Genomic DNA, 57,671 nt, shown 5'->3' with positions numbered 1-57,671 from the left:
GCCGGGCGGCGCTGCGTCGAATCCCTGATCCTTGGTTGTAGCTTGCCACGTCCTAAGCGGCGGTAACTCAGACGATGAACCGTACTGAACAACAACAAGGACAGCGACCCATCGATGACGCTTACGCTCGGCCCGGTCCTGCACAGCACCGGCATTGACCCGGGGGAGGCCTTGGTAATCCGTCACGCCTACGTGCGCGAGCACGAGGACACTGGCGAGCAGGGCCTCCACGCCGACTCCACCGACGACGAAATCCTGCAGTACACGAGCCAGCAGTCCGCGAAGCTTGGGAAATTCCCCGTCGCCCCGCCACGCATCTGGGTCGTCTTCGTCAAGGAGGGCGGCAATCGGGCGAGGCTCTGGTCCGTGGTAGAGAACCGCGGCGAGACCTCTAACGACGGAGAGCAGCGTATGTACGACCTAGCCGTCTCCCAACAGATGGCGGATCTCCTGAACAGGCTCGTAATCGGGTGGCGGTCGCCGCGCACCTGGTGGATCAAAGGCTCGACGGCGGCGGGTTATCCTGTCATGGAGATCGCCGACGCGGAGCCGATTCGGTTTCCAGGCTTTGACCGGCTTGTCCTGGACCATGCGCAGCTCCAGGCGGTGATGCGCGAGCACCGCTACGCTTCGTGGCGCACCGCCCTCGCGTCTGTGGCAGGCATATACCTCATCACCGACACACGAGACGGACGCCAGTACGTCGGCAAAGCCGACGGGGTCGAGAGCATCCGTCAGCGCTGGAGCGCATACGCGACCAACGGCCACGGCGGCAACGTCGAGCTGCGCAACGTCGACGCGAGCAGCTTCCGGTTCTCGCTGCTGCGGGTGTTCGACCCCGCCACGCCCACCCGAGAGATCGACACGGCGGAAAGCCACTTCAAGCTTGCCCTCGATACGCGACGGCACGGCCTGAACGGGAACTGACACACGCCCAGAAATGGCGTTGCTGACTAAGGGACTCACTTGCAGCCTGCCGTCCGACGACTGCGGCGCTGCTGGAACTTCTTCTTCGGGTAATCCGAGCTAAACCGAGTCTGATCCTGTGAGACCCCAGTAAGATCAAGACAGACAGCGACTAAACGGCCCTGTCAGTCCTGAGGAGTGCACTAGTGAATGAACCGTGGCTTTCTGCCGACGCCATCGCAGCCTACCTCGGCGTGACCAAGGAGACCGTCTACACCTGGATTGCCGAACGCTCTATGCCGGCCCACAAGGTCGGTAGGCTCTGGAAGTTCCAGACCAGCGAGGTCGACGCCTGGGTCCGCAACGGCGGGACTGCGGCCTCGGACGCGGGCGACGGTAAGTGATGACCTTGAGCAGTGCCGGCGGTTCCGGGAGAACTAGTCTCGGCCCTAGATGCACGAATATGACCCTAGAAAGAGTGAGTTGTGGCGCTTAAGAAATCTGATCTGTATTCCTCGCTGTGGAGCAGCGCCGATGAGCTGCGCGGGTCGATGGATGCAAGCCAGTACAAGGACTACGTGCTCACCCTGCTGTTCGTGAAGTACGTCTCGGACAAGGCGAAGGCTGACAAGTCGGCGCTCATCTACGTCCCCGACGACGGCTCCTTCGACTACCTCATCTCGCTCAAAGGCAAACCCGACGTTGGGGAAAAGGTCAACATCGCGATCAGGCGTCTCGCCGAAGAGAACGACCTGCTGGGTGTCATTAACAACGCCGACTTCGACGACCCCGCCAAGCTGGGCTCCGGTAAGGAGCTGCAAGAAAAGGTCTCGAACCTGATCGGTATCTTCCAGGACATGGACTTCACCGGCTCCAAAGCCGAAGGGGACGACCTCCTGGGCGACGCCTACGAGTACCTCATGAGGCACTTCGCCACCCAATCGGGTAAGAGCAAGGGCCAGTTCTACACCCCAGCCGAAGTTTCGCGCGTGATGGCGCAGTTGCTTCAAATCCCTGCCCACACCCCGAAGTCCACGACCGTGTATGACCCGACCTGCGGCTCAGGATCGCTGCTGATCAAGGTCGCCGACGCCGCACCGAACGGGCTGACAATTTACGGCCAGGAGAACGACAACGCCACCTGGGCGCTCGCCCGGATGAACATGATCCTCCACGGCAACGAGACCCATGACCTGCGCCAGGGAAACACTTTGGCTAACCCGAAGTTCACTTACAACGGTAACCTCCAAACATTTGACTACCTCGTGGCCAACCCGCCGTTCTCCCACAAGACCTGGACAAACGGTTTTGACTACTCCTATGGTCGCTTCGACGGATTCGATACGCCGCCTGACAAGAACGGCGACTACGCGTTCCTCCTGCACATGGTCAAGTCGTTGCGGCCGCGAGGCAAAGGCGTCGTCGTCCTCCCGCACGGTGTGCTGTTCCGCGGGAACTCCGAGGCGAGGATCCGCACCGAGCTCATCAAGCGTGGCTACATAAAGGCGATCATTGGTCTGCCGGCGAACCTTTTCTACGGCACCGGCATCCCTGCCTGCCTGATCGTGCTCGACAAGGAAGACGCCCAGGTGCGCACCCGCATCTTCATGATCGACGCGAGCAAGGGTTTCGCCAAGGACGGCCCCAAAAACAGGCTGCGCCCGCGCGACATGCACAAGATCGTCGACGCCTTCACCAGCGGTAAAGAGATTGCGGGCTACTCTCGAATGGTGCCGATCAGCGAGATCGCTGATCCGAAGAACGACTACAACCTCAACATTCCCCGCTACATCGACTCTTCCGACTCCGAGGACATCCAGGACCTCCGCGGGCACGTGCACGGTGGCATCCCGGACCGCGACCTCGACGCACTCCAGCCTTACTGGGATGCGTTCCCGAACCTCCGCGGCGAGCTCTTCGCACCGCTGCGCGACGGCTACTCGGAGTTGAAGGTCGAGCCGGGCGCGATCCGGTCAACAGTCACCGGCTCCGTTGAATACGAGGCTTTCGATCAAGACACCGCGAACACGGTGCAGCAGTGGTGGGGGAGCAAGCGCGGTCCGCTCGAAAAGATCGAACGGGACACCAAACCCGCTGACCTCATCCACGACATCTCCGAGGCACTCCTGTCCGCGTTCCGGCCACGACCGCTTATCGATGAGTACGGCGTCTACGAGAAGCTCATGAGCTACTGGAACGACGTCATGCACGACGACGTGTCGCTGATCGTCAGTGAAGGTTGGATTCAGGCCGTGCAACCGCGCGCCGCACGTACCTGGAAGGACAAGAACAACAAGCCCAAGTACGAAGGCGCCCACATCGTCTTCGGCACCGGCGCGAAGGCGCAGCGCTGGGTCATGGACCTCCTGCCGCCCGAGCATGTGGTCGCTCGCTACTTCGCTGCCGAGCAGGCCGAACTGGACCGCCTCACCGAGGCGCGTGACGCAACCACCCTTGCGATTGCTGAGTACATCGAGGAGAACGCCGTCGAAGGCGGCCTGCTGTTCGACGCCGCAGACGACGAAGGCAAACTCACCAATGCTGCCGCGAAGGCGGCGTTGAAGGAACTGAAGACCACCAAGGGCGACCCCGACGAGATCGCGGCACTCGCCAAGGTAATTGCGTTATTCGCAGCGGAGACCAAAGCGAAGGCTGCGCTCAAGGACGCAACCATCGCGCTCAACGAGGAGACGATCGCGAAGTACAAGACCCTGACGGAGACTGAGGTGCAGAACCTGGTCATCGACGATAAATGGGGCGCCACGCTCAAACGACAAGTCAACGATGAGGTCACTGCACTTGGGCAGTTCCTCGTGACGCGGTTACGAGTTCTAGCGTTTCGTTACGGGTCAGCACTACCCGACTTGGAGAAGGAGATCGATCGGTTATCTGAGATAGTCGAACTCCACCTTGCTGAAATGGGCCTGGGAAAGTGACTATTGAAGTGGAACATGTCTCGCTCGGCGACGTGGTTCGTTGTGAGCGTGGGTCGATCAGAACAGGACCATTTGGAACCACGCTAAGAGCTTCAGAATATTCAGATGTTGGAGTTCCCGTCGTTTCTGTTGGCGAGGTTGGATATGGCTCGTTTCGAATCCACGGTGAAACCCGCCGGGTAGGCCCGGACGTTTTGAAACGTCTGCCCATCTATCGCTTGAGTGTCGGCGATATCGTGTTTGCTCGTAAGGGGGCGGTCGATCGGTGCGCAACCGTTCGGGAAGCCGAGGACGGTTGGTTCCTCGGCTCTGATGGAATCCGGATTCGTTTTGGGCGTGGAAGTAGGCAGATAAACCCGATCTACCTGGGCTATGCGCTGCACGCATCGGACGTTCGACGTTGGCTCCTTCGCAACGCGACCGGCACCACAATGGCGACGCTGAACCAGGACCTCCTCGAACGTGTTCCCGTCTGGGTTCCGGAGAAAGCTGAACAGGACCGTATCGCTTCTGCTCTCGACAATGTATCTGATCTGGTTGGAGCGCTGGAAAAGCTGATTGTGAAGAAGCGTGATGTCAAGCAGGGCATGATGCAGGAACTCCTCACCGGCCGCACCCGCCTCTCGGGCTTTACCGGCGACTGGAAGCTCCTGCCAGTGGCCGACAAATCTCACCTCAAAGCCCGTATTGGCTGGCAGGGACTCACCACCCGCGAGTATTTGACGTCCGGTGAGTACCGACTCGTCGGAGGGACTGACTTCAAGAACGGTCGCGTCGATTGGGGAGCTACGGCGTTCGTGGATAAGCGGCGCTTTGACCAAGACCAAAACATTCAACTCATGAATGGTGACGTTCTCATTACGAAGGACGGCACGATTGGTAAAGTGGCCATTGTTGACTCAATGCCTGGTCCGGCAACTCTGAACAGTGGCGTATTTGTATTACGCCCAAAGCGCGACGCGTACGTTGCAGAGTTCATCTACTGGATGCTGCGATCTCGTGTGTTCGAAGAGTTCGTTGCGGGGCTCAGTGCGGGATCGACAATCACCCATCTATACCAGAAAGATTTGGTGACCCTTGAACTACTGGTTCCTCCCACACTTGAGGAGCAGTCAGCGATCGCCCGGTTCTTGACAGATGCTCACACCGAGATCGCGGCACTGGAGCGCCGGCTTGAGTCTGCGCGTGCTGTGAAGGTTGGGATGATGCAGGAGCTGTTGACGGGGCGGACCCGCCTGCCAGTGACGGAGGAAGTATGAGCGCGGTCGGTCAGAAGGAGCGCGAGACGCAGCGCCGGGTCATCGAGCTCTTCCAAGACAAGCTCGGGTACGTCTATGGCGGGAACCTGAAGGATCAGGACAACCGCAACGTCGACGAGGTGAAGCTCCGCGCTTACCTGCTCAGCCGTGGGTACGACGAGGCTCTGGTCTCTCGAGCGGTACAGCAGCTCCTGACCGCCGCAGCATTCGGCGGCGGCTCTTCGTTGTACGACCAGAACCGCAGGGTCTATGAGCTGCTTCGGTACGGCGCCAAGGTCAAGGCCGACTTCGGCGAAACCACCCAGTCAGTCCACCTGATCGACTGGACCAACCCGACAAAGAACGACTTCGTCGTGGCCGAAGAGGTCACGGTCAAGGGCGAGCACACGAAGCGACCAGACCTCGTGCTCTACGTGAACGGGATCGCGCTCGGTGTAGTGGAGTTGAAGCGCTCGACAGTGAGCGTCGCCAGCGGCATCCGTCAGAACATCGGCAACCAGCGCCACGACTTCGTCCGCCCGTTCTTCACGACCGTCCAGCTGCTGTTCGCGGGCAACGATGTCGAGGGGCTGCACTACGGGGTGATCGAGACCGCGGAGAAGTACTGGTTACGGTGGAAGGAGGAAGGCGAGAACGCTGACCTCGACCTCGCGATCACCCAGATGTGCTCCAAGGAACGCTTCTTGGAGATCATCCACGACTTCATCGTCTACGATGCGGGTGTCAAGAAGTCCCCGCGCCACAACCAGTACTTCGGCGTCCGGGCCGCGCAAAATCGTATTGCGAAGCGCGAGGGCGGCATCATCTGGCATACGCAGGGGTCGGGCAAAAGCTTGACGATGGTTTGGTTGGCCAAGTGGATCCTGGAGACGCAGCATGATGCCCGTGTCCTTGTGATCACGGACCGCACCGAGCTGGACGATCAAATTGAGGCCGGCTTCTCCGGGGTAGGCGAGAAGATAGTCCGCACCCAGTCGGGCGCGGACATGCTTGCAATGCTCAACACATCCAACCCGCCTCTCATGTGCTCGCTGGTGCACAAGTTCCGCGGCACGGACGACGAAGCCCGCGACAAGGATGCCGAGGACTTCGCGAAGGAACTCAAGACCAAGATCCCGGCCGAGTTCAGTGCGAAGGGCAACATCTTCGTATTCGTCGATGAGGCCCACCGCACCCAGAGCGGCAAGATGCACCGAATCATGAAGGACCTGCTACCCGGGGCGATGTTCATCGGCTTCACCGGCACGCCGCTGCTGAAGAGTGATAAGAAGACCAGCATCGAAACCTTCGGTTCCTTCATCCACACCTACAAGTTCGACGAGGCCGTCCGCGACGGCGTCGTACTCGATCTAAAGTATGAGGCCCGCAGTGTTGAGCAGGAGCTTCAGGGATCCGCAGCGGTCGACAAGTGGTTTGACGCCAAGACGCGTAATCTCACCGACCTGTCCAAGGCTCGACTGAAGCAGAAGTGGGGCACCATGCAGAAGGTATTCTCTTCTGCACCCCGCTCGGCGCAGATCGTCCAAGACATCCTCATGGACATGGAGACGCAGCCGCGGTTGCTCAGCGGGCGGGGCAACGCCATGTTGGTGAGCGACTCGGTCTACCAGGCCTGCACGTTCTACGAGGCCTTCGTAAAGAGCGGCTTCAAGGGCAAGGTCGCGATCGTCACCAGCTACAAGCCCAACGCGACCGCGATCTCAAAGGAAGACGCGGGGGAGGGCGACACGGAGGAGCTTCGCAAGTACGAGATCTACCGGCAGATGCTTGCCGATCACTTCGGCGAGCACCCCGAGAAGGCCATCGGCCGCGTCGAAGAGTTCGAGGCCGATGTCAAGAAGAAGTTCCTCAAAGAGCCCGGCCAGATGCGGCTCCTCATCGTCGTCGACAAGCTCTTGACCGGCTTCGATGCGCCGAGTGCGACGTACCTGTACATCGACAAGAAGATGCGCGACCATGGCCTCTTCCAGGCGATCTGCCGGGTCAACCGTCTCGACGGTGACGACAAGACCTACGGGTACATCGTCGACTACCGTGACCTGTTCAAGTCACTCGACAAGACCGTCACCGACTACACTTCCGAGGCCTTCGGCGAGTACGAGACCGATGATGTCGACGGGTTGATCAGTGACCGCAACGAGCAAGATCGCAAGGATCTAGACGAGGCTCTCGACGCCGTCCGTGCACTGTGCGAGCCGGTCGCTGCCCCCAAGGGCACGCTCGAATACCAGCATTACTTCGTCGCGTCCACGCCCGGCGATGCCGACCAAATCAAGGACAACGAACCCAAACGCGTCCTGCTCTACAAGTCCGTTGCCACTCTCGTACGGGCCTTCGGAGCCGTCGCAAGCGACATGGAAGCCATCGGCTACACAGGGGCTGAGATCGCGTCGATCAAGGAAGAAGTCGCCCACTACGCCGCCGTCAAGAGCGAGGTCGAGGCCGGAGCCGGCGAGAACATCGACATGAAGCAGTACGAGGCCGGGATGCGCCAACTGCTCGACACCTATATCAACGCCAAGCCCGTCGAACAGGTCGCCGACTTAAAGAAGACCTTGGTCGAGCTGATCGTCGAGCGCGGGCCGGACGCAGTCGACATGCTGCCACCAGGAATCAGGGGCAGCAGCGCGGCCACTGCGGAGACGATCATCAACAACGTCCGCAAGACCATCGTTGACGAGCACGCGATGAACCCGCGCTACTACGACCATATGTCCGAACTCCTCGACGCACTGATCGAGAAGCAGAAAGAAGACGCCGAGGGCTACGCAGACTACCTACGCAAACTTATCGAGCTGACGAAGAAGGTCGGCACCCGAGAAGCAGCAGATGGAAAGACTTACCCTGAATGGGCGAGCACGCCCGCACGTCGGGCGATCGTGGACTTCGGGTGGCGGCCGGTCGATCTGGTCGTAGACTACGAGGCGTTGCACCATCGGATCCAGTCGAGCAAGGAGCACGGATGGGCCGACGCCGGTGCCGGCAAGATGAAGGAACGAGCGCTCGCTCGTGAGCTTCGCAAGGAGCTCCCCGACATCGAAGAGGACTGCCTGGCGGAGTTCATCGAATTGTTGAAGAACAACGATGAGTACCGCTAGCGGCTACCTGACTGTCGCGGGACTTGGTGTCGACGTCGTCTACAAGGACATCAAGAACATGCACATCTCGGTCTACCCACCGGTGGGCCGGGTGCGAGTCGCGGCGCCGCAGCGGACGACTGAAGACGCGATCCGGCTCGCTATCGTGCAGCGTCTCTCGTGGATTAAGCGGCAGCAGGAGCAGCTCCAGAACGCGGACAGGCAAACAGAACGCAAGATGGTATCGGGGGAGACACACTACGTGTGGGGGCAGCGCCACCTCCTCGACGTCTCCAAGTCGAGCGGTGCATACGGTGTCGAGCTCAAGGGCAACACGCTCTGGGTGATCACTCCACCCGGAACCGACGCCGCCGGACGGTTCGGGGCACTCGATCGTTGGTACCGGCGTGAGCTCAAGGCCGCCGTGCCCGCACTGTTGGAGAAGTGGCAGCCGATCCTTGGCGTAAAGGCGAACAAGTTCGTCGTACGCCGGATGAAGACCAAGTGGGGGACGTGCGTCTCCACGTCGCGGGCGATCTGGCTCAACCCCGAGTTGGCGAAGAAGGACCCGCGATGCCTGGAGTACATTGTCGTCCACGAACTCGCACACCTGGTCGAACGCGGGCACGGTGAGAAGTTCGTGGCCTTGATGGACCAAGTTCTTCCCGACTGGCGAGCACGCCGAGACGAGCTGAACGAAGCCCCGCTCGGGCACGAGGAGTGGGGCGAAGTCGAGCAGGCGTGATGTGGCGAGGCGGCGGCACGGCCAGCGGCCACCTGTCCTCCACGACGCAGCGGGCCAGCCGGAGCCGGCCTTTCGGGGTCAGGACGGCGTTGCCATGGTATGCCGGGCGTCCCTAACGTCCGTGGTCAATACATCTAGACGGGCCCCTATCGGCCCGGCCCTCTCGACGGTCAATTCGGCTCTGCGGACTAGATGAGGCCAGTTCCCTAGAAGGGAAAATCGGGAGGCGTGGTATGCACTCGGGCACCGCCGGCCTCTCCGGACGCGCTTGTCAGGTCGAGAGGTTCCTCATCTTTCTGCCATTCCGTCCGCACCGCGATGATCAGTTCGCGATCCTTTGCTCGCAGAACCTTCTTGAATGCCTTGGATCGTGCTCCCGCGGTGCCGACAAATCCCCTGGAGATCAGCTGCGTGAATGCCGTTCGCCCGAGGTACTTGGCATTCTGGTACGTGACACGAAATCCGCCCCTTGGACCAGCTTTGAACGTGTCTTCTTCCATCGCAAGTCGCAACCAGTCAGCGGGGACGTGCATCCCTTTGAGGGTCTTGCCGTCGAGCACGCTTCCCGCATCGCCGCGAACAAACTTAAACCAGAACGGCGTTCCGAAAGCGCGCCAATCGGCAGCCGCCGCCGGTGAACCTTTTCCAATCGGCATCAGCTTGAGCTGCTTTTCGATCTCCCCTTTCCTCAAGTAGGCCCATTCCGAGCCGCCGGAAGGTCGGTGCGAGGTGACCTTTTCAAGCCGCTTGTACTGAATGAAGGTGAATGAATCGTGAATTTGGTCCCAATAGAGAAGGTCGACCCCGAGCTCCAGCTCAATCGGCTTCTTGTTGACGGACATGACGACCAGTTTCTTCTGATCCCATTTATCCGTGAACACGGTGACGCTCGCGGCGCGCTGCTCGCCAACCAGTTTCCCGTCGAAGCGCTGGAGGTCGAGCGGGAGAAGCTCCTCTTCGAGGTCCAGCTCGTACCCCGCGTTGAGCAGCGTTTGGAGCAGTGTCTCGTCCTCGGTCTCTGCCGGCGGCGCCACGAAGGCATCTGCTGGAAGTTCGATCTCCGCTAGCTGAGCCGCGAGTTGTACTGCGTCCTTCGCCTCCACCCGGGATTGCTCAACCTGTGACGGGAATGTACGCGGTTCACCGAGCACCTGCTCCAGCCAGATTGCGACAGAGGGATCGAGGCTCTTGAGATAGGCGATCAGAGCTGAGGCAGTTTTGAGGTCGAGTCCTCGCGAATGGAAGGTGGCCGGAACGTCACCGAGTTCGATGGACTCATTTCGCAAAGGACCGAGCGGGACAGGAGCCGGCAGGCGGTGAATGGGAGTGAGTGTCGCTCTCACCACACGCTTGCTACTCCCGCGATCCCACGGACAACCGCCAGGGCAACGATGAAGTCGCCCTCGGCCAGACCTTCATCATCTGGATCATCGAAGTCGTCATAGCCAGTCTGTACGGCTACGCAGACCGCTCCCACGGTCGGAGCGGCGTCCTTATCGAACGCCTCTGAGATGCGAGAGGCGCCCATATGGCTAATCCGGTTCGCCCCTTTGGCGCGAAAGAAGTACAGCGGTGCGAGCGGAGCAGCGTCGGTCTCATCGGGCATGGTTACATTCAAGCAAATCACCAGGCGTGCACATCGAGCAGTTGCTCGATGTGGTTGAACTTGGTCGAGCTGAAGCCCGGTCAGTCAGCGGACGACCGTAAAGACGATCCCTCAGCGGCCCTCTTGAGCACAGTTCAGCGCTGAGGCGGGGAGTGCCGTTGTCTCGAAAACATCTCCAAAACGAGACGAGACCCGTTCACCGGCAAAACACCGGCGAACGGGTCTCGAAATGTTGTCTCAGAAGTTTCAGCTTCGGGCTGGGGTTTACGAGACTCCGGCTGTCGAACGGTGCCTGTAATAGGTCGCCTTGGACCATCCGACGGTCCGGGCGGCATCGACAACTCCGAGTCCCTCGGAGACGATGAGGTGCTTCACGGTCCGGAGGTTCAGAGCCACCTTCTCCGCGTTCGGGGCCGGACGGCCGAACTTGACGCCCCGGGCCTTGGCAGCATCGATGCCGGCCTGGACGCGTTCCTGGATGAGCTCGCGCTCGTACTCGGCGAACGTCGCCATGAGGCTAAGCATGAGCCGGCCTTCCCGGGTCTCGGGAGTGATGCCGTCGGACAGTGATTTGATCTTCACGCCGCGGTCGACAAGATCCTTCACTGTCGTGATGACGTCGATCATCGAGCGGCCAATGCGGTCGATGCGCCACACGACGAGCTCGTCACCCTCACGGAGTCGTCCGTCAAGGTTCGCCCATCCCGAACGGGATTTGGCTTCCTTGGAACCGGAGACCTGGTCGGAGAAGATCTGCTTCGCACCGACGCCGACATAGATGAGTGCCCGACGCTGGAGGTCGTCGTCCTGCTTGTCCTTGGTACTCGTGCGCGTGTAGCCGTACTTCATGGTTGATTCCTTTCCGGAAAGCTGGTCAGGCCGCTGCCAAGAGCTGGTCGCGCCAGGCTTTCTTGATGTCGGGACGCGGGGACGGAAGGGTGATGAGATCGGAGTAGCCGGAGAACGTCTGCCGCAGATGCAGGGCCCTCTCGAAGGCGTCCTGCTCCCCATCAGTTGCGTGAAGTTCGGCTCCGGCGACCTGATGGCCCACCCGTTCGATATCGCGGCGGTGGCTGATGATCTCCTCACGGATCTCCGGCATGATCTCGTCGATGTTGACGTCGTCAGGCTCTAGGTCCAGCGCGGCCTCGGCATAGGTCAGCACCGCGCCCAGGTGCGTCAGCTTTCCGTCCTCACAGACGTGGTCGGGAGAAGTCAGGCCGAGTTCTGCTGCATAGCGGGTCGCGTGGGAACTGCGAGTAGAACGGGAGCCCTTGACGTCGAGCCACATTGCGATCATGTCGACAGTTCGTCACGATCACGTTCGGCTTGTTCGGCGGCAACGCGCTCCTGGTACTCGAGCGTGGCCTGCTCTGCCTTGAGGGCGGCTTCACGGGCAGCTTGTTCTTCGGCTTGCTGACGGGTCTGTGCCTCACGTTCGGCCCGTTCAGCGGCCTCCCGCTCATCAGCGGCCTGGCGCTCCCGCTCAGCCTGTTCTGCACGCTTGGCCTGTTCTGCCTGTTCGGCGTGCCGGCGCTCCTCGTGAGCCCGGAGTTCGGTTTCCTCGGCTTCCTGGCGCTTCCACTCGGCAGCTTCGCGCTCCAGCCGGGCCCAGTAGCTCGGCCCCTTGGCCAGGTAGATCCTTTCGTACTTACGATGCACGTCACGGGCCGACAGTTCGCCTTTGAGCACGCGATTAGAAATGCGTTCGATCATGGTGAGACGTACCGGACGCTCGGGATCGACATGCTCGCGGGCATTGAGCGCATCCACGTCGGCACGCCAGTCCCAACCTGGCGTCGCGATCATCTCGTCATCGCCGTACCGGGCCTTGCCGAGCGCCTGCTGGTCAGGGTGCTCATGGGTGTTGTACCGGGCGCCCCGTGCCATTGCGAACTTGCCGCGGTCGGTGCCGGGTTCACCCGGGTGGACGATGAAGGGCTTCACAATAACCGGCACCGAGAACTTGCGCTGGACCGCTGCAGGTGTGCGCTGGGTTCTCGAGTACCAGAAGACGTGAGCGTGTTCTTCAGTGCCGGGATCGCGGTCGTGGACCGTGCCATGCGCCCGGTCGTTCGGGTGGGCCGCAACGAACTCCTCGATCATCAGGCGGGTCAAGGCATTGGACACGATAGACCAGCCACGGTGACGAGACTGTAGCGCGCTACAGTTGGGGGTGTTCTTGGACATGTGCAGATGTCCTTTCTGAAACCCCCGGTTGCCGCCGGGGGTTTCTTCGTTAGTTGGGTGGTGTGGGCGGTGAGCCCTGCGCGGGCGTACTCACCTGTTCCTAGACGTACTCACTTTTCAGAAGCCCTTACTCAGATTTCAATGCAAAAAGTGAGTACGGTCCGGGAGGCAAGAAGCGCATAAATATGGGGAAGAGGGAAGTTGAGACGTACTCACTTTTTCGGCGACCAAATCAAGCCGAGTACGCGCGCACACGCATAGATCCGCATGATTCCGCTGGTTAACTAAGTCTCGAAGGTGAAACGTACTCACTTTTGGTGTGTCTCTTTCGGAGCTGGCTGTCACAGACTTTTGCACGATGAATTTCGCGGTACACCTCATCGCTTCTCCTTCCGTCATCGGGGCCACCGCGGCATCCCGGCGCCCTTCCAGCTAGCGACCAATGAAGTCGTCCACCTGGTTCCCGCGAAGAGCCCATAAGCGACCACAGCGAGACCACAGACGACCGCCAGCCAGCGCCCGATGCCGAGCCACACGCTGCCGTCTACGTCGGTGGCCCACTGCACTCCCGTGAAGAGCCCGGCGATGACCATCCAGAGCCCGGCGACAACCGTTGCCGCCGGCAGGAGTGTCAGGAACATTGCCGCAGCCGCCGACCAGAGCTGGCGATCGGTCAGCTTGGCCGTGGCTGCCATGATCTGCTCGGCCCTCTTGTTCGCACCGGTGAGATTGGCAGTGATGACGTGGGACGCTGCACCGGTGATCTGCTCGATTGCCTTTTCGATTTGCTCGCCGGCACGCTGCTCGATGTGCTGAAGAGCCGCTCCGGCCTGGCTGACGAGAGCCCTGTTCTCGTCAGCCTGAACCCGGAGCCTTTCAATCGCCGAAAGTACGGTCTGGCGATTCCTCTGCGCTTCGAGAATCAAACTCTGCGAGGCGGCGCTGAGCTTCTTTCCGTCTAGACTGCGCGAGAATTCGGCGAGCGTCGTCTCGATCTCGTTCAACCTGTTCCCGATACTCGCGATCTGCTGCGATATGCCGGCGGAGGGCTGCGAGGTCGACGGCAGGGCCTTCTGCAATTCGTTCCTGACCGTCTCCTCGATGACGATCTGCAGATATAGCTTCAGGCCGTTCACGGCCGTTGTCTGCGCGTTCACTGCGGCGATGACCTCGGAGGTTGACGGTTCCGACGGAATCGACGGTGTCGAGTTCCGCTGCTCCTGACGGAGCCGGTCCGCGAGTCCCATGAGCGGTGCCTTTCTGCTGGTTCTGCTTGTGGATGTCGAAGATGCTGGCAGCCCCTTCGGCGGTGAACTCCGGTGTCAGTGCCGAAGCCTTCTTGCGCCCGAGCTTCCCGTTGTCGGAGCGGCGCATCTTGTAGCTCCACCCGTCGCGATGGGTGACGGCGAGCGTGATGCCGTGCTCTTCGAGCACCTGTTCATATGCCTGTTGATCCACGGAGCGGGGATCGGAAAGTGCCATGTAGACCTTGTCTCCGAGGGTTTGTTCGAAGCCTCCGGACCTGAAGGCCTCCCGGCGGAGCTCCCAGTCCGGCTTGGGCTGCCCGGGGTCGGGGAGCACGCTCAGGCCCTCGTCGCGCATCAGGTCGTCATTTAGCTGGCGGAGCCCGTGCTTCCAGCTGGTGTAGCGCTGGAGAGACCTGCCCGTCAGGTTGCAATGATTTGCCACGAGGATGTGTGCGTGCCCGTGACGACCTGCTGAATCCGCGTGGACCACGATGAGGTAGTCAGCGGAATGCATCCGCCCAATGAGAGCAACTGCTATGTCTCGGATGCGGTCGAGGTCGCCCGAATTGGTGACATCGAAATCGTCTGGTCGGAATGCGAGGATGTAGGACTGGAGCTCGATCTTGCGGCCATGCACACGAGCCAACATCTCGGCTCGTTCAATGAACGCCGCCGGCGAGGCTCCTTGGTCGCCGGCGACCGAGATCGCGAACGCCGCGGCACGGGTCCGGCCGGTCTTGATGAGTTCGGCACGCCGCTCTTTCGAGTTTCCATAAAGGACGTAGTTCACCGCACCTGCGGCATCCCGAGAAGACCGTACGTTGATCGTGCTCATGACGAGGTCCGATCCCCGAGCGACGCACGCACGTCATCGACAGTGACCTGTAACTGCCGGAGCAGATCTTCGTCAAGCGCCGAGACGTCTCCGGTGTGGACAGCCCGGAGCGCCTGGTTGAGGTTCTGACCGACCTTGCGGAGCTGGTCCACAGCCGCCGCAAGCTCCGGCTGAGGCGCCGCAAGCGCCGCCAAATGCATCCGTGAAATCTCATCCTTACGTGCATCGAGGGCGTCAAGGATGACCCCGCGCGCCCACGCGCTCGGCTTGACGCCGAGCACGCGGGCACGGCGCCGGATCGCTTCGCGCTCCGTCTCCGTGAGCCGTACGTCCAACGAGACCCGGCGACGCTCACGGGTGGTCTCGTTGGCCGTACGGCTGTGCCTACGCGGGAGGGGATACGGATGCAGGCCAGCAGGGTATTTGTCGGACATTTCGCTCGCGCTCATGTCGTCCAAATACCGCTGGCCCTCGTCCTCGCTCGCTTCGCTCTCTGCGGGCGAGGGGGAGTGGAACCCCGCTTTGTGGGCGCTGGACGTACGAGTGGAGGCCTCAGGTAACACGCTCCTGAGGAGGGCGCGTTGCTCCTTCAGCAACAGCGTGGCCTCTAGGGGCCTGCCAGCCAGCTGAGTGACTTTCGATGTGCCTTCGAGAGGATGAGTGGACATCAGGCACCACCACCCAGAATGGTGGCCAGTCGGTCCCGTTGGGCCTGACTGAGCGGAGGGGCGGCGGCCACGATGCGTTCAATGGCTGCGTCGACGCTGGACGCGATAGGGACACGGAAGCGGGCGGCGATATCCGTGGGGGATTCTTTGTGAACCGTTGTTTCAGGGTTCAACATGGCGGTGGACATAGTTCTCCTGCAGTTTGTTCTGCAGGTAGAGAGCCTCGTGCGTCATCTCAGACGATCAAAACGAGGAGAACCACCAGTCGGAGTTACCCTAACCCTTGTTGTTGTCTTCGGGCTGCTGTTTGTCTGACAGTTACCCTACGACTTAAACGTTTACTCGGCAAGCACGAGGTCTCCTGTCACCGCCAAATTATTGAGACGGAATCGGGATTGAAGGATTTCAAGCCTCGTGGATGTGGGAAGAGGCGTACTGTGCAGAGGGCGTCGATCGTGCTCCGGCGCGTACCCAGATCTCCCGCCTCGAAGGCAGCAGCCGGATCCCGTTGCCCTAGGACACCGGTGTGCGAAGTCCCAAGTGAGAGCCGTAAGCGCTCAACTTCCAACGTGTCAATCGCAGCGTTCTCACGGTCTCGAATGCGCTTGAGATCGAAGCCTTCGATGAGCTCGTCATCGTAATCCCGCTGCGCCCTGTGAATCTTGGCTCGGTGCTCGTTGATCTCCTCTTTAATCTCCCGCAGACGCGGCTCATCAGCAGACGGCAGCAGGTCGTGGAGATCCGGAAGGGCGAGTCGCCGCCGGACGACTTTGACAACGAAATCATCGATCTGCTCCCGTGAACGCACGACGTGCCCCGCGCATCGATACCGCTGCCCGTGCGCCTTCACCGGGTTGTCACACACTCCGCACCGGTACAGGCCCGAGCCTAGGTGCTTCCTGTCGGTTCCCACCCGGTTTGTGATGCGGGCCGGATCGTCGAGTCGGTCCTGAACTGCTTCCCAGACGTTGAGCTCCACGATGCGGTCCCAATTACCGAGGATAGGGTCGCCGTGATCGTCGCGAAGGATCTGTGCCCGCCACGATCGCCGCCGGTCGCCATTGGCGAGCACTTCCTTCGGCGTGTACGTGCTAAAGCCGGCGTAGCGCGGGTTGCGCAGAATCCCCAGGACGGTCGACGGCACCCATGGGCCGTCGTCCGGAACGGGACGGGGCTCGAGACCTTCTTCGGACCGACGCACATTGCGCTCGATCATCAAGGTCCGGTTGTGCCGGGGGAGAGTCGGCAGGGCAGGAAGATCTTTTCCCTCACCGCCGGACAAAGCCGTTGCGATCGCCCGCAGGGATGCCCCCGAGGAGAAAGCGGCGTAAATGTTCCTGACAGCCTCCGCCTCGTGACCGATGACGTCACCGTTCGTGGCGTAGCCGAGGGGACGTACTCCCTTCGGCGGCCTGCCTTGTTCGGCGCGCTGTCGTTGTGCCCGTGACTGCCGTTCTGCCTTTACTTCGATTTCGTTGCGGGCGATTGCCGAGAACATGTCGGCCGAGAGGCGGCCTGCCGCGGTCGTGCAGTCAATATCGGACCCTTTTGCGAAGGTCAGCAGGACATGGTGGCGCTGGGCAGCCTCGATGACCCGCACACCGTCGGCACGGTTGCGCTCGAGACGGGGCCACTCCTGGGCGACGACTACGTCGATGAGGCCTGACTCGATGTCTTTGAGGAGCCGTTCAAAGGCCGGCCGCTTCTTGTGTCCCTTCCCGGAGACGTCGTTGTCTTCGTAGACGCCAGTAAGCGTCCACCGTCGGGCTGCGATCAGTGCTTCGGCGTCCTCAAGGTGCCTATCCACGCCTAGGCGCGTGTTCTCGCGGTCCTGGGAGATGCGCAGGTAGACGGCCGCACGGCGCTGTTCGGAGCTCATGCAACCAAGCTACAGGTTAATCGGCTACTGAACTCTGACGCCTTGCGGACTTGCCTTAAAATCGTTGATCATCAGGTCCTCGGAGGGACGCCCGAGGATTCAGAAGGCGTGTGAATCTGCGCGACACGCCGAACAGGAGTCAGTTTCTGCTCATAAATGACAGTCTCCGTTTCGGGCGCTCCTCTGCTCACGCCGGGAGAGCAGTGTTGCCCCTATTCTCATTGCTTATGAAGCCTTCCACGCCCGATATATCCACCAACTCTTCAACACAAACACCGGTTCTGCCGGCGTCCGACGAAGAGCGGACTCTCCGGTGGTAACCGCCCAGCCCAGTCCACTCGTGTTCCCGGCGGAGGTAAACCTAGAGGATTACCTTGAGAGCCAGCTACCCATCCTGGTGTCGCAATTCGGGCTGGATCTGTTGATCATCGGAAGGCAGGTCGGAGGGCTAGTTGACTTACTCGCGATCGACTCCGCTGGCGTCATCTATATCATCGAACTGAAACTGAATAAGGCGCTCCTCAACATCGTCGCCCAGGTTCTTCGCTACAGACGCTGGATCAAGCGGCTGAAAAGGGAAATGCTCATCGATGTCGTTGCTGATAATCACCTCATCGTCGACTTGGAAGAGGCCTTTCAACGGCGGTTCGGCCATCCGCTGCCGGAGACGGTAAATGATTCCCAAGTGCTCATGATCATTGCACCGTCCATTCCTGCCGAAGCTGCTGAAGCAATCCTGGAGCTCCAGGAGTTGGGCTGCTCGTGCACAACGTTCCGTTACGTCGTGCAGCACGACGCGGTCAGACTCATCCCTTGCTGCCGTGACGATCAGGACGTGGAGAAAGAGTCGCACATCGGTACGACTCTGCCGAAACTTTCCGTTCAGGCCAGAGTTGAGGTGCCGGTCGACTCATCGAAATACCGAGTTAACATTGGCGACGACGTCCGGCGATTTTGGCGGACCCATGCTCAGCACTTTAAACCCTTCGTGACCTTCAGCTACATCTACGACCGGTACATAGATTGGGTGCACGAACAGGCGGTCGAAGGCCTCGCACCACGTGTCCGACAGTGGGGAGACTTTGCTCGACAGTTGTATAGGCTCGCTGTAGAGCCCGGCGATTGGATACGCATTTATATCCTTCCAGGTCTCGACATGCATGCGTACGAGACGATCGAAGCGCCGCCGACGTGGCGGACCAGAGTCTGCGATGGTCACCGCATAGTTGCATACCTGTGGAAACCGGGCGAAGAGGCATCTGAACTCTAACCAGGCCCGCGTCACCGATCGTTCCCACAGCGTCCTCGTCAGGTCGGCCGTTGGGGAGCTAACGCATTTCGGCGCGGCGGCGCTCCACTGGTTCTCAAAGCGATAAAACCCCTGCGAGCCGATAGTCGGGATAAGGGCGATTATCGGGGGTAAAAAACCGGCCCATTGAAGTGAGTACGGGCGCTTTGAGGCGTCGACGCCGTACGCCTCTCGGCACTCTCCGGACCGAGCGGCCTCTCCCGCCCCGCTGCATGAGCGGCGGTGGGAGACACAGCCCGTACGTCGGGGTGTAGAGATGTTTGGCGGGGACGAGGGTGGGGCCTGTCTATTCGCGCCCTCTCCGGGGCGGTTTGAAGACGGTGCCGGACAGCGGTGCGTAGGCGTACCATTCGGGATTTTCCCCGCGCCGGGCTGCCGCCCGGGCACGTGCGGCCTCTTCCTGTTCTGCCTTCACGGCCGCTGCTAGGGCAACGAAGGCGGCGGCCGCCAGGGCGTTGAGGGCGGGCCCGGCACCGCGGAACCGTCGTGCCGGCACATCCGGCTCGTAGGTTGCGAACTCGATCTCGTACCCGGCGCCGATTTCATCGGCCACGCGCCGGGCCAGGCGACTGCCTGCCTCGGTGAACCGGCGGGCCGCCTGGCCGATGTCCAGTCGAAATCCGGGGTGAGGGCTTTGTAGTAGGACTGCTCCCATTCCCGCAGGTCGTGGATGAGTCCTGGTGACAGGCCGGTATCGTCGTAGTCCACGGGGCCGGTAAACCACAGCACGGCGTCCGCATAATCCGGAAACATGCGCACTATCGGGCGTGGATTCTTCGCCGGTGCGTCCATGCCGTGATCGTACTCCTGTGGCTTGTTTCATCGCATCGCCACACTGCCTCTGTTTATAGAGAACTCCAACGAAACCGCTTATCGACGTGGAGCGGTGGGGCGACTTGCCAACTTCAATGGCACACCAGTCCACCGAACCCGGTTGTTTCGAGTGTCTGGACAGGACTACTGACACACGCACCCCGGAAACTCAGGCTCTGCTCGTGTGCCAACCGCCCGGCGGTTTCGCCATCTTCAACGGCAAAGGAGAACCTTCGGCGCCCTGGACGAACCGCCGTCGACAGATACGCCTCCAGGCGAGATGCCGGAACGCGTACGGCTTGCTGGGTACTGGGTCAGCGCACGAGGCCTTCCACGCCTAGCACGTTGCAGAAGGTAATGAGTTTCGTGAGGCCGTCGAGCGGTTCACCGAAGTCCCGGGGTCGAGAACTGCTGCTACCACCGGGCTATCACCATTCGACACCCCACGCGCTTCGGGCCACTTCGAGGACCCGGTCCGGCTCAGCGACGAAGTGGTCCACCGGCCGCGACCCGTCCTCAAAGTAGGTCGTCGGGGAGCACAGCCACAGCACCACGTCTTCCGGCTCCCAACTGTGTGTCTTGGCCAACTGCAGCAGGGACTTCGCCAACGGCCGGACGCGGCCGAGGGCGCGGTCGAACTGGAACCCTGGGTAGAGGTATTTGTTCAGCCGACGGACATAGAGCAGCTCACCGCGGCCGCGCATGTCATTGGCCAGCGATCGGGCCGCAGCACGGTCCGGCGTCGAGCCGAGCAGCTGCGCGACCTGCGCACTGGTGAGAAGGTCGAACTCCTTCTCGATGGACTTCACGGCATTCTCGGTCGCCTGCGCTGCGCGGGCCAGCGTTCTTGCTTCAGTGGACCCGGCGTGGTCGGGCCTGTCATCGTGGTGGCGCTTACGGAGTACGTTCATGCTTTCACCTGAGCCGATCTGGTCGTCGTTGATAAAAGTTATCAAGCCCTCGGTCCGGCGATCGGTTGTCTGCCTGTCGAACGACTCGGCACTATCAGCCGGCATCAGAGGGTCTTCGACTTCTCGATAATCGCGTGAAGCGTCATGCCGCCATTGAGGTATAAGTTGACGTCCTCTACGGTCTCGCGATCAGGTGTCATGCCCTCCAGCGCCCAGTTGGCCATCGTGTCGATAGCCAACTCGCGTTTTTGCTGGCTACTGAGCATTATGGCCTCCTCATCTCAAGGGTCAAATGATTGGTGCAGAGCCCTTTGTCTCCAGATCAGGCCGCGTCATCCGATGTAGGCGAACGCCTTCGCCACGGAGATCACGTCTCGCGCATCTGTCAGCGGGTCGGCCTCACACAGAACGTGCGCCGGCGCCTCGTCGTTCAGCGCGGGATTCATCCCCTTGAACCATGACTGCACCGTCGCCGCGTCGTATCGTTCTCTCAACAGCGCCGCGGCGTGGAACGCGTGGCGCAACCGCTCGCAAGCGATCTCGTCGGGAGTTCCCGTGCCCTCGGCCCAGATTGAGACGGACCGCGCAGATTTCACGCCGCCGATGTAGGCGACCAGGCGAACTCCGAGCATCTCGCGGAGTCTAGAGGCCACCTCATGGAAGGGCAGCTGGACGGAGTCCTCGTATGGGCGCAGACCCGGTCCTTGATCGAAGGCCATCAGGATTTACTGCTTCCCCGAACGACGACAGAGCCCTGCTCGTCCGCCTCTGACCAGGAGCGCTCCGCCTTCGTGAATTCAGCAGCAAGATCCAGGTTCGCCCTGCGTTCGGCCATCTGCCTATCCCAGCTCGCCCGCACTATCGCGCTTATCGAGGTCATCGTAGGGTGCGTCTCCGGCGAGCACTCGCTGAATGTCGCGCCAGTTCTCACTGCTCATGGCTACAGCGTAGCGGTTTGCTTCCGGGAAGTGCTCGTGGTATCTCAGGGCGTTGAGGTCAGCGGCCAGGTATGTCGCTACGCAGGCGAAGCAGAGCTGTTTCCAGAAGGCTCCGCGGGGCAGCGCGGCAGCAGGCGGAGTAACAGTTGGAGCGTCAATCTGTGACTCCTCAGTCTATATGGCTGATCATATATGGCTGCCCACAGGAGCAGTACGGACGTTGCCTCGACCGGTGAGAGGTTGCGGCCGGAAGCCGTTGATAAAATTTATCAGCGCCCATCCCGCACACGGTGTCATAACTCCTGCATTCCGGAGGATCTTCAGAGGCTTATGACCCCGTGCGGAAAAAACCCCGGATTCCAAGGCGCCCGGCAGTTCCCGGGTGGGTGCTCACTTGCCCGGGCGCTTACAAACTCCCTCGAGCAATCGAGCGGTTGTGAGCGGTTCTGCGTTACCAGCGCTGCGTTTCTCCGCTGTGAGCGAGCGTCCTAGCCTTGCCGTCAGAAATTTTCATCACACATTACGGGATTTGAGTACTGGTCAGGGTTGTCCAGCACTCTTGTCAGCACGTCCACTGGGACTGCATACCCCGCAACATTAGCGGCATAGACCACGCCTACGAGATCTCCCTGGTCATCTATTAGGGGACTGCCGGAGCTGCCCTTCTCGGTGGGAGCATTGTTGACCAGCATGGGCAGGGAGGACAAACCGACGACGTCCGGTGCATAACCCAAGACCTCTCCATGAGTGGTCGTCAAAGGTCCGCCGAGAGGATAACCGACGGCCGTTACCCTCGTTCCGACCTCGGGGTTTCTCGGGGCGAGGGCGATGGTGGCAGGCAGTTGTTCTTCGGTCCACACCAGCGCCAGGTCGGCAATGACAGCCGTTCCTGCCGTGGCGACTTCGATGTCCTGGCCGTCATACGTGCTGACCTGGATCACGTCAGCACCACTTACGACGTGACGGTTGGTGACGATGACGTTGTCTGATATCGCAAATCCTGACCCGCGGGAGACACTGCCGCAGCCGAAAGCCCGAAGGCGCACCGCGGCTTGCTCATAGTCCGTGAATCCAGGAATGACAAGAGGTGCTGCTGTCTCCTCCATGGCCGACTGTTTTGCTGTCTCGTCCGCGAGCGGTCGGGTCGTTGCCGGTGATGCCCCATCGACCATGGGTTTCTCTTCGTCCGGTGGGGCCACGGGCATCAGAGTGCACCCGGTAATGGCGGTCCCGAACAACACCGCAAGGGCCAGTGCTCCTCGCAACCTACTTCGTATGAACATTAACCGGCTAATTTCGTGCTCAGGTCTGCGCTTCCCCGTCTAGCCTCGTCACAGCCATCGTTAATATCTTGAATGTACTTCAGCAGTGAATCGGGCTCATAGGACATGAAGTCAACCAGGTACATCTGAAGCTCTTGAAGGTCGGCAATACAAGTGTCCATTTGTGTCGTCACACTCTCAGACAGTCTTAGAATATCTGCCTGCCAAGCAGCCAAGTCGCCGACCTGGGCTTTTTCGTCAGCCAATGACCGTATCCGCTCGGTCGCCGAGTCAAGTCCGGAAGTGAGTTCTTCAGAATGGCTTTGCAATTTATCTGATTTCTTCTGGAGGTCGGTCACTTCGGACTTGAGGCCGGCCACCTCGGACTCAAGATCGGCTACCTCGAACTCCAGGTCGTCCCGCTCCGCTGAAATGACGCGGAGGTTCTCTGCAGACGATTCGGCAGTGGTCTGCCATTCCTTCGCCGAGTGGGTCGCGTACGTGTATCCCACAGCTAAAACCGCTGCTACCAGAAAGACGATTACCGCGAACGCTGTGAGGGGCCAGCGTTTCGGTTGTTTCTGGGGACTTGAGTCCACGTCCAAATGCCTTACCTCAATTCGTCACCGTACACACTGAAGTGGATTCTAGTATCGGTTGGACGAGGTTTCTTGCCCGTTTGTTACAGGTGATCCAGGAACAGGACGACCTCGTAAACAACGGAACCTGAGAAAAAAGACTCACTGCAGCTGCAAGCCCGAAAAGTGGGACTCTGCAGCTGAGCAGGATGTCGATGAGCAAGGAGAGATTCTACCGCCGTCGGTAACAACACGCTCCCTAAGGTGGCCTATGCACGGAGTAGTGATCGCGTCGTTTGACACCTCAGGGAAGGGAAGCGCCGCGATCTCAGCAAAAAGGCAGGAACAGCCCCGTCTATTTGGGGGACGACGGGGCTGTTCCTTCGCATTGCGCCTACAGTGCCGCACCAGATCATGGGGGATATCAGGGGCACTGTGCATAAGGCGCTGGGAGACAGTGTGCCACTACTGGGATGGTTAATCGACTGACTGGCCGAGTGGCAACCGATTCCGCCCCAAGCGGGAGGGTGGCAGTCCGGGGCACGGCCGCGAGATACTCGGTCGGTGAGTCCTAATAAGAACCAGTCCATCTGGAGTGACACAGCCTTCATCGTGGTGGATGAAGGCTCTGTCTATAAGGGAGCCGCGGATGGGTTAGATGACACGATGGACCGTGCTCGGAATGCCGTCCTCGAGCAGCTGGATCGAGTATTCAGCATTCCGATCTCGTTGTCCGGTAACGTCCTGTGTACCGAACATCGTGGCTCGCACGAAACGCGCCGGACGTTACGGTACGTTTGTGCGGGTGGAGACCTTCAAGCGAACGCCGCTGCAGCTGTTCAATCTGCCTCAACACTTCGTGATCCCTCTGTTCCAGCGCCCCTACGTCTGGAAAGAGGCTGAGCAGTGGGAGCCAATGTGGAAGGACATCCGACGCATCGCGGAACTTCGGATTGCTGAGCCGCACCTCAATGCCACGCACTTTCTTGGGGCCGTCGTGATCCAGGCGCATGAGGCGCAGAGCAAGCGCCTGACGACCTGGAACGTGATCGACGGACAGCAGCGGCTGACGACCCTGCAACTCCTCGCTGATGCGACCTGTTCCCTGCTCTGCCAAGCTGATCACCCGAAGCTTGCCGGTCAGCTCGAAGACCTGACCCACAACTCCGAGAAGTACGTCGCAGACGGTGATAGCCCTCTCAAGCTTCGCCATTTGAACAAGGACAGGGAGTCTTTCGACGAGGTTCTGGCCGCAGATGCTCCTGTTGACTACGAGGATCTCGCGCACCCGGACTCCCAGATCGTTGCAGCTCACCGCTATTTCTCAACCGTCGTCGAGCAATGGTTGGGTTCGCCGGGAACTGATGATTACACGACCAAAGCCAACGAACTCACCAACGTCCTCTTGGACGGGTTGCAGCTTGTCTCGATCGAGCTGGATGCGGCGGAGAATTCTCAAGAGATCTTCGAGACCCTAAACGCGCGCGGGACGCCCTTGACGGCCGCCGACCTGGTGCGCAATTTCGTGTTCCAACGCCTCGAGGCTGAGGGCGGGGACACCACCAAGGCCTACCGGGAGGACTGGCCTTTCGAGACGAAGTTTTGGATGCGGGAGGTGAGCGTCGGCCGAAACCTGGTCAGCCGTAGTTCCCTCTTCCTTAACCAGTGGTTGGTAGCCAGGACCGGTGAAGAAGTCAGTCCGCAGGCCACCTTTAGCCGATTCAAATCATGGGTAGAACTGGAGTCTGGCCACAAGATGGCCGACCTGCTGCCCGTGATTAAGCATCAAGCCCAGCAGTATCAGTTGTGGACCGAGGCGGCCGGGCAACCTGGCGGGTCGCTCGATTCTGCCGCGATGGCCTTTTACCGAATGCAAGCCAGTGGAGTTGAAATCCTGAAGCCGCTGTTGATTTGGTTGTACGAACCGGGGCGTAACGTCCCTAACGACACTATTGAGAAAATCATTCAGGCCGCCGAAAGTTGGTTGTATCGCCGGCAGATGCTCCGACTCTCCGGCAGCGACCTAGGGCGCATCGTCTCCGATGTCATCGCGGCCAACGGTGGCGTGTCTGCCAGTGAACTCCAAGAGCGCGTGATCGGCCATTTAGCTCGCCTCAAGGTCACCAGCACCTACTGGCCCGGAGACGAGGAGGTTCGGCGGACCCTTAGCACAGAGGCTGCGTACACACGCTATCCACGGGGCCGTTTGCGCATGTTCCTTGAAGGCATCGAGGACCGCTATCGCGCCGAGACTGGCCAGCCGCAGGTTGAGCGAAAGAATTACCCGATTGAGCACCTCCTGCCGCGGAACTGGAAGGATACTTGGCCAGTGGAGACTCCGGAGGCTGCAGAGGAGCGCCAGGCAAGGGTTCACCGACTCGGGAACCTGACTCTTCTGACGAATTCCCTGAACTCAAAGATTTCGAACGGGCCCTGGCCAACCAAGCGCGCCGCCCTCCTCCAGCACAACACAATCACACTCACCGGCCGGGTCGTTGGCAAGACCGAGCACCAGGACTGGGACGAGGAACTCATCGACGACCGCACCGCTGACCTGATCGACGCCGTCCTCAACATCTGGCCCGTGCCCGAGGGCCATAATGGCAGGGTCGTCGATCCTCAAACCAAGGCAGGTGATTGGGTAGAGCTTAAACACTTGATCGAGGCCGGGCTGCTCACAGGAGGAGACATCTTGTCGGCGACGCACCGAGACTTTAAGGGCAAGGAAGCGGTACTGACGCCCGACGGTGCTATCGAGCTGGACGGTAAGCGGTACACGTCACCGTCCGCAGCTGGGCACGCGCTGCGGAAGAAGGCGACGAATGGCTGGTACTTCTGGGCTGTAGGCGACGGACGACGACTGCGCGACGTCCGCGCCGAATTCCAGAACGCCGCTCCCGCAGACCCAGTACCGGAGTCCAGCTGACAGGTAGCGCGAATGCATATGCGGCTGGTGTGCCTCCAGCGATCGAGTGGGGGCTCCCAGTTCGCTTGCCCATCAGCGCAGCTGGGAAGCCCGCGCTTGCGGTCGATGCCGAGCCGTGGATCCGGGCATTAACACCTGTGACGTCGCGGACACCGCTAGAGCCCCGCACCCACGCGCCGAGGATGTCCGCTGCGTTCGTAGCGAGCAGCCCGATGCATCAGACCCAGAAGATGGATTATTGACGGGAGGCGCCCGAGGCCACCATCACGCGGGACCCATAGCTGATGTTTCTACGTGTGGCGATGCGGTGAGTTCTAGCTTTGCTGGCGGCACTTCGCCCCCGAGCGAATGTCGTGGCCTTCGGCATCGCGATCGAAACAGATCCCCAAATCCACGCCGGCTTTACTCAGGAAGGTCATACCTAGAGGTTGCTCCTACGGAATGCGGTGGAGTTCCGCCACAGTTAGGCATTTGCAGGCATGGCTTGCCTGCCGGCCCCCAGGGTGACAGCATCTCAGGCATGGGCATCTTCGACTCCATTGCGCGCAGTTTGGGTAGCCTCCGTCCGTTGTCCGACTCGGAACTAGAGGACGAGCGCGAGGCGTTGCGGCAGAGCTACGTGTCCTGCGGGGATATCGGCGAGGCGTCAAAACTCTACAACGAGCTGGACCGCTACGACGACGAGATGAGGCGCCGTGCGAACAAGGCCTATGAGCGCGAGAACCCGAACCCGCCAGAGCCGCGGCACCGCGAGCACGGCTGGTACCTGCCGAACGACGACTGATTCACTCTTGTGGGCCGGGAATCCGGCTGTTCCCGGACTTGCCCCGGCAGGGACGGTGACGAACAGTCGCCGTTAGATGCGCTGGACTCGGTTTCCGAGGCGGAGTTCTTGTTCTCGGCCGCGGTCGCGGCGGCCGAGACTATGAGCAGTCTCGTTGCACCCGGGCCGCCAAACCAGATATGTGAAGCTGGTGCTAGAGGTATTCCGTTACGGAACGTGGTCGAATTTAGGTTGCGCTCTAACCTCTGGGCCCAAGCTGCACGTATGCATCACGACGGAGGAGTGGAAAAGCGGAGGGTACACTCGGCAACACCTCTCGTAGTGTGCTGACGGTCGTAGGTTCACGGCTCAAGGTCACGCTGGACAGGAAACTGGGCCGTGAGACCTCGCCGCAGGTGAAGCTGCTGGCCGGGATGACCCTGCCGCCGCTCGTCAGGCAGTCCCGCCGTGCCCGTAATGCCCAGACTGATGAAGGCGGGCCGGCCGCCTCGCCGGAATAGAAGCAGGTGGTCGAGGCTCAAGCCATGACGGTCAGCGGGAGTCTGATTTCAGCTGTTCTGCATGGCGCATGATGAGGGAAGGGCCACCAGGACAGCAGAAGATATGACACATCCGGCTGTCGCCAAGAGCCAGGTTAAGGGCCATCGTGCGTAAGTGTCCTTCTGTGAGTTCTTGGTCGTTCTCGCTGACCTTTCACACGATGGCTTTTCACATCGCCGTAGCGACACATCAAGCCCGGGAAACTTCACCACTGCCAGGGACGCTACCTGCAGTTTTGTTGGCCAGGCGGTTCGGCTGGCACTCACGCGTCCTCGGCAGATTTCGGGAACCGCCGTCGAAGATCCTCCAGACGTGCCTGTGTTTCCTCTGCCTCGACGGAGAGTTCTAGGTCGCGTAGGTGACTTCCGAGACGATCGAGAAGATGTATGAGGTGTTGCATGTGGTCATCTGGGTTTAGCTCAGCAGGCAACTGGAGATGGCCAACAGCTCGGGTAATTGCCTGCACGGCCTCATTACGACGGTCGAGTGCGCTTAACGATTCTCCTAGGAGACCAAGCGCGTGTGCGAGCGAGACTTGGAGTTCGCTGTCGCTGGGGTCGCCGTCAGCTAGTGCCTGCCACACGTTGGCTGACTGTTCGGCGGCGATAGCGGCTTCGCTATGCTCCAGTAGCCGGTTGTGGGCGTAGGCAAGCATGAAAAAAACAGCCGCCATGCTCCTGCGTTGGTCCCTGGCTCCACTCGACATGGCCCGATAGATCGCGATGGCGTCCATTAGAGGTTGAATAGAATCCTGCCATCGGCCTGCGACGAAAAGAGTCTTCCCCAATTCTTGAAGGGCATCGCCGAGCGTTCTCATTGAATCGTGGTCATCGGGAGTCTCAGCAAGTGACGCCTGGCAGGATTGCACTCTTTGTGTCAAAGACACGACGGCTTCGTCCGCATCGCCGTTCTGGAGGAGGGCCTGCCCGAGAACTGAAGTAGCTGCGCTTGCGAGTATCCGCGCTTTATCATCCAGTCCTTCGAGCCCTTCAAGGACTTCGACGGCTCTTCGCGCGTGCTTCACCGCAGTATCCGGTTGGCCAACCCTCACGTGAGAGGAAGCCAGAAGATAGAGTGATTGCCCGTACTCCAACCGTCTTTTGTGGTCTGCGGGAGACATTTGGCAAAGCAATTCCGCGATGTTAGCCCCACTCGCGAAGTGCGTGGCAGCCACCTGAAAGCGGCCAGCCTTTAACGAGGTAAATCCGGCGTGGCGGTAGGCGTTGGAGAGTTCGATGGGATCTTCGCCGGGGGACGCGTCAGACTTGGCTCGAGTGAATTCGAGTCTTCCTTCTGCCAAGTCCGCTGCATCCTCCCACCGCTCGTGCTTCATCGCCGTTTGAGTCAACGTGGCGAGCACGAAAGCGAGTTCGTCCTTAATCAATTCGCGAATCTTCGAGTCAACCTCCCGATCGTCGCGATCGGGGTTCTGATTTGAGCGGGCGGAGTGTCTCGACGCTGAAGTATCGACGTTGGCTTGTGCCTCTCTTACTCGCCCCTGGTGCAGTTGAACGCTGGCAAGGAGAAGAGGGTCGCATTCCGTTCGCTCGAACCACTTTTCAGCTTCCCGCCACTCGCCCAACTGGGAGCACACGTACGCCAACCTTGTGTGGATAGGCTTGAGTCGGACCAGGCGGCCAATTTCCGTCTTTTCGTTGAGGCGGGCTGCCTGAAGCAAGTAACTTTTCGCCTCGGTGAGTCGTCCTGCTATTGCCAGCTGCTGCCCAAGCTTTGCGAGCGTTGATGCCTCCTCATCTGCATCACTATCTTCAACTGCGCCGGCGGGCGGGCGGCTCTCCCAGAGTGAGAGAGCGCTATCGAGCGCCGCCCGGGATTCGGTATCGTCCGACAGGTTCTGATAAATCTCGGCCAGTGCCAACCTGTCCGAAATCGGGGCGTCGCTCGTCGACTTTCGTGCGGCACATCGTTTTAGCAGTTCTGCAGCCTTTCTACGACGTTCTAGAGACAGTTCGGGCTGATCCATTTCTGCATCGATGTCTGCCAGGGAGACGAGGTATATTGCCCGCAATTTGTCGTTGAGATCCGGGAGTGCCGCAAGGTCGCGGTATATCGAGGAAGCGGCATCCAGATTCTTGTGCGCCTCCGAGTGTCGTCCCAGTTCTCGTTGAGCGCGTCCAATGTTCGCTAAGCGCTCCGCCAGGTCAGCACGCCCTATAGCACCGCCACGGACTAGGTACGGTTCCAGTAGTTCCAGTTCCCACAGATTCCACTCGATATTTGTTTGGTCCGTCGATGGCGCGGAGAACCCCACAAGTGCGGTTGCCGTGCTTCGTGTCAAAGCGTTCAGCTTGGGTAACGCCGCGATGGGTCCTACGGCCGCCCGAATATTCTGGTTCTGTGCGTTGGCTGGATTCGACGTGAGCTCACGCAGCCACTGCTCGGCCAGGACGGCGCCAGCTTGGGCGAGTTCCTCGGGGGCTGAGGTCTCACGGATGGCGCGAGCTGCCAATTGATGAATCGCGAGGCGGCCAACCTGCCAGCTTCCTGTGAGCTGGATGATTCCGTAGTCAACGAGGCGTTTGACCCCAAGATGTATTCTCGTCGTGGTTGCCGGCAGATCTGTCTCACCTGCAACCCACTCGCAGACACTATCCCGCTGCCAGAGCCACGTGGGGTGTCCATCTGGATCCTGCAGGGCCGCGACCATTGCTGTCCGTTCCACCACGCCGTTCGGCATGTCTCGAGCAGCTTTGTCTAGTGCGACCTTCCACGTGGCGCCTATAAGCGTTGGATAGCCCCCAGCATCAGAATAATCGGCCGCTTCATCCATTCGCGGGGACTCATGGAACTCTTTGACCCAGTCAGAGACAGTCATCCTGTTGGCGGCAATTGTGGAAGCGGCAATGGACAGCGCCAATGGGTGGTGCCTCACTGTGTCGGACAACCCGGCCCTGTCATGCGCGGACGTCTCGGGCAGGCGGGTATTGAGAAATTCTTCAGCCTCGCCCGGAGAGAACAGCTCCGCTTCGACCTGATGGCCAGAGCCGCTGATCCGATGGGAGGCGCTCAACGTTGTGATGAGAACCCGTCCCCTCGGATTCGTCCCGGGTGGGACCAATTTGCGCTCAATTAGCTCTGCGGCGTTCGCGTCGTCTAGGACGATCAGCCAGCGCATGTCGGTCGTTCTCAGATGATCGAGCAGTCCGCGCGCAAGCTGGTCTTCGCGATCCCCGGCGTTTGCTGCGACGGAGTTTTTGGGGCCACTATCAAGTCGTTCCGCTGCCCGTGCCAATTCCCGGGTTACGGCCACGGCATCGGCGGACTCCACCCAAATCAGCAAGTTGTGACGCTCGTCGCCTAGACCCCTGAGTGCTTCCTGCATGATCTTGCGAGCCGCGTAGGATTTCCCCAAACCGGGCCCGCCACGCAACCACACACGCCGATCGCCGCTGTCGCGCCAATGGCGGTCAATCTCGTTCTCGAATGCACGAGGCTGATAGTGGCCCCCCACCTCCGCAAAGTTCCCAACAAGTATCTGATCGGTTGGCGATCCTTTTGATTGTGGCGGTAACGCGTCAGTTGGTACTTGGACCCCAGAGCTGGGGAGGCCGACATCATTCATCTGGTTAGCACCCGTCGATGGCCAAACAATCCTTCTGCGTCCTGGCTTGTCGCCGTTCAGCATTTTCGCTTCGCCAACCGTTGGCGCTGACTTCGTATGAGAGTCGAGGAACCATTGGGCGGCTAGTACGGCGAGCCTAGCCGTCTGCCTGCGGAAGGCGTCGCCAGCAGATTTTCCTTGGACCTCTTTTTGGTTTCCACGATCGGTCCAATGCATCGTCGCAAAGTCCTTTTGGGCGCCGGGGACTGGAATGTCGGCCCTGACCTGCTTCCCATCCTTGAGGATAGGTCCTGGACGCAACGGCAGCGAAGGACGCTGGTCATTGTGTTCCAGATTCCAGGCCACCTGAGCCAGGAGAAGGACCTCATCCCGTCTCAGGGCGCGGTTCTTATTGAGAACGCTACGCACCGTTCCGTCCTCAGCCAGATCGACGAAAGCCTCGTAAAGCGAGTTCCTCAGCGATTCGGTGTTCGCGGAATCGACAAAGCTGTCGACAAATTGTTGCGCTGCGAAGGGCAATACGGGGCGCTCAAACTCGTCGGGATCGAGGTGTTGACTGTCCGTCAGGCCGTATTGTTCGACCAAACTATGCAGATAGGCGGCGAGAACCACCACAGGCTCCACTGTGTTCGGAAAGTCTCCCAAAATAAATTCGATTGCTTGTGTGAGTGTGCCGTTTACACGCAGCTCCGCGTTTCCCATGACTGGATTTTCTCACCTGTCGCACTTAATCTGCGCCAAGGCATCGCTAGGCATGCGGACGGTTGATGCCTAGCGATGCCTCGTTCGATCGTGGAACCAGCGTCAAACTGACGCTTCTGGAACGGAAGGAACGCAGGACATGAACACAACCATTGCGGCGCTACTTATCGGGGCGGCTATTCTCGCTGCTTTTTCTCTTTGGATAGTCACTTACCTGAGAAGCCAACGGTCATCCCGGCCCCGATTTGCTGTACCGCCCGTTTACACGAATCATGCAAAGGAACGGATGCTCGAACGCCAGGTGCAGCAGCGCCACGTCGAAGAGGTTCTTGCCAAGCCGAGCCGACAGATCCCGGACCGGGATAATGAGAGCGTGCTGCTCGAGCGCCAGATCGATGGACGGATCCTGAAGGTTTGGGTAGTGGCAGAACCCTGGAAAACCGCGAATGCGGCGATAGTTAAGTCGACGGCGTGGGCTGACCTAGTCCAGACGTTTGAGATCCCGGCGGGTAAGACTGGAATCGTGATCGGGCCTGGGGGCTCCAGAGTCCGCCAGATCGAAGCCGCCACGAACGCTCGGATAAGTATCGATAGGACCGGGACTGTGAGAGTCTCTGCCGGCTGTGATGCGTCCGTTGAGAAGGCCAAACAGATGATCTGCAGAGTCATCAAGCCCGCCCATGACGCGGGCCCCAGCGGCTATCGAGCAGCCTGAATTGCTCGTGCGTAACCCTACGAAAACGCAAGGAGGTGATCATGATGACCAGCAAGAATTCCAATGGCGCAGCTAAAGCGGGAGCCGTACCCCGCACGGTTTCTCCGGCGCGCCTCCAGCAGAAGACTGGCTCAGCCAACGCGTTCGGCGGCTACCAAAAGGTGAAGCATTCCAACAACACCTTCAGCATGCGTACAACGAAGAAGTGACTCGGGAGTAGGAAAGCGCCTCGTCCGGATAGCCACTAATGGCGGCCCCGGACGGGGCGCTATTCATAGGAAAGAAGATGCGTCCCCTCTAGATGAGGTTATTCGGCTACGGAATGTGGTTGAGTTTCGCTTTGCAACTTAGCGTTGCCGGGCTCATGCGGGTGAGTTCGCCCCGCGCCGCCTCTCTCGGGCGGTCAAGAGAGGGGATCGCCGCAGCTCCGACAGGTATCTTCGCCCTCGTCGTACATGATTCCGCAGCAGTAGGTGGGTTCGGAGTCCGCATCGTCGTCGAGGAACTCGGACTCCATTCCGTTGATGGCTGCAGCTACCTTCGACATGTCGCTGGAGCTGAGGGAGGCGTACTTCTGCTGGTACTCATCCTCGCCCATCGAAGCGTCCCACCGTCGGTCGATCAGTTCCTGCACCAGATCTGGGTTGTTTTGTCGCCGTCCCATGACTACTTTTTCGGGTCCTTGCGCTGCTTGAGCTTGGCGAGCTTCTCCATGTAGTCAGCCTTCTCTTTCAGCCGTCGTGCCTCTGCCCTCAATTCCCTCGGTGTCTTGTTCTTCGCGCCTGGTGGCCTGCCCATGGGTGTCCTCATTCAAATCGGGGATACGATAAAAAATCATATCCGAGTACGGAACGTGGTGGATTTTCGGTTCAATGTGTAGTTGAGCTCCGGTTCAGCTCGCAATGGCTGGTAGGAATCGATTTCGCTCCCTCATGGTTGAGGGGCGTTCGTACTTTGAGGCCGTCGACTAGGCTTTGGGACATTGGCGGTGCCTACAGGGTGCCGGATCGGAACGAGGGGGACGTATGGTCGATTCGGATACGTGGTGCGACGCTTTATACTTCCCGCACGGCCGGCATAAGCTCGGCGGGGTGCATTGCCGTCTGGAGAATGGACACGGTGGAGATCATTGGTGCGAGGCTGAGGACGAAATGGGCCTGTAGCCGCGTTGTCCCCATGGTTATCGATGGTTGTCTCGCGGGTGAGCTAAGTTAGGTGGGGAATCCAAGTCGTTTCCAGCCGGGCTACGTCAAGCGGCAACAAACCAGGAGGCCAGCATGGACAGGGTAGAACTGAAGGCCCAAATCGACGAACTCATGCGTCAGTATGACGAGGATGAGATCGACGGTGAGACCTATGCGCGGGAAATGATGGAGTTGACCACGTCCGCACCGGCATGACCTGTCGACGGAGGACCGTGGCCGGGCAGTTAGATTCCATCACGCCGCTGGAAGTGGCGTGGGCAGGACCGGTTGGGTTGCCGCTCGGGGCGGTCAGATCAGCCGAAGCGTGCTCATCTTCGTCCGCGTCTCCTACGGCCCTACCGAAATGGGCTAACGAGGGAAGCCCCGGTGACAACTGCACAGGATGCACTTATCGAACGCCTTCGCGACCTGCTCCCGACACCAGCAGCCGAGATGCGGTCAAGGTCGGGTTGTTGCGTAGAGCAGCATGTTTCGCCGGGTTCCACCAATCTTCTGATGGCAGGAGTCCGTTCCGGCTTCGATAATGGCTCCATTGGACGTAAGCCTGTCCACGATCGTGGCGCATTGAGTTCTTCTTTGGCGCCGGAACCGCAATTGGTCCGGACCCACCCGCGAGGGCCAGCCGTTGGCTGAGGTTATTCGGTTACGGAACGTGGTGGATTTTAGATTTACGTATAAATCCTTCGCCAGAAATGCCTCCCGTCATGAAAGCGAATCAGGACGGTATTTCTTTGTAAAAGAATCGATAGCCGTGCGGCATCGGTCGCTCCAGGTATAGCGATGAGATTTAGCGGCACGGGTTGCTTTGGGGCTAAGTGAAACCCAGATTAGAGACCGTGTCGTATATTATCGGGCCATGACAAACAATGCAGGTAACAACGCTGGTCAGGGTGGGCGCAAGGGCGTCGTGGCTATCGCTTTAGGCGCCCATCATGGGCTTGCCCTAACGGGCAGTGGCCATGTAGTTACTTGGGGGGAAGCTTATGAAACTCCCCTTGGCCTCAGCGGTGTTACGGCCGTTGCCGCAGGGAGGAGCCATAGTCTCGCGCTTGCGAGCGGGGGCACCGTTGTCGCATGGGGACACAACGACAAGGGCCAGACGGACGTGCCTGCAGGCCTCACCGGGGTCACCGCCATCGCGGCTGGTCTTGCCCATAATCTAGCGTTGAGAAATGATGGCACCGTCGTCGCGTGGGGTTATAACGACGCCGGACAGTCAACGGTGCCGGCCGGGCTCACGGATGTTGCCGCTGTAGCGGCCGGATGGTGGCACAGCTTGGCGCTCCGACGAGACGGGCGGGTTGTTGCGTGGGGCCATCCCGACTCGGATCAGAGACACGTCCCCTATGGGCTCTCTGGGGTTGTTGGTATCGCTGCGGGATACGAGAACAGCTCAGCGGTTCTCTCCGACGGCACCGTCATCGATTGGGGACAGGATACTAGTTTCCTGTCGATACCGGAGGGTAAGTTCTCAGCGGTTGCATATGGACGTTGGCATCGGCTTCTCCTTCGGAAAGACGGGCGTGTAGTCTCCGACGGAGGGTACGGGGGCGGTGTGGTCATACCAGACGACTTGACCGGCGTCGTAGAGATTGCGGCCAGTGAGGCTGACTTCGGCTCAAACTTCTTAGTACTAAAAAACGACGGCACTGTCGCCGGATTTGGCCTCGCCGGAAAAAGTAGGCCGGACGCGGCACTTGCTATACCTGTAGAAATTATGTCCATTTCACCGGCTGATCGCCAGGCACCTGACGGCTGGGGATATTATCGGTCGGTTATTGGAGAAGGCGATCTTCAAGTGGGTAAGGCGCCATTGATGCATTGGACGGCTGTTGGAGACGCGGAGCGGGTAGAGGCGGCCCTCAAACAGGGAGCGGACATTTATGCTGTCGATCAGGACGGCGATGGAGTGCTGAGATATCTAATTACCAGCATGGATGTTCATATCCTTGAAAAGCTACTCAAAAGCGGTGCCGACCCCAACGGCGTAAGCACTTCGGCGTCAGGGCACCGGGGTTTCCGCATCCTTCACGCTTATGCGGAGGCCGGGTGGGAAGATGGCGTCCGTACGCTGGCTGCTCATGGCGCCGATGTAAACGCAGGTGGCGTGGGTGGAATCACGCCGTTGATGCTCGCTGCCGGGGCGGGAGAGAACGTGTGCATCAGCGTGCTTTACAAGCAAGGTGCGAATATAAACGCTGTCGATGATCGCGGGGACTCTGTTCTCTACTATGCAGCATCAAAGGGGCAGTTGGGATCCGTCTGCATGCTGCTCGCGCTTGGGGCCGATGCGAGGGTCAGGTCCAAAGCTTCAGGTCTTTCCCCACTAACCATTGCGGCGCAGTTAGCATCACCAGGCGGCAGGCGCCCACCTGAGATACCAGCAAGTGACTACGCAAAGATTGTCGTGGAATTACTGCGTTCGGGGGCTGATCCACTCGAGATGTACAACCAAGGACTGGTCCTGCAAAGGGTAAACGAAAGGGGTGGCTTGGAGATCGCGCCTCTCGAAGTCGTGCACCATTTGGTGTCCTTACACGATTATTGGAGTGTCATTCTTTCTTCTGCGAGAGCCAAGGAAAACATGAGATCGGACTCTTCCAAGGGGCCTGTGGTGAGCGAGGTGCCGACGGAGGGTGAGCGCCACCTCACGGCTCTCCTCCCTGCGACGGTAGCTATAGCCCTTTTGGCGCTGACTATCGTATTCGCTGCCATAGCATCCTGAGGAAATATCTCGTCCACGAAGCCGGCGTCGACTGAGGCACCAATTTTTTTGATTCAGCCCCGTGACTGCCATAGCTGAAAACTATTTGTCCGTGCACCACCTTATCGGTGCACCCTAGCGCTGCCTGCCGGGCAGCTACGGAGTGGTATTGAACCCTTGGGATTTCGGATGGGAAGCGATCGCAGCCCTCGCCGGTGTCATTGCAGTCGTGGTTGCCTCAGTGCTGGGTTGGCTTGGTGTCCGGCTAGCCGCGAAGGCTGTGCATCGCTCGAAGCTTGACTATCTCGGCCAGCGAGCCGACGTCGTTGCGGGTCAGCTGGAGCGGCTAAGGCGCCTGTACGGTGAGTTCGATACTGCGCTTCTTCCCTTCTGGGAAAAGAGGCCCTCGGACGGGTATCGCGGCGAGCAACCGGGGTTTGCGCCGGCGCAGGACAAGCTCCTAGAGCTTCAGGCAGCTTGTGGCTCCCTCGAGCTCGCTGTTCGCGGCTTAACTGCTACGAACGCAGAGTTGGGTGGGTCTTCCAAGTCTGACAGTGTTGCCACGGCGCTCGATGCTTTGTATATAGCGACGGATATCGGTTTCCTGTACTTCGCAAGCGACGGCGGGGGAAACACTCGCGAGACGTTGAACCGCCTCTACGACAGCCAACTCAAGAACTACGAGCCCAAGCAACGGGATGCGGTTAACCAGATTCTGACTAACGTAGGCCCGGACGTCCGGGTGCCTAACACCGTGGCGAGCGTCTCCCGTGGAGCGCTTAGCAGATGCGTCGAAGATGTCACGGAGCTTGTAATCAAGGCGTTCGAAGTTGCTGGCAGTGACGGCGGCAGCGCGAAGGCCAAGGCCAAGGCCAAGGCCAGGGCCAAGGCCAGGGCCAGGACCGGGACCATCCGCAACAAATTGATCAACATCCGGGTCAGAATCGCCTCTAGCGCCCGGAAGATCCTGCTCAACCTGCCCAAGATCCGCCCTGGGAAACCGCTTTCACAGACCTATCCGCCACGGCGCTGAAAACGAGCAGGTGCGGCACCGGCCTCACCCGCCGTCACATACCGACCGAGAGGAAGGACAGGAGTGGAACATCCCCGGCAGCGAGGCCGGCCACTCCACCACACCCTCGCCCCACTGAAACCATCAGCGACGCTTCCGGAGCTCACTCACCAGTTGATCAGTGGACCGAGGCTGAGGCTGACCCATGGACGAATTCTTCATGGCTCCGTCCGAGGCCGGGCCGGCCCACGGCTTCGCGGTCTTGCGGGGACCCGACGGCCCGTTGGCTGATGCCGGCGGCGTGGTCGACGGCATGTGGCGGACCTGGAGCCCGAAGCCGACCGGGTGCGCCTGGACGAGGGCGGCCTGGCCTATGTCGAGGCCCGAACGGCTTCATGGACGGCCAAACCCCGGTACGCAGGCAAGGCGGCTACCGGTGCTGCACTCTTTCTCGGGGACCTGCTGGCGGGCCGGATCGAGACGGCCTGCTGGCGGCTCCAGCCCAACGGCTATCCCTTCGCCTCCCTGGGGTCGGGCTTGGATTTGGATGTGCTGGCCGCCAGCAGCCGGCTGAAAGGGGCGGATGCGGTGGAGGTGTACAGCGTTGATCCCCGATACGCTTCCGGGGAGATCGGCAGACCTGCCTACCGGGTGGACTTCTGGGCGGCGCCCCCGACAAAGCCATGGGACGTGATTCGACCGGTTATCAAGCTCCACGGCTCGATGAACTCGAAGACACGCTTACTCGGCGGATCCAGACGGTATCCCAGAGCTAGTTTGAGGTTATTCGGCTACGGAACGTGGTGGAATTTAGGTTCGCGCTCTAACCTCTGGCGTGTGCTGCCGCGATCGTAGCGGTCTCGAGTTACCGCTGGCGGAACGTTCCGAACAGCCGGCGAAGGAAGAAGTGATCATCGCCAGCCGTTGCCTTGGACCATCAAGCGGAACCCGAGGCAACCGGGAATTATGCAAAGCATGCGCGGGCGTCATTGCCTACAACTACACGTGTCCGGCATCCCCCATTCTGTGAATGACTTCATGGGCGTTGTATCTCCCAAACGCGATATCCCATTCCCCGTGAGAAGCCGAGGTCGCTGTCCGAATAGGTCCCGAGGTTAACCCTTCGGATGCTCGCGCCAATCAAGCTAGCGAACTTGTCGTTGAGCGATAGGGCCGCGACGTTGTCGTCCCGGGTGGCAAGCGCCATGTTGCGACGGGGATCTCGTTTCGCCGCTGCGGTGAGCAGCGCCAAGCCCACTCCTCGACGTTGAGCTTTCGGAGCAACCGCCACTATTTGGATGAAGAGGGGATCGGTCTTTTGGCGTCCCGCGAATGTAACGCAAAAACCGACGTGGACGTCCTTAATTTCGGCTAGGAGTACGACCCGCTCGGCAATTGTCGTGACATTTGCCCCCACAGTTTGGACGGATATCGGGGCACAGAGGGCTTGCAAATCCTTGATTCGGCGGCCGTCTTGCCCGCCTGCGGTCGCTTGGCGAATTGAAACCTCGGACGACGAAAGAGTCTCTAGCTGGCTCTTCCACTCGATGAACTTTGGATCGCGACCAGGAGGAAAGCTCGGTTCAAACATTTCGTATTCGCGGTCGTTCGCGTTCATGGACACGTACAAACAGTACTGCGCCCAGCGCACTAACGAACGGACGCCCGGTATCAACGCCCGTTTTTCTTCGCGTGGGAGTGACTTGACATTCGTTTTGGCGTTTGGCGTTTGTCTTCCGATTTCTGAGGGTTTGTCCGGACGCCGGTGAGCACGATGGATAACCTCTCAAAGCGATGCTCCCTGCCGATGGTGTACTTGAAGGCACAGGCGGGCGTTATGTATCGGGAGGTGGAGCTTGGGTCAGCGGCGGCTGGACAAGGAAATGCGTCTGAAATTCAGCACGATCACGTGCGGAGGATGCGGTGGAGAGCGACTTCTCGCGCGGACCTGTGCCGATTGCGGGGAGCGTCCGAAGGCACATGAGATCCAATACGACCTCCAGCGTCGTGAACGCCTCGTTGCAGAGTTCCGGTCTGAACGTAAAGCGCCTGACCATACTGTCAAGCCCGATGCGGACTCTTTGGCCGAGGACTTCAACAGGTCACTGGATCGGGTGCTTCGAGCGCTCTCTGACGCGTCGAGGTCCGGACGGAAGGCCGACGCGTTGGTGGTCGCCTTTGGTGGTATGGACCAGCTGGTCGCAAGTTGGAGCATCCTGCTGCCGCGACCCCAACGGAACCGTGGCAAGGTGATCGGTCGGGCGCTTCGGATGTTTGCGGAAGGAATGGACACCTTTGTTGATGCGCTCCGTGCGCGGGACATGCATGCGGCTCAGAAACTCGAGCGCCGAGGTAACCAGCTCATCGGTGAGGCTGAAATAGTCCTCGACGAGATCACTGAGCTGGATGCGGCGGAAGGGACATTTGCAAGTGGATCCCCACTGGAGCGTTTGAACCGCATAGGCCGGGAGGCTCGCGTGCGCATCGGTATGGAATCGTCCATAACCGAGCTTGACGCCGTGCTTTCATCAGGGGTCGGTTGGGATGCCTCTATTCAAGGCATGGGTCTCCAATCGCGAACCATCCAGCTCGTGGCGCAGAACTTGTTCGATCTCGAGGCATTCACCGAGATCGTCGGCGTCGCCGCCGGTGCAACGACGATGGTGGGTCGTACCCTCGCTAAGTCGGAGGATTGGCGACGTGACCATGCACGCGCAGCGGCCTACCTCGTTAGCGGAGCCATCTCGATGCACCTTGCGATTTCTTCGCACGGCAGCAGCGACCTCGAGGCGGCACAGAGCGCGGTGGTTGCTGTGGCAACCTGGCGAGATGGCGTCCTGAGGCACGCCCTCGCGACCATGCTGGCAAGTTCCATGGATGAGTACGATCACCTAGCGGGAAAGAGCGGTGGCCACGCCACAAAGAAGGCCGCGACAGCGTACCCCGGTCTGTTGCTTAACGAGAATCTCACCCCCGCCCTGAGGAACGCCGGCGGCCACGCAGGGTTGGATCTGACGGAGGACGGGATCCGAGTCGGAGACGAAGAGTTCTCGGTCGATGAGTTTATCGACAAGGTCCTTGCATACCTTGAAACGACGATGGCGACATTCATCGGGGTGACTCTTGCCATGACTCGGTTTGGGGCAGACCTGTCATGTGACGTGTATCTGGCTCCCCGAGACCGCCATGCTGCGGTGGCGCTGTTCCTCGGTGCCTTCAACCTCACGTGCGACTCGGTTCAAGTAGACGGTGACGCGCTGACGGTGCTAGCGAGTGGACCGGAGCCGGATTGGATGACGCTGTCAGCCGCGCTCAGTGCGATGTTCCCAGCTTCGGTGGAACGTGCAGAGATCAGCCTCTGTAATGATCACGGAAGGCGCACCTTCACCACTTCTTTCAAGCGCGTCCGGGAATATGCAGATGGATTAGGCGAGTTGCCTGCGGAGCACGCAGCACTCCACCTGAGTGCCATCGTCGCGGTAAGTCGGTTAGACGGCGCTTCTCCATGGCGCAAGGAGGACTGGAATCGGGTAGTGCAGGCGGTTACTCATCGAGACGAGGGAACTGACCTTCGCGCTTGGGTAAAAGATGTTCGCGCCCTTCGTGAGTTTGGACGCGAAGCGGACCAACGAAACGTGGTTGAGTCATGTGAGAGAGCATTGGCCGAATTGCGACAAAGTCGCTAGTTAGTGAGGATTCATGACGTTTTCGACGCTAGCGTCAAGTCAGAAGCTAATCGTCAGAGAGCTTTCGCTCCCAAAAAATAGTCGGCGTCGAAACGTGGTTATCTTCGATTCGCCGCCTAGTATCTGGTCACGCGCCATTTAAGCTTTATTAGAGGATTGACGCCGAGGGGGACGAGATGGCCAGGAGCGACTCGCTCAAGTCCGAGATCGGGCGGTTGAAAACCAAGGGGGCAGGCCTGTCAAAGGACCTGGCCAAACACCGTGATGTGATAGCCAAGGCCAATGTCGAGGCCAGCAAGAAGCGAACCCAGGCGGCGCGCACCAAGTCCGACTCCACTCGCAGGACGGCGACGTCGGCGGCGCAGCGCGAGGAGAAGAAGGCCGCAGATGCTCTCAAGAGGGTCGCCGAAGTCGAGAAGCGGATTGCGGACAACGAGAAGGCCATTAGGACTAAGGAGAGCTCGCTCGCTGCAGCAGAGAAATCTGAGCGGGCCGCGCAAAACCGAGAAGACGACAAGCGGCGTCGCACCGAATTGCAGCATGCTCGCCAGGTGGCCCAGGCTTCACGCAAGGTCGCAGAGGTTCGATACGTGCAGGTTTACCCGCCCAAGCCGGAACAGTTGCGAGTCTTGTATGTGACAGCGAACCCGGAAGCGGTGGAGACCGTCACACGGCGCCCGGACGGCACGGAGGTGCGAGAGGGCGTCTGGCTTCGTGTGGACTACGAGGTCCGGCAAGTCAAGGAGCTGCTTAAGAAGTCGAAGTACCGGGACCTGGTCGTGGTCGAGCACCTTCCTGCGGCTACCACGATGGACCTACTCGAAGGCCTGAACGAGCACCGCCCTCACGTGGTCCACTTCTCTGGACATGCCAACTCTCTTGGGCTGCTAATGGAGAACGACGCCGGGACGCAAGAAGGAGATGGCCTCGACTTCATGATGCTGGCTAGGCTCCTTGGTGCGACCGACGAACCTCCACGCCTGGTGGTGCTCAATGCCTGTGAGAGCCTCGCGGGGGCTGAAGATTTGCTGCAGACGGTTCCCACGGTCATCGCGATGTCGGACTCGATCAATGACATCAGTGCCGTCGTCTTCGCTGCGCGCTTCTACAGCGGCGTTGCGTCTGCGCAGTCGGTCTGCGCTGCGTTGGAGCAGGCAAGGGTCGCGATGGAAGTGTCAGCACTTGACGGTGCAGACCTGCCTGAGGTGAGGGCCAGAGAGGACATCGACCTTGGCTCGCTTGTTTTGGTTCAGCCCCCTTCCTAGTAGCAGCGCGGCCTCTCCTTGCGGCACGGCGGGGCAGCTTCAAGGCTGGGGACCGAAGGGGACCGCGGACGGCGCGACGAGCAGCATTGTCCTCGTGGGCTGTACCGGGCGATGTACGTTGGCGGCCGACGGTCGAACGAAGTGAAGATGAACAATTAGAGGGACGTATGAGGTGCCATCCAGGTCGATCGCCGTAGCTATACGTCGTCTTGCTCGTGACCTGGTCGACGCGGCAGGCATGCTCGACGAGCGTCATCTCGATAAGTGCGAGATCTGTGCCGATCCTATGGGCATCTGAGAGCCGGCACTCGACGCCAATTGCGGTCCTCCATGTAGCGGTAGCTAAGCTCTCCTCACAGGTGGGCGGGCGGCACGGCACCATAATCGGCGGTGTCGGCTGCTGCTCTCGTCGCCGCGATTTCAGGTTATTCGGTTACGGAACGTGGTTGAATTCCGCTTCAATGTCTGACGCTCTGCCGGCTTGCCCGGAGTGCCACGAGGCGTTTACCTACGAGCAGGGCGCCTTGTTGGTATGCCCGATGTGCGGGCACGAATGGTCCAAGGTCTCGGCCGAGGCCACACCTGAGACCACGCCCGAGAGACCGCTTCGATCAAGGATGCCGTTGGCAATGCGCTCGCCGAGGGTGACACGGTCACGATCGTCAAGGACCTCAAGGTCAAGGGCGCCGGTGGCGGTGTGGTGAAGGTCGGCACCAAAGTGCGGGGCATCCGACTGATTGAGGACGGCGTGGGCGATCACGACATCGACGCGACCGTTCCCGGGTTTGGGCGGATGCAACTGAAATCTAGCGTGGTGAAGAAGGTCCTCTGACCCGCGGCCATTGCCCATGTATAGGGGTTTCGTCGTCGACGATCCTGTTCGCAACTGGATCATCGAAACCAGTCGATGCGTAGTCCGCTGCGCTATCTGCGGCCGGGCCTCGGCGCCGGCCAACCTTTGGCGAGGAAACGGTCCGCCGCCCTGACACGCTTTTTAGTCGGGCTGCTGGCGCAGTACTGCCCAGGCTTGGAAACCGCCGATAAGGTCGGTCGCACGGGTCAGTCCCAGCCGTTGCAGGGTGTGTGCTGCGAGGTTTGAGCGTAGCCCTCATTGCAGACGACGACGATCCGCCGAGCGGCAGTACCGCGTCATGGGCCACAGTTACCGGCATGGCTTTCCTTTTGCTTGCGATTGTACTTGGACGCAGCAAGAGGAAGGACGAAGGCTAGACCAGGTCGCTGTGACACGTTTGGATGGCACCGGTAGCTTGCACAGTGGTTAGAACTGCTCATATTCCTTGCAGGAAGGGACAGTCCCGGGTCCTCTCCGAGGGTGGGAGAATTCCGGCATGTGCTCGACAGTCCTGTGGACCATAAATCGTGCGGCGTTCACCCCGGAATTCAGGGAGTGGACGTTGAAGCGCATTGGCACGGAACCCCAGGTATCTGCGCTTCGAATCGAAGACAGCCCTCTCGTTTCCAAAACCGCGACGGCGTTCACCCTCACCTTGAACTCCTGTGACTGCGACTCTGCTGTGGCGCGGGGTGGGGGACGCCTTCGTCCGGACGTGCCAACCGGGGACGATTATGTCGAATGGCTACGGGCGGTGCCCAGCGAAACACGTTTCGTGAGCCGGGTTTGTGTCATTCGGACCTGGAACCCGGAACAAGTCGTTTCTCCCCACGGCGCCGATCGCATCGCCATCGAAAACCTGAGCTCCGATCACATCGAAGGGATACCGGAGGAATTGCTTCTGGCGATCGACTTCCCGACCGGACCAACATGGTGACTCTCGGCTGGCTGCCAGTTTGAACTCAAAGACGTCCGCTAAGGAGTGCCCCAGAAATAGTATTCGGCGTAGGGCTGCCAGGTGCCGGCGGAGAGCCGCGCGCCCTTCCTCGGTCAGGCTAGCCAAGTACGGGGCATCCTAGCTGAGGCAATCACTTTACTTAGCGGAGCTTATCGGCGTCGAAGTACGCCACACAGTTCACGCCAGGCTATGCGAAATACACCGCCGGAAATCTGGACACTCCCAACAGCCCTGATACCCAAAGAACACCGACTCCAGATGCTTCTCCGGATGGGATGATGGTTCAACCGGGCACTGCCTTGATGGTCCGAAACCATGATGCAAAGGCGGTTAAGCATGTGGGATGACTTTCCCGAGGGAGCGCACCCCGAAGGGTGGATCGAGCTGAGCGAAAATGGCTGGGGTGCGGTGGCAGCTTGGTATGCCGGGCCCGATAACGTGCGTCGCGAGCCCATGGGAGTCAGGACCGGCATGGTCCGCGTGACCTGCGAGAAGCCCGACGGCACGGTTTCTTTCTGGGAAGAGCCGATCACCGAGGACGATGTGCGCGGCATCGAGGACGACATCGACGCCTACCTGAAGGACGCCGGGCTGCCGTCGAGGCCGCGGGGCTACCGCTGGTTCCTGCGCCTGCCTGACGGAATCCGTGGGGAGGATGACTTATGGGCCCGGCTTGACCGGGCAGACATGGCACTTCCCCGGACTGCCAGTCACCCTCGGGATACCGTCCCGGTGCTCGGACGGGTGGTCCAGGCCCTCTACGGCAGAAACGACATTGTATACGGACAGCCATGTCCGGAACGGTAGGCTGTCTTGCCTGAATTCGTTCAAGTCCCCGATTGCTGGGGCTGGGACGCGGCGGAGTTTGGGTGAGGGAGGGAACCCAGTTACGGCACTCATGTGTGAAGGCTGCGACGAAGCGATCGAGGACGACAACAGCCACATCGACTTCAACGGGGAAGACTGGCACGAAGCCTGCTTTGAGGTCATCGGTGGGCCGTCGTGCTGCTGCGGAATCATGTACGACAACGGGGAGGGCACCTGTAGGAGTTGCGGCGACTCGCTGAAGCGGTCTCGCCTTCGCCGCCCTCCAAGGGTAGCGCGACTGCGTCAGGAGTTATTCAACTGCGGAACGCGGTTGAGTTCCGCTTCAATTTCAATGTCTGACGGTCTGCCTGCTTGCACGGAGTGCCACGAGGCGTTCACCTACGAACAGGGCGCCTTGCTGGTGTGCCCGATGTGCGGCCACGAATGTGGCGTAGAGGCCGCAGACGGGGTTGACTCCGGCCATCGCCGCGGTGGCCATTCCGGAGGGCACGCTGACCACGGCGTTGACGAGGCCGGCCAGTGCATCCCCGGGAAGGTTTTTCATCCGGGGCACAAACCCGGACGACGTCTTGGCATTCATCTGTGTCCCTTGGCCGTCCTGGAACGTTTCGGGCTGATGCCGCGTGCCTGCGGTGGGAGTGCGCGGCGCGAGGAGCGGTGAGGTGCACGAGCGGCGGACCGCGCTCGAACGCGGCGCAAAGCTGTGACTAGCCTAAACGAGATTTCGTAAGCTAGCTTAGTATTATTCGGGGTGACCTGCACCGCTTAGGGGCCGGAGCAGTGACCGTGCTGACGACCAAGCAGGTGGGCGGTGTACGAGTTTTTCCAGGCCCTGGGCTCGTGGGGGGTGACCGTCTTCGTGGTTACCTCAATGCTTAACGTGGGTCTGACCCAGAAACCCACACGGTTGCTCATGCACCTGTCCAACCAGGCGTTTTTGCTGCGGATGCTGTTGCTGAATTTCATTGTGGTGTCGGCCCTGATGATGGCCGCCACTGATCTGGTGGAGCTTGCAACCGTGTACGTGGCGGGCTTCTTGCTGTTCGGATTGACTGCCGGGGCTCCGTTCTCCATTAAGCTCACCGGGGTCTCCGATTCGGATATTGCTCTGGGCGCGACCGTGATGCTCGTCCTCATGGTCGGCATGGCTCCCGCTCCTGCTTCCCCAGGTGCTGGAAGGTGTGACGGTGGACACTTGGGCATTGGTCCAGGGGCTGCTCACGCAGATGGTCCTGCCGTTGGTAGTCGGGATGCTCGTCCGGCAGTTCACCGAGAACGTGGTGGCCGCCGTGCAGCCGTGGGTGGCGATAATTTCCAACATCTCCCTGTACGTGCTGATCGTCGCCATCGTCATCGGGTACCTGCCGGCCATGACCGATCCCGGGCTGTGGAAGGCGGTCGGCGTGGGCATGGTGGTGCTAGTACTGGCCCTGTTCCTGGGCTGGACCATGGGCGACGGGCACGACCATCTCCAGGACGTGGGCGGCTGAGCACCGGCCAGCGCGGCACCGCTGCGGGTTCGTTCGTCGCACAAGACAACTTCGAGGATCCGCGGGTTTTGGTGCTCATCACCTTGCTCAACACCTTCGGGGTGGTCATGCTCGTCGTTGCCGCGAAGCTGATGAGCAGGGAAAACGGTTTCGCCTTCCTGATTGCCCAAGCCCCGACGCTCCGGGGAAATCCGAGCACGACCCGTAGACACCACACGTAAGAGGAGACCCCGAATCATGAGTTCTGCCCGTGAGGAACGACCGAATATTTTGGTGCTGTGCATGGACCAATGGGACGTGCACATGGATCTGCCCCCGGGTGTGGAGCTGCCGGCCATCCAGCGGCTGGTGGGCGCCGGCGTGAGCTTGGCCAACCAGTACTGCACGGTGCCCCAGTGCACGCCGTCCCGGGCGACCATGTGGACGGGCCAGCATGCCAAGAACGTGGGGCTGTGGGACAACACCAACTTCGCCTGGACCGACGTCTTGGACCAGGACGTGCCGACGATAGGCACGATGCTGCGGGAGCAGGGATACTATACCGCGTTCAAGGGCAAGTGGCACCTGTCCCACCCGGCGCGCTCCTCCGCGGCGCTGGAGGGCTACGGTTTCTCGGACTACCAGTCCTGGGGCGACAACTGGGGTGCTCCACTCCACGGCGAGCAGCTCGATGGTGCGGTGGCCTTCGAGACCGTTGACTGGTTGCGCCACAAGCGCCCGCACGACAGGCCCTGGCTGCTGATCTCCTCGATGGTGAACCCGCACGACATCATGTTCCTGCGCGCCGGCGCGGACGAGCAGGCACACCCCAACGGCGCGCTGGCCCCGCTGGCCCATCCGCCCCAGGATCTGGGGTTCATGCGAGAGTTTGACGTCGAGCTTCCCGGCAATTTCCACGACGACCTCGAGGGACAACCGCTCGGGGTGCGGTCCTACAAGCGCAACGTCGAGTGGAACTACGGCCGGATCCCTGAGGGTCGCGAAGACCTTTGGAAGGTGCGGCGCAACTATCTGATCAACTGTCTGCGGATGGTCGACGGCGAGTTCCAGAAGATCCTGGACGAGCTCGACCGGCAGGACCTGTGGCGGAACACCGTCGTGGTGCTGACCTCTGACCACGGTGAGATGAACGGGGCGCACGGACTGGCACAGAAGGGGGCGATTCCTTTTCAGGAGGCCTCGATCGTGAACATGACGGTCGTTTCACCGTACGGGCCCAGTGGAGTCCAATCCGACGCCGTTGGCTCCCACCTCGACCTGGCTACCACGTTCCTGTCCTGGGCCGGGCTGGGGGAGGCAGAGACCCGGGAACGGTACCCCGCGCTGAAGGGCCGGAACCTGCGGCACCTGCTTGAAGCTCCCGGACAGGTGCGCCCGCCTCGGGGCTCCTCGGCCGAGCCCGGTGACGGGGCTCTGGTCAACTGGGATGGGCTCAACATGCTCGATCCGGAGTGGGCGATCCAGGGCGCCCTGCGGGAGCTGGCCCAGCTCGGCCACGGACCGGACAAGACCCTCGAGGACTGCCGGAGGGTGGGGGAGGTCTACGGGGCACCGGACATGGACAAGCGCACCTTCTTCCGGGCCGTCTCTGACGGGCGGTACAAGCTGGTGCGCTGGTTCGCGCCCACCCAGTACGAGACCCCTCGGACGGTCGAGGAGCTACACGCCAGCTCTGATGTCGCTCTCTACGACCTCGCAGCGGACTCCGGCGAGCTGCACAACATCGGGGACCCGACCCACCCGGACTACGACGAGCAGTTGGTCGCGTCGATGCTTGAGAAGCTGGCGCACCTCATCGACACGGAGCTGGGCGAGGACGAGCGCCCCTTCGACCTGGACCTGTTCGGCACCCGGGAGGTGCGCTACCGTTCGGAGGTCATCGAAACAGAGACTTCGGCCGGCAGGCAACCGGCCGGACCCGGCCCCGGGACTGCGGAACGTGAGGGCGAGTTCTGAGCCCGGCAGCTCCCATGAGGAACATCCCACCGGACATGGTCCTGGTGCCCGGTGGGATTTTTCCGATGGGCTCGGAGGACTTCTACCCCGAAGAACGGCCCGTCCACCCGGTGCGCGTGTCCCCGTTCCTATTGGAGCGTGCGCCCGTCACCGTGGCACGGTTCGCCCGCTTCGTCGCGGACACCGGCTACCTCACCGTAGCCGAGCGGAGCCCCGACCCCGGCGAATACCCCGGGGTGGACCCGGAGTTACTGGTGCCCGGGGCGCTGGTGTTCACTGGCACCAGCGCCCCGGTACCGTTGTCAAACCCGTCACGGTGGTGGTCCTGGGTGCCCGGCGCCTCTTGGCGTGCGCCAGAGGGCCCCGCCTCGGCCGCCTTGGAGGAGCGGGCCGAGCACCCGGTCACTCAGGTGTCCTGGGAGGACGCCGCCACCTACGCGGCCTGGGCCGGACGGCGCCTCCCGACCGAAGCTGAGCACGAGTTCGCGGCCCGGGGCGGGACCGAGGGCACGACCTATCCATGGGGGAACGAACGCGCCCCGGACGGCCACCACGTGGCGAACACCTGGCAAGGCTCCTTCCCCTGGTGGAACACTGCCGAGGACGGGTGGCCAACCACTTCCCCGGTGGGCGCCTACCCGGCCAACGCCTACGGCGCCGTGGATCTGATCGGCAACGTCTGGGAGTGGACGGCCGATCGCTGGACCCAGCACCCGGACGCTGCGGGGTCCCCGTGCTGCGTGCCCACCGATCCCCGCACGCCACACACTGGCCCAAAACACTCCCGCGATGCGTTCGTGGTCAAGGGCGGATCCCACCTCTGCGCTCCCGAGTACTGCCTCCGGTACAGGCCCGCAGCCCGGCAGCCCCAGGACCGCGACTCCGCCACCACCCACATCGGATTCCGGTGCGCACAGCACCTCGAAAAGGAGGGGAATGACCCCCTGACGAGGTGCGCCTAGGAGAACTATTCCTACGGCGATGACGTTCCCCCGCTGGTAGACCCTTCGACCTCTCACGATGCCCAGCGGCCCCCCGACCCGGGCTCGGGCCGCGAGCCGCCAGGCCCGTATTTGGGAAGCCAACTGGGTTTCTACGCCATATGGACACAGAGTGCGCAGAATGCGAAAAGGGCTTCGGCCAAGTTTAGTGGGGTGTGCCGCCTGAGCGCGCAGCTGGACTTCACTGTTTCTCCTATTTCGATGCCTTCACTCATTCAGTCATTCCTTCACAAAATTTTAAGGGAGGGGGTTTGGGTGCGGAAAAGCAGGCAGAAGCCCTCCGGCGACGACGACGGCAGTTCAGGAGCACGAGACACAGGGTGGCAATACGGCCGCGACGTGGCACCGAAGACGCGGCAACGGTCAGCCCCAGTAGTGCCCAGCCGCCAGTACATCGAATGGCGGGTCCCCGAGGGCTTCTGCGTGACCGAAGGAGCAGGGGCCGCCACGAGGCCGTCCAAGCCGACACTCTGGGGGAACGATTGGTAGGCTTCTGCCTCTCTGTTTACTGCACTGGACTGTTGACGGCCCCGACCCTACGCAATTTAGTTTTGTTAGGTAAATCGAACCATCACTGCAGGTGACATTGTCGCGAAGCAGAAAAGCCCTCCCAACGGATGAAAGTCAGATCGTGAGGGGAGTAGGGTGAAAAGCACGGCATCGCCAAGGTTGGCCGCGGGCGTTTCGACTACTTCATTTGGCTAAAAGCTCCACGACCCGCCTTAACGAGTGCAACGCAACGACGGAGGTCCAATTGGATCGTCCCAGACTCGACGCTAGAGATTATTATGACCGGACGCGTCGACAACCTACGGTTGCCTCATGCCAGTTCTGACGACCCACGACCTTGCTGCGGAATTGGCCAGCTTGCTTAACGAGGTTGTCCAAGGTTGGTCCACTGAACGCACCGAGAACGCACCCCCGAGCACGGAGCGCGTGGGCTACGCGCATGTAATTGATGGTCGTTACGAGGTTTGGGTTGCTTCGACTGATCATCGAGAGAGAGTCACTATTGGCCTCCCGGCCGGACGGCTGATTTCGCCGAATGAAGTCCGTCTGATCAAGAGAGTTTTGTCCGTGTTCCGATCGGACCTACAGGTTGTAGGCGATGTATCGGTGGCACAGGATCTATGGAGTGCGTTGGCATCAACTCAGTTCTTGCGAGCCGCGGCTCGTTTGTCGCCGTTCTCCGCCACGCCGCTTCTCCGATGGATCAGAATCTTCGAGGCGGCTGCGCGCCAAAAATACGAAGGTATCCGATTTACGGGGAACGTGGTGCTCGTCAAGCATTTGCCCACGTTCACGAAACACGCAAATGTGCGATTCCATGCGTTTCATCAACCGCTTTCGTTCGAGCAAGCGCTTCTCAGAGAGAGCTGGTTAAAGGCATTTCTCCAAAACGGCAAATTTGCACTAGTTGCCGGTGGTCAAAGCGGTGCTGCCCAAGGCTTCGTTGACACTTCGGGGGAATGGGGAGATTCCATGGTGCTGGCCCCGGTTGAGGATTTGAAAGGTTTGTACGGATTTCTCCGGACGGGCACGTCGGTCCTCTCTGCGTCGCGGTCCGGCGATATCCACTTCGCACTGCCGACAGGAGTGACCTTCATTAACTCTCAGGGCAGTTGGCTGTATCAGGACTGGGGCGTGCTGAGGCGCTTATTGGAAGCCCGTTTAGGCGCTGATGTTGCCGAGCACGCGCTGCGGCTCGTGGCGGGATGCAGATACGAGCGCCGCGGGTCGCTCTTTGTGTTTCTGGACGCCGGCGTTGATCCGTCCGAGATCGTTCCTGACCATGCAAACCCGGATCGAGCTGCGCGCATCCTCCGGTCGTCCGTGTCGGGCGGCATCTTGGGCGATCCGACATCCATCAGGGTTCTTCAGGCGGCCTCCGGTATTGATGGTGCCGTTCTTTTGGATGATCACGGTAGAATCATCGACGTCGCAAGCATGATTACTGAACCCAGCCCTGCCGCTCTTGCGGCAGCGGGTCGTCAGGATCTCGAGCGGTTTCCTGGCGCAAGGAGCACGGCGGCATGGAACGCGAGCATTTGTGGTCTGGCAATCAAGGTTTCTGACGACGGCCCGGTTGATGTCTACGAGCGTGGCCGACATGTCTTTCATTCAGGATGACTGAAGAGGGCGATTACCGACGCTGTGATCTCCCAAAAGGCGGTCGGGGTCGTGGCACACCGGTCGGTAGGCACCCACCATCTCATGCACCATAGGAACGGCAGCCTGCAACCCTCGTCCAGCCGAGTATTGGTTTCGCCCGTGGTCGGTCCAAAGGAAAGCGCGCCCGGATGTGCAGCCGCCACGACAGGTCGGGGACCGTCCCGGCGGCTACCGCTTGGCGGCTGGTCCCCGTCCCGGCCACGGTGGGGCCCCGTCTCATGTGGAGTGTAAATTCGACCTGTTGCAGCCTTTAACGAGGCCACCCCTCTTCAGGGGTCGCATCCTTGTGCGGATTCCCCTACGGCGTCGGTCTCAACTTCAAAGCCGCTCCGAGCAGTCCCTGCCCTGGGGGCTCTGTGCCGGCGGGATGGGCTCCAGGCATCTACTACCTCATCCACATGCAGGTCGAGACCTACATTCTGGTTCCGAAGATTTTGAGGCAGGCAAGTCGAGGTTGCGGGAGCCCAGGTGGTGCTGGCCGGAGCAGGCGGTGAGAACTGGGCGGAATCCAAAATCAGGGCTGAACATCGCTCCATAGTCCGCACCAAGTGACTACTACGGAGCGGCGTGTTCCGACAGGATAAAGAGTATGGATTCCTCCCAAGACCGTGGGCGCCGGACGCCGCAAGCCAACCGTGACCAGCAAAGCGAAGCCGAGGGCGGCCGAGCCTTAGGGCAGAGAGGAGCAGGAGAATTCGCCAGAATATTTGTCGGGACCGTCAAATGGGTGGCCGGGGGAATCGTCCTCATTCTTGGAGCGGCAGTTCTTTGGAATATTGCTGGCTACTTGTGGACCATAATTTTTCCCATCCTGCTGGCGCTGCTGCTGAGCAGTATCCTATGGCCCGTCAATCGACTGCTGCGCAAAGCGCTGCCTAACGCACTGGCAGCGCTGGTGACCATCGCGGCCCTGTTCGCGGTGATCTACGGCATCATGCGGTGGATGATTCCGTCCCTGCTGTCGGAGACCTCCGGGCTGGCGGAGCAGGCACGGCAAGCACTGACCCAGATCAGTGCCTTTTTCACGGGTCCTCCGTTCAATCTGCAGAACGTGGACCTAAACGAGTTGATCGACACCGGACTGCAACAGGTGCGGGAGAACATCTCGGCCATCCTTTCCGGCATCACCGCCGGGATTTATAGCGGTGTGGGGATGGTGGCATCGTGGATCATCATTTTTTTGCTGGTCGTCGTGTTCGTTTTCTTCAGCCTCAAGGACGGAGACAAATTCCTGCCCTGGGTCGCGCACTGGAGCAACGCCCGTGCTTATAGGCATATAAAGGCGGTCTCTGTGAAGGCATGGCAGACGCTATCGGGGTATATTCTGGCTCAGGCTACCGTCGCCCTCGTGGATGCCGTGTTCATTGGGCTGGGGCTCTGGATTCTGGACGTTCCGTTGGCACTGCCGTTATCGGTGCTGATTTTCTTTTCGGCCTTCATCCCGATCCTCGGAGCCATCGCAAGCGGAGCGCTGGCTACCCTGGTGGCTCTCCTCTCCGGCGGCTGGACGACGGCGCTCATCGTGCTCGGCATTGTGCTGCTGGTTCAGCAATTGGAGAGCAATATTCTCCAGCCGATGCTGGTGGGGCGCGCGCTCCATATCCACCCCGCCGTCGTGCTGTCGTCGGTGACCGTGGCTGGCACGTTGTTCGGTATCACGGGCGCGCTCTTGGCTGCGCCGGTCACGGCGGTCGGCATCGTCGTGCTGCGGTACGTGCGCGACATCTCATTCACGCCGGCGAGTCCCTCCGCCGATGACGCGGCACATTCCGATGATGGTGCGCCGACAGCCATGGATGAGTCCCGGGACCATGCGACGAACGACGACGGCGCGGGCGGTAGCAGAGCCGTCCGCGACACCGGCGCCGGCCGGGCATAGGGTCGGCGCTACCTTAGGGAGGCTCCAGGAGTACATCCAGCAGAAGGTCTTTGTGGCTCTAGTCCGGAGCGATGTCTTCGAGACCACATTGGCGGACTCAACCGTCCAGCGTCGTCAAGAGGTCTATAAGCTTCAGGGGACACATCAGGGGCGTAGCTCACAACCAACGGAAACCTCGAAGGTTATTCAGCTACGGAACGTGGTGGAGTTCCGGTTTAACGTGTGACGAAAACTGCAGAATCGGCAGTGTACTCCGTCTGCATGTCAGGTACCCTGATTGCGGTGGTACGAGCCACCGAACGCACTTCCACGTGGCAACACGTGAATCATCGAGGAGAGGCCTGAGCGTTCAGGACATGTCCGGATGGGGTGCGGCGCGATGATGCGCCAACTTCATTCCGCCGATGCCCGATATCGGCTGACGAAAGGACGTGACATGTCATCGAAGGACGAGAAGAACCTGACGCAGGTTATCGACAAGATCTCGAAGATGGACGAGCCGAGGCGTTCGGTCATGCAGAGTGTGCATGACACCATCATGGCTGCGGCACCCGCTCTGAAGCCGCGGATCTGGTACGGAATGCCCGCCTACGCGAAGTCGGCGAGCACTCCCGCGCTCGTGACGCTGCGCAACGACGAACGATTGAATCTCGCGATCACCGAGAAGGCGCCCTTCCGAGCCGCAGGCGGCGTGGACGGGCAATTAATGCCGGCCGCGTGGTATTTCGAGACCGTGGACGAGGATACGGAGAAGCGTATCGCGGCGATCGTCCGTTCGGTGGTCGACTGAGCATCGAGTAAGCGCCTTCTCACCCCTCCCTGAGCGCGACCGAGGTTGAATTTAGGTTCAACGTCTAGAACCAAGAAGTAGCGTCTTGCCGCAAAGCATCGACCCCGCCACCGGCCATGCAGAAGTTTGGACCAGAGTGAGACCGCACGACAATCCTTGGATGTTCTCCGCGGGTCCTCCCCACGTTGCCCGGCCAGCGGGCCTCGGCGTCGCTTTCCCGTGCCCCGCCACCGGTCTGGCTATGCCTGTCCTTGTACCTCGGGTGCTGGTAGGTGAGGATCAGTCCAGAAGCGTTCGTTCTGCAAGCTGAATTTAGGGGTTAGCCTGCAAGAGAAAAAGAGCGTGACGGGGAAATTGCTATCGGAATCGTTGTCGCTGTTGTGGTGGGGGCGATTTTCGGCTGGGAATACTCGATCCTCGGCCTGGCGGCAGGGCTGGGGCCCTGGATCGGTGGATACTTCGGCATTAAGAAGGCGCGGGAAGTCGACAAGTACCGCGAGGAGCTCATTAACGGCCGGAAAAGGCCCTTCAAGGAGGAGGAAAATCCGAAGAGCTGAGCTGGACCGACTGGAAAAGCAAACGATCGGAGTGGGTTCCCCGCGCTGGTTGCCGTCCCCGAGCAGGTGGACCACGGCGGCACACCTAGCTTGGAACGCGATGGCGTGAGCTTGGCCTTGCACCGGGCGGCTGCTTGGGCATACCTCGCTGCACATGATAGCCACGCCATGGATTATGCCCAGCTTGACTGTCTGCCCGGGCGCAGTCAGCGCCCGCTTTCCAGGTCACAGCCTGGCGTCTACAAGCCTACAAGTACAGGGCAGTCCCTGAACTGCTGCTGCTGTTATTCCTGGAGGGTAGGCCGCAGCGTCACAGACTCCAGCAAGGCATGTTATGTCAGTGTCTTGGCAGCGGAGCCGGCCATACCGTGGTTATCTGGCCACATCAGAGTCTTCCTCAGAAAGCGTCCGGCGATCGAAAACTAGTGCGGTCACGAGCACGATGATCGTCACCCCGGCGGTGATAGCCATATTCAAAGCCGCAACCTTCGGCGGCTGGGTAAATGCTAGAACGGCCATACCAACGATGAAGACCGCATTGACTGCCAGCACCCCGAGCAGCAGCTTCCGCAGCTGAGCAGCCCTTCGATCGAACTTCGCCTCTGAACGAGTACTCCGCTGCCCAACAACCCGCGCCAGGACCATTGCCGGTCCCAGAGCTACCATGCAGACAAACGGCATGGTTCTGGTAAGAGGCCCCAACAAATCCGGTTGCCCAAATGCGAGAAAACTCATCCCCAGTATGATGCCGAGGGCAGGCAGGAGAATGGCCGCTCGCACTTTCAAGCTCGGATCCATCGCACCCCTATCTCTCTGCAAGGGCACCATACCGGCAAGTTGCACGACTGCACATACGTGTCAGCCCTAGCTTGGACCGCAATCACCCGCCCAGCCACATCGGCAGCTGTACCCTTATGGCCGCATCCACACTGTTCGGGGCGCGTAGCTCCAGCGAGGGCGGCAAGGAGCAACCGCTATGCTCTGGCTCAAGACTGCGGTGGGAACGGTTGAAAGTAGAACGCCATGGAGCCGGGGTTCATTCGCAGGTTAGGCGGGACAGGATTCCGGGCTGTGGAAAAGATGCCGCGCGCCGGAGCGCTGCCCGGTGGGTCCTGGAGCGAACCCAAATGGGATGGCTATCGCGAGACTTGGTCGAGGCTGCGGGGGGAGCAGTTGCCGCCCGGTTGCCTGCTTTACGGGGAAGCAGCAGTGATCTGGTCGGGGGAGCGGGTGGACTATCCGCCTGTCGGCAGAGAACCTCGCGCACACCCACCGTGACCGTCGTGCTAGCGGTGGTCAATGGTTTGCCCCGGGTCGGTCGGTGACTCCCCGGCGGCGGTTGTGCCGGTGGCTCCGCGGGGGCTTCCGGTGGTGGGTCCACTGGCGGTGGTGTCGGCGGTGTCGTCGGCCACGACTTGTCGGGCATTCCGGGCCGCCGCGGCGACCCCCTTCTCCAGTGGGCCCTGACTGAATTTGAAGTGCCAGAACCAACCGAATAAGGCTGCCGCGATCAGGTGCAGGACGAACCACACACCCGGCTCGTCGTAGTGCAGTTCCGGGGCCAGGGCGAGCAGGTGGCCGGAGTAGAGGGTGAGGGTCATGGCGCCCATGGCCGCCAAGGGCTTCAGCAACCGCTCGGTGAGGGGGGCGATCAGCAGGAAGACGCCCAGCACCAGCATCCCCGTGCCGAGACTGGAAGCGATGGCCAGCGGGGTGTTGGTGTGTGGCGTGGCGATGACCAACCACCACGCCGAGGTGTCGGGCAGGCCCTCCGGGCCGAACACCAAGGCGTCGTCGAGGTCGTGCGAAGTCATGCCCGGGGTGGCCAAGAGCGCCTCGTAACCTCCGGCGCGCAGCAGCAGGAAGGAGACCACGTTGGACAGGACCGCCAGCGCCGCGCCGACCCCAGCGATGAGTCCCTGGACCCGGACACGGCGCAGGCCCAGCCGGCCCAGGCCCAGCCCGGTCAGCAGGTAGGTCATGTAGGCCAGGGCCGGATAGGAGCCGGTGAGCAGCAGTTCCGAGGCCGAGCCGAGCGGCTCGGTGACCAGGTTCACGACGGTGTGGTTCCAGGCAGAGGACTCCGGCAACGCCGGACCCAGTTGCTGCATCAGGACCGGGGCGACGAGGCCAGACGCCGCTGCCCACGCGAACAGTGCCCGGGACGGCAGGTGTAGGAAGGGGATGGCCAGCAGGAAGAACACTGCGTAGTAGAGCAGGATGTTGTAGGCCGGGGGATCCCAGGGCAGGATCGCCGAGATCACCAGCCCCAGGGAGCCGATCACCACGGCCCGTGCTGCCAGACCCACCCGGTCCCCGGTCATTCGCCGGCCCTGGTGCGGGGCGGACGCGCCGGAGGACAGGGCCAACCCCACGCCGGCCAGCAGTGCGAACAGTGCAGCCGAGTCCCCGGAGAACAGGTTCCACGACAAGGTCGGCTCGCCGGTGTCCTCGTCCGCGTCGGGCAGGATGTGGATGGCCATCAGCCCGATCAATGCCAGGCCGCGCGCGGCGTCGATGCCGATCAGCCGCTTCTTGGGGCGGTCTTTCGCCGTCGCGGGAGGATTCGCAGTGTACGCCTGCGGGACCATTTCTGCCGGATTCTTGTCCTCATTCGTCATGGGAGGCTCCTGGGGGCTGGCTTTTCGTGTGGCTGCTTCCATGACCAGATCAACACCGCCGGCTAGGTCCCCCTTATGCCATGGCTGTGCAGAGCCTGTGACCAGCGTTTCCAACTCGCACGGGCCGGTCTGACTCGGCGCGGGCCACTCAGGTCCGGGCCGAAGGAGAGTCCACGCCCCTTGTCGTTCGGCACAGAATGCCCTGTGTGTCACGCTGCTGGCAGCTCCACGGTGAACACGGTCCGGCCGGGTTCGGATTCCACGGTGGCATCTCCTCCGTGGGCG

Annotated in this window: 53 protein-coding genes and 1 pseudogene (1 of these 54 running past the window's edge); 31 read left to right on the top strand and 23 right to left on the bottom strand. The window is 60.8% G+C overall.

The window, feature by feature from the left end; translation table 11 throughout:
• The 7 genes from AC5RV2_RS00980 to AC5RV2_RS00950 all read left to right on the top strand — a co-directional run.
• Window positions 1-28, top strand: the final stretch of a protein-coding gene (locus AC5RV2_RS00980; protein WP_494090753.1) for a coiled-coil domain-containing protein. Its footprint begins 1,178 nt before the window's first position; 28 of the gene's 1,206 nt are visible here — the last part of the coding sequence; its start codon lies beyond the left edge, outside the window; its stop codon occupies window positions 26-28.
• Between the two features lie 86 nt (window positions 29-114).
• Window positions 115-927 (top strand): GIY-YIG nuclease family protein, encoded by an 813-nt coding sequence (locus tag AC5RV2_RS00975; RefSeq protein WP_494090752.1) that lies wholly within the window; start codon window positions 115-117, stop codon window positions 925-927.
• A gap of 185 nt (window positions 928-1,112) precedes the next feature.
• Complete coding sequence (locus AC5RV2_RS00970; RefSeq protein WP_494090751.1) at window positions 1,113-1,310, top strand: helix-turn-helix domain-containing protein; 198 nt, start codon at window positions 1,113-1,115, stop codon at window positions 1,308-1,310.
• A gap of 81 nt (window positions 1,311-1,391) precedes the next feature.
• Entirely contained in the window at window positions 1,392-3,842 is a 2,451-nt protein-coding gene (locus tag AC5RV2_RS00965; RefSeq protein ID WP_494090750.1) for a type I restriction-modification system subunit M, read from the top strand.
• Window positions 3,839-5,101 carry a restriction endonuclease subunit S gene (locus AC5RV2_RS00960; protein ID WP_494090749.1) on the top strand — a complete coding sequence of 421 codons (1,263 nt, stop codon included), beginning with the start codon at window positions 3,839-3,841 and terminating at the stop codon, window positions 5,099-5,101. Before AC5RV2_RS00965 ends, AC5RV2_RS00960 begins: the two co-directional genes overlap by 4 nt.
• Complete coding sequence (locus AC5RV2_RS00955) at window positions 5,098-8,199, top strand: type I restriction endonuclease subunit R (RefSeq protein ID WP_494090748.1); 3,102 nt, start codon at window positions 5,098-5,100, stop codon at window positions 8,197-8,199. The genes AC5RV2_RS00960 and AC5RV2_RS00955 overlap by 4 nt, the downstream gene beginning before the upstream one ends.
• Window positions 8,186-8,923, top strand: coding sequence for a M48 family metallopeptidase (locus tag AC5RV2_RS00950; RefSeq protein ID WP_494090747.1), 738 nt, complete (start codon window positions 8,186-8,188; stop codon window positions 8,921-8,923). The genes AC5RV2_RS00955 and AC5RV2_RS00950 overlap by 14 nt, the downstream gene beginning before the upstream one ends.
• Before the next feature lie 206 nt (window positions 8,924-9,129).
• On the opposite strand, the gene AC5RV2_RS00945 is transcribed toward AC5RV2_RS00950, so the two are convergent.
• The gene (locus AC5RV2_RS00945; protein ID WP_494090746.1) at window positions 9,130-10,266 is read right to left on the bottom strand and encodes a hypothetical protein; all 1,137 of its coding nucleotides are present in this window, start codon (window positions 10,264-10,266) and stop codon (window positions 9,130-9,132) included.
• Between AC5RV2_RS00945 and AC5RV2_RS00940 the strand changes: the two genes are divergently transcribed.
• Window positions 10,254-10,433 carry a hypothetical protein gene (locus tag AC5RV2_RS00940; RefSeq protein ID WP_494090745.1) on the top strand — a complete coding sequence of 60 codons (180 nt, stop codon included), beginning with the start codon at window positions 10,254-10,256 and terminating at the stop codon, window positions 10,431-10,433. The two genes, AC5RV2_RS00945 and AC5RV2_RS00940, sit on opposite strands and share 13 nt — an antisense overlap.
• A 360-nt stretch (window positions 10,434-10,793) precedes the next feature.
• Here the strand turns inward: AC5RV2_RS00940 and AC5RV2_RS00935 are convergent, their stop codons facing one another.
• The 8 genes from AC5RV2_RS00935 to AC5RV2_RS00900 all read right to left on the bottom strand — a co-directional run bounded on the left by AC5RV2_RS00935 (window position 10,794) and on the right by AC5RV2_RS00900 (window position 17,348).
• On the bottom strand, window positions 10,794-11,378 hold the full coding sequence (locus AC5RV2_RS00935; protein WP_494090744.1) for a recombinase family protein: 585 nt from the start codon (window positions 11,376-11,378) through the stop codon (window positions 10,794-10,796).
• A 25-nt stretch (window positions 11,379-11,403) separates the two neighbouring features.
• Window positions 11,404-11,829, bottom strand: a complete 426-nt coding sequence (locus AC5RV2_RS00930; RefSeq protein WP_494090743.1) for a hypothetical protein — start codon at window positions 11,827-11,829, stop codon at window positions 11,404-11,406.
• Complete coding sequence (locus AC5RV2_RS00925; RefSeq protein WP_494090742.1) at window positions 11,826-12,719, bottom strand: hypothetical protein; 894 nt, start codon at window positions 12,717-12,719, stop codon at window positions 11,826-11,828. Before AC5RV2_RS00925 ends, AC5RV2_RS00930 begins: the two co-directional genes overlap by 4 nt.
• Before the next feature lie 395 nt (window positions 12,720-13,114).
• Complete coding sequence (locus AC5RV2_RS00920; protein ID WP_494090741.1) at window positions 13,115-13,645, bottom strand: hypothetical protein; 531 nt, start codon at window positions 13,643-13,645, stop codon at window positions 13,115-13,117.
• Window positions 13,596-14,801: a relaxase/mobilization nuclease domain-containing protein gene (locus tag AC5RV2_RS00915; RefSeq protein WP_494090740.1), complete on the bottom strand. Its 1,206-nt coding sequence runs from the start codon at window positions 14,799-14,801 to the stop codon at window positions 13,596-13,598. The genes AC5RV2_RS00920 and AC5RV2_RS00915 overlap by 50 nt, the downstream gene beginning before the upstream one ends.
• Window positions 14,798-15,250 carry a plasmid mobilization protein gene (locus AC5RV2_RS00910; protein ID WP_494090739.1) on the bottom strand — a complete coding sequence of 151 codons (453 nt, stop codon included), beginning with the start codon at window positions 15,248-15,250 and terminating at the stop codon, window positions 14,798-14,800. The genes AC5RV2_RS00915 and AC5RV2_RS00910 overlap by 4 nt, the downstream gene beginning before the upstream one ends.
• Before the next feature lie 218 nt (window positions 15,251-15,468).
• Window positions 15,469-15,657, bottom strand: coding sequence for a hypothetical protein (locus AC5RV2_RS00905; RefSeq protein ID WP_494090738.1), 189 nt, complete (start codon window positions 15,655-15,657; stop codon window positions 15,469-15,471).
• Window positions 15,658-15,833: 176 nt separating this feature from the next.
• On the bottom strand, window positions 15,834-17,348 hold the full coding sequence (locus tag AC5RV2_RS00900; protein WP_494090737.1) for a recombinase family protein: 1,515 nt from the start codon (window positions 17,346-17,348) through the stop codon (window positions 15,834-15,836).
• Window positions 17,349-17,661: 313 nt separating this feature from the next.
• Here AC5RV2_RS00900 and AC5RV2_RS00895 point away from each other — a divergent pair, with 313 nt between their 5' ends.
• Entirely contained in the window at window positions 17,662-18,618 is a 957-nt protein-coding gene (locus tag AC5RV2_RS00895) for a hypothetical protein (RefSeq protein ID WP_494090736.1), read from the top strand.
• 325 nt (window positions 18,619-18,943) lie between these two features.
• Here AC5RV2_RS00895 and AC5RV2_RS00890 read toward each other — a convergent pair whose 3' ends face one another.
• The 6 genes from AC5RV2_RS00890 to AC5RV2_RS00865 form a co-directional block, all read right to left on the bottom strand.
• Window positions 18,944-19,210, bottom strand: coding sequence for a hypothetical protein (locus tag AC5RV2_RS00890; RefSeq protein ID WP_494090735.1), 267 nt, complete (start codon window positions 19,208-19,210; stop codon window positions 18,944-18,946).
• A gap of 688 nt (window positions 19,211-19,898) precedes the next feature.
• Complete coding sequence (locus AC5RV2_RS00885; RefSeq protein ID WP_494090734.1) at window positions 19,899-20,381, bottom strand: hypothetical protein; 483 nt, start codon at window positions 20,379-20,381, stop codon at window positions 19,899-19,901.
• Window positions 20,382-20,485: 104 nt separating this feature from the next.
• Complete coding sequence (locus tag AC5RV2_RS00880) at window positions 20,486-20,647, bottom strand: antitoxin VbhA family protein (protein ID WP_494090733.1); 162 nt, start codon at window positions 20,645-20,647, stop codon at window positions 20,486-20,488.
• Window positions 20,648-20,713: 66 nt separating this feature from the next.
• On the bottom strand, window positions 20,714-21,100 hold the full coding sequence (locus tag AC5RV2_RS00875; RefSeq protein ID WP_494090732.1) for a hypothetical protein: 387 nt from the start codon (window positions 21,098-21,100) through the stop codon (window positions 20,714-20,716).
• 719 nt (window positions 21,101-21,819) lie between these two features.
• A complete protein-coding gene (locus tag AC5RV2_RS00870; protein ID WP_494090731.1) occupies window positions 21,820-22,425 on the bottom strand; it encodes a S1C family serine protease in 606 nt (201 codons plus the stop codon).
• A 176-nt stretch (window positions 22,426-22,601) separates the two neighbouring features.
• Window positions 22,602-23,186 carry a hypothetical protein gene (locus AC5RV2_RS00865; protein WP_494090730.1) on the bottom strand — a complete coding sequence of 195 codons (585 nt, stop codon included), beginning with the start codon at window positions 23,184-23,186 and terminating at the stop codon, window positions 22,602-22,604.
• A 778-nt stretch (window positions 23,187-23,964) separates the two neighbouring features.
• Between AC5RV2_RS00865 and AC5RV2_RS00860 the strand changes: the two genes are divergently transcribed.
• The 3 genes from AC5RV2_RS00860 (at window position 23,965) to AC5RV2_RS00850 (ending at window position 27,369) form a co-directional block, all read left to right on the top strand.
• Window positions 23,965-26,085, top strand: a complete 2,121-nt coding sequence (locus AC5RV2_RS00860) for a GmrSD restriction endonuclease domain-containing protein (protein WP_494090729.1) — start codon at window positions 23,965-23,967, stop codon at window positions 26,083-26,085.
• Window positions 26,086-26,653: 568 nt separating this feature from the next.
• Window positions 26,654-26,869 carry a hypothetical protein gene (locus AC5RV2_RS00855; protein WP_494090728.1) on the top strand — a complete coding sequence of 72 codons (216 nt, stop codon included), beginning with the start codon at window positions 26,654-26,656 and terminating at the stop codon, window positions 26,867-26,869.
• 323 nt (window positions 26,870-27,192) lie between these two features.
• Window positions 27,193-27,369, top strand: a complete 177-nt coding sequence (locus tag AC5RV2_RS00850; RefSeq protein ID WP_494090727.1) for a hypothetical protein — start codon at window positions 27,193-27,195, stop codon at window positions 27,367-27,369.
• Between the two features lie 302 nt (window positions 27,370-27,671).
• Here the strand turns inward: AC5RV2_RS00850 and AC5RV2_RS00845 are convergent, their stop codons facing one another.
• Window positions 27,672-31,694 carry an NB-ARC domain-containing protein gene (locus tag AC5RV2_RS00845; protein WP_494090726.1) on the bottom strand — a complete coding sequence of 1,341 codons (4,023 nt, stop codon included), beginning with the start codon at window positions 31,692-31,694 and terminating at the stop codon, window positions 27,672-27,674.
• Between the two features lie 139 nt (window positions 31,695-31,833).
• On the opposite strand from AC5RV2_RS00845, the gene AC5RV2_RS00840 reads away from it, so the two are divergent.
• Both AC5RV2_RS00840 and AC5RV2_RS00835 read left to right on the top strand, forming a co-directional pair.
• Window positions 31,834-32,409, top strand: coding sequence for a KH domain-containing protein (locus AC5RV2_RS00840; protein ID WP_494090725.1), 576 nt, complete (start codon window positions 31,834-31,836; stop codon window positions 32,407-32,409).
• Between the two features lie 41 nt (window positions 32,410-32,450).
• Window positions 32,451-32,618, top strand: coding sequence for a hypothetical protein (locus tag AC5RV2_RS00835; protein ID WP_494090724.1), 168 nt, complete (start codon window positions 32,451-32,453; stop codon window positions 32,616-32,618).
• Between the two features lie 194 nt (window positions 32,619-32,812).
• Here AC5RV2_RS00835 and AC5RV2_RS00830 read toward each other — a convergent pair whose 3' ends face one another.
• Both AC5RV2_RS00830 and AC5RV2_RS00825 read right to left on the bottom strand, forming a co-directional pair.
• Entirely contained in the window at window positions 32,813-33,073 is a 261-nt protein-coding gene (locus tag AC5RV2_RS00830) for a hypothetical protein (protein ID WP_494090723.1), read from the bottom strand.
• A 2-nt stretch (window positions 33,074-33,075) separates the two neighbouring features.
• Window positions 33,076-33,207 carry a hypothetical protein gene (locus tag AC5RV2_RS00825; protein WP_494090722.1) on the bottom strand — a complete coding sequence of 44 codons (132 nt, stop codon included), beginning with the start codon at window positions 33,205-33,207 and terminating at the stop codon, window positions 33,076-33,078.
• Window positions 33,208-33,686: 479 nt separating this feature from the next.
• Here AC5RV2_RS00825 and AC5RV2_RS00820 point away from each other — a divergent pair, with 479 nt between their 5' ends.
• From AC5RV2_RS00820 to AC5RV2_RS00805, 4 genes are all read left to right on the top strand, one after another.
• On the top strand, window positions 33,687-33,809 hold the full coding sequence (locus tag AC5RV2_RS00820) for a hypothetical protein (protein ID WP_494090721.1): 123 nt from the start codon (window positions 33,687-33,689) through the stop codon (window positions 33,807-33,809).
• 661 nt (window positions 33,810-34,470) lie between these two features.
• Window positions 34,471-36,339, top strand: coding sequence for an ankyrin repeat domain-containing protein (locus AC5RV2_RS00815; protein WP_494090720.1), 1,869 nt, complete (start codon window positions 34,471-34,473; stop codon window positions 36,337-36,339).
• A 148-nt stretch (window positions 36,340-36,487) separates the two neighbouring features.
• Window positions 36,488-37,351, top strand: a complete 864-nt coding sequence (locus tag AC5RV2_RS00810; RefSeq protein WP_494090719.1) for a hypothetical protein — start codon at window positions 36,488-36,490, stop codon at window positions 37,349-37,351.
• 294 nt (window positions 37,352-37,645) lie between these two features.
• Window positions 37,646-38,185, top strand: coding sequence for a DUF6278 family protein (locus tag AC5RV2_RS00805; RefSeq protein WP_494090718.1), 540 nt, complete (start codon window positions 37,646-37,648; stop codon window positions 38,183-38,185).
• A gap of 181 nt (window positions 38,186-38,366) precedes the next feature.
• Here the strand turns inward: AC5RV2_RS00805 and AC5RV2_RS00800 are convergent, their stop codons facing one another.
• Window positions 38,367-38,948 carry a GNAT family N-acetyltransferase gene (locus AC5RV2_RS00800; protein ID WP_494090760.1) on the bottom strand — a complete coding sequence of 194 codons (582 nt, stop codon included), beginning with the start codon at window positions 38,946-38,948 and terminating at the stop codon, window positions 38,367-38,369.
• 238 nt (window positions 38,949-39,186) lie between these two features.
• Here AC5RV2_RS00800 and AC5RV2_RS00795 point away from each other — a divergent pair, with 238 nt between their 5' ends.
• The 5 genes and pseudogenes from AC5RV2_RS00795 (at window position 39,187) to AC5RV2_RS00775 (ending at window position 44,899) form a co-directional block, all read left to right on the top strand.
• Window positions 39,187-41,016: a hypothetical protein gene (locus AC5RV2_RS00795; RefSeq protein ID WP_494090717.1), complete on the top strand. Its 1,830-nt coding sequence runs from the start codon at window positions 39,187-39,189 to the stop codon at window positions 41,014-41,016.
• A 176-nt stretch (window positions 41,017-41,192) separates the two neighbouring features.
• Window positions 41,193-42,281, top strand: a complete 1,089-nt coding sequence (locus AC5RV2_RS00790) for a CHAT domain-containing protein (RefSeq protein WP_494090716.1) — start codon at window positions 41,193-41,195, stop codon at window positions 42,279-42,281.
• Window positions 42,282-42,742: 461 nt separating this feature from the next.
• A pseudogene (locus tag AC5RV2_RS00785) lies at window positions 42,743-43,113 on the top strand (zinc ribbon domain-containing protein YjdM).
• Between the two features lie 517 nt (window positions 43,114-43,630).
• Complete coding sequence (locus AC5RV2_RS00780) at window positions 43,631-44,071, top strand: hypothetical protein (RefSeq protein ID WP_494090715.1); 441 nt, start codon at window positions 43,631-43,633, stop codon at window positions 44,069-44,071.
• Between the two features lie 357 nt (window positions 44,072-44,428).
• Window positions 44,429-44,899: a DUF5956 family protein gene (locus tag AC5RV2_RS00775; RefSeq protein WP_494090714.1), complete on the top strand. Its 471-nt coding sequence runs from the start codon at window positions 44,429-44,431 to the stop codon at window positions 44,897-44,899.
• A gap of 349 nt (window positions 44,900-45,248) precedes the next feature.
• On the opposite strand, the gene AC5RV2_RS00770 is transcribed toward AC5RV2_RS00775, so the two are convergent.
• Entirely contained in the window at window positions 45,249-45,500 is a 252-nt protein-coding gene (locus AC5RV2_RS00770; RefSeq protein WP_494090713.1) for a SulP family inorganic anion transporter, read from the bottom strand.
• Window positions 45,501-45,685: 185 nt separating this feature from the next.
• Complete coding sequence (locus tag AC5RV2_RS00765; RefSeq protein ID WP_494090712.1) at window positions 45,686-46,057, bottom strand: hypothetical protein; 372 nt, start codon at window positions 46,055-46,057, stop codon at window positions 45,686-45,688.
• A 20-nt stretch (window positions 46,058-46,077) separates the two neighbouring features.
• On the opposite strand from AC5RV2_RS00765, the gene AC5RV2_RS00760 reads away from it, so the two are divergent.
• From AC5RV2_RS00760 to AC5RV2_RS00725, 8 genes are all read left to right on the top strand, one after another.
• Complete coding sequence (locus AC5RV2_RS00760; protein ID WP_494090759.1) at window positions 46,078-46,410, top strand: bile acid:sodium symporter; 333 nt, start codon at window positions 46,078-46,080, stop codon at window positions 46,408-46,410.
• 68 nt (window positions 46,411-46,478) lie between these two features.
• Complete coding sequence (locus tag AC5RV2_RS00755) at window positions 46,479-46,631, top strand: hypothetical protein (RefSeq protein WP_494090711.1); 153 nt, start codon at window positions 46,479-46,481, stop codon at window positions 46,629-46,631.
• A gap of 16 nt (window positions 46,632-46,647) precedes the next feature.
• The gene (locus AC5RV2_RS00750) at window positions 46,648-48,366 is read left to right on the top strand and encodes a sulfatase-like hydrolase/transferase (protein WP_494090710.1); all 1,719 of its coding nucleotides are present in this window, start codon (window positions 46,648-46,650) and stop codon (window positions 48,364-48,366) included.
• Window positions 48,367-48,380: 14 nt separating this feature from the next.
• A complete protein-coding gene (locus AC5RV2_RS00745) occupies window positions 48,381-49,328 on the top strand; it encodes a formylglycine-generating enzyme family protein (RefSeq protein ID WP_494090709.1) in 948 nt (315 codons plus the stop codon).
• 861 nt (window positions 49,329-50,189) lie between these two features.
• Window positions 50,190-51,497, top strand: coding sequence for a hypothetical protein (locus tag AC5RV2_RS00740; protein ID WP_494090708.1), 1,308 nt, complete (start codon window positions 50,190-50,192; stop codon window positions 51,495-51,497).
• A gap of 631 nt (window positions 51,498-52,128) precedes the next feature.
• Complete coding sequence (locus AC5RV2_RS00735; protein WP_494090707.1) at window positions 52,129-53,418, top strand: AI-2E family transporter; 1,290 nt, start codon at window positions 52,129-52,131, stop codon at window positions 53,416-53,418.
• A 436-nt stretch (window positions 53,419-53,854) separates the two neighbouring features.
• The gene (locus tag AC5RV2_RS00730; protein WP_494090706.1) at window positions 53,855-54,208 is read left to right on the top strand and encodes a DUF1801 domain-containing protein; all 354 of its coding nucleotides are present in this window, start codon (window positions 53,855-53,857) and stop codon (window positions 54,206-54,208) included.
• A gap of 380 nt (window positions 54,209-54,588) precedes the next feature.
• Window positions 54,589-54,765: a hypothetical protein gene (locus AC5RV2_RS00725; RefSeq protein ID WP_494090705.1), complete on the top strand. Its 177-nt coding sequence runs from the start codon at window positions 54,589-54,591 to the stop codon at window positions 54,763-54,765.
• A gap of 372 nt (window positions 54,766-55,137) precedes the next feature.
• Here the strand turns inward: AC5RV2_RS00725 and AC5RV2_RS00720 are convergent, their stop codons facing one another.
• Window positions 55,138-55,500 (bottom strand): hypothetical protein, encoded by a 363-nt coding sequence (locus tag AC5RV2_RS00720; protein WP_494090704.1) that lies wholly within the window; start codon window positions 55,498-55,500, stop codon window positions 55,138-55,140.
• A 551-nt stretch (window positions 55,501-56,051) separates the two neighbouring features.
• Window positions 56,052-57,386, bottom strand: coding sequence for a heparan-alpha-glucosaminide N-acetyltransferase domain-containing protein (locus AC5RV2_RS00715; protein ID WP_494090703.1), 1,335 nt, complete (start codon window positions 57,384-57,386; stop codon window positions 56,052-56,054).
• Between the last annotated feature and the right edge of the window lie 285 nt (window positions 57,387-57,671).

The sequence above is a fragment of the Arthrobacter sp. Y3225116 genome, from assembly GCF_059091245.1.
This window is presented reverse-complemented; position numbering and strand designations above follow the sequence as displayed.

Excerpts from the sequence above, each read along its gene's own strand:
- AC5RV2_RS00975 (WP_494090752.1), top strand. The coding sequence starts at position 115 with ATGACGCTTACGCTCGGCCCGGTCCTGCACAGCACCGGCATTGACCCG.
- AC5RV2_RS00955 (WP_494090748.1), top strand. The coding sequence starts at position 5,098 with ATGAGCGCGGTCGGTCAGAAGGAGCGCGAGACGCAGCGCCGGGTCATC.
- AC5RV2_RS00950 (WP_494090747.1), top strand. The coding sequence starts at position 8,186 with ATGAGTACCGCTAGCGGCTACCTGACTGTCGCGGGACTTGGTGTCGAC.
- AC5RV2_RS00935 (WP_494090744.1), bottom strand. The coding sequence starts at position 11,378 with ATGAAGTACGGCTACACGCGCACGAGTACCAAGGACAAGCAGGACGAC.
- AC5RV2_RS00930 (WP_494090743.1), bottom strand. The coding sequence starts at position 11,829 with ATGATCGCAATGTGGCTCGACGTCAAGGGCTCCCGTTCTACTCGCAGT.
- AC5RV2_RS00925 (WP_494090742.1), bottom strand. The coding sequence starts at position 12,719 with ATGTCCAAGAACACCCCCAACTGTAGCGCGCTACAGTCTCGTCACCGT.
- AC5RV2_RS00915 (WP_494090740.1), bottom strand. The coding sequence starts at position 14,801 with ATGAGCACGATCAACGTACGGTCTTCTCGGGATGCCGCAGGTGCGGTG.
- AC5RV2_RS00910 (WP_494090739.1), bottom strand. The coding sequence starts at position 15,250 with ATGAGCGCGAGCGAAATGTCCGACAAATACCCTGCTGGCCTGCATCCG.
- AC5RV2_RS00905 (WP_494090738.1), bottom strand. The coding sequence starts at position 15,657 with ATGTCCACCGCCATGTTGAACCCTGAAACAACGGTTCACAAAGAATCC.
- AC5RV2_RS00900 (WP_494090737.1), bottom strand. The coding sequence starts at position 17,348 with ATGAGCTCCGAACAGCGCCGTGCGGCCGTCTACCTGCGCATCTCCCAG.
- AC5RV2_RS00885 (WP_494090734.1), bottom strand. The coding sequence starts at position 20,381 with ATGAACGTACTCCGTAAGCGCCACCACGATGACAGGCCCGACCACGCC.
- AC5RV2_RS00880 (WP_494090733.1), bottom strand. The coding sequence starts at position 20,647 with ATGCTCAGTAGCCAGCAAAAACGCGAGTTGGCTATCGACACGATGGCC.
- AC5RV2_RS00875 (WP_494090732.1), bottom strand. The coding sequence starts at position 21,100 with ATGGCCTTCGATCAAGGACCGGGTCTGCGCCCATACGAGGACTCCGTC.
- AC5RV2_RS00870 (WP_494090731.1), bottom strand. The coding sequence starts at position 22,425 with ATGGAGGAGACAGCAGCACCTCTTGTCATTCCTGGATTCACGGACTAT.
- AC5RV2_RS00845 (WP_494090726.1), bottom strand. The coding sequence starts at position 31,694 with ATGGGAAACGCGGAGCTGCGTGTAAACGGCACACTCACACAAGCAATC.
- AC5RV2_RS00840 (WP_494090725.1), top strand. The coding sequence starts at position 31,834 with ATGAACACAACCATTGCGGCGCTACTTATCGGGGCGGCTATTCTCGCT.
- AC5RV2_RS00835 (WP_494090724.1), top strand. The coding sequence starts at position 32,451 with ATGATGACCAGCAAGAATTCCAATGGCGCAGCTAAAGCGGGAGCCGTA.
- AC5RV2_RS00830 (WP_494090723.1), bottom strand. The coding sequence starts at position 33,073 with ATGGGACGGCGACAAAACAACCCAGATCTGGTGCAGGAACTGATCGAC.
- AC5RV2_RS00825 (WP_494090722.1), bottom strand. The coding sequence starts at position 33,207 with ATGGGCAGGCCACCAGGCGCGAAGAACAAGACACCGAGGGAATTGAGG.
- AC5RV2_RS00820 (WP_494090721.1), top strand. The coding sequence starts at position 33,687 with ATGGACAGGGTAGAACTGAAGGCCCAAATCGACGAACTCATGCGTCAG.
- AC5RV2_RS00815 (WP_494090720.1), top strand. The coding sequence starts at position 34,471 with ATGACAAACAATGCAGGTAACAACGCTGGTCAGGGTGGGCGCAAGGGC.
- AC5RV2_RS00800 (WP_494090760.1), bottom strand. The coding sequence starts at position 38,948 with ATGAACGCGAACGACCGCGAATACGAAATGTTTGAACCGAGCTTTCCT.
- AC5RV2_RS00790 (WP_494090716.1), top strand. The coding sequence starts at position 41,193 with ATGGCCAGGAGCGACTCGCTCAAGTCCGAGATCGGGCGGTTGAAAACC.
- AC5RV2_RS00780 (WP_494090715.1), top strand. The coding sequence starts at position 43,631 with ATGTGCTCGACAGTCCTGTGGACCATAAATCGTGCGGCGTTCACCCCG.
- AC5RV2_RS00775 (WP_494090714.1), top strand. The coding sequence starts at position 44,429 with ATGTGGGATGACTTTCCCGAGGGAGCGCACCCCGAAGGGTGGATCGAG.
- AC5RV2_RS00770 (WP_494090713.1), bottom strand. The coding sequence starts at position 45,500 with ATGAATGCCAAGACGTCGTCCGGGTTTGTGCCCCGGATGAAAAACCTT.
- AC5RV2_RS00765 (WP_494090712.1), bottom strand. The coding sequence starts at position 46,057 with ATGAGGACGAGCATCACGGTCGCGCCCAGAGCAATATCCGAATCGGAG.
- AC5RV2_RS00750 (WP_494090710.1), top strand. The coding sequence starts at position 46,648 with ATGAGTTCTGCCCGTGAGGAACGACCGAATATTTTGGTGCTGTGCATG.
- AC5RV2_RS00745 (WP_494090709.1), top strand. The coding sequence starts at position 48,381 with ATGAGGAACATCCCACCGGACATGGTCCTGGTGCCCGGTGGGATTTTT.
- AC5RV2_RS00740 (WP_494090708.1), top strand. The coding sequence starts at position 50,190 with ATGCCAGTTCTGACGACCCACGACCTTGCTGCGGAATTGGCCAGCTTG.
- AC5RV2_RS00735 (WP_494090707.1), top strand. The coding sequence starts at position 52,129 with ATGGATTCCTCCCAAGACCGTGGGCGCCGGACGCCGCAAGCCAACCGT.
- AC5RV2_RS00730 (WP_494090706.1), top strand. The coding sequence starts at position 53,855 with ATGTCATCGAAGGACGAGAAGAACCTGACGCAGGTTATCGACAAGATC.
- AC5RV2_RS00720 (WP_494090704.1), bottom strand. The coding sequence starts at position 55,500 with ATGAGTTTTCTCGCATTTGGGCAACCGGATTTGTTGGGGCCTCTTACC.
- AC5RV2_RS00715 (WP_494090703.1), bottom strand. The coding sequence starts at position 57,386 with ATGACGAATGAGGACAAGAATCCGGCAGAAATGGTCCCGCAGGCGTAC.